The sequence below is a fragment of the Brevibacillus fortis genome (assembly GCF_003013395.1).
GTDB lineage: Bacteria > Bacillota > Bacilli > Brevibacillales > Brevibacillaceae > Brevibacillus > Brevibacillus fortis.
The window spans coordinates 227,058-284,728 of sequence record NZ_PXZM01000029.1 but is presented as its reverse complement, the minus strand read 5'-3'; the positions used below and the strand labels follow the sequence as shown (position 1 = coordinate 284,728).

Below are 57,671 nucleotides of genomic sequence, written 5' to 3'. Positions count from 1 at the left end.
AACGTACTCGCCATTGCGGGGGCAGCGAAAGGGGATGTCGTCCTCATCGTGATGGGCCTTTTGATCAGCGTGCCTCTCATGATTTTTGGTAGCCAGCTCATTCTAAGAGCAATGGAGCGCTTTGAATGGCTTGTTTATGTTGGTTCAGGTGTCCTGGCTGTGACAGCGGCGAATATGATTCTGATGGAAGATGCGATGCATGCGTGGATCGCAGGCAGGGTGTGGCTCGAATTGGCGATCAAAATTGGGGTAGTCGCTCTCGTGTTAGTTGCGGGATATTTGCAACGTACGAAAACAACTCGTACCCACGCATGAAAAAACTGAGATGAATAAGGTATCTCAGCTTGGTCTCGCTTATAAGGTTTTGACGATCGTCACGCTCATCCATTCTTTATCGTAGAGATCGATTTCATATGTGGTGGCTACCTCAGATCCATCTTCATTGGTAAGAATACGGATCGTGGGCCGATTCACTGCCAATGGATTCACTTTGGAAACGACCCCGGTATGCCCTGTACTCAACAATACAGTTGAAGCGATGGGATAAATGGCGACGTGCTGCAGGAATAGCTTGAGCAGGTCGAGGTCGAAATAGGTGTTTCCCGTAGCGAACAAGTACTCGGTAGCATCACTCGGCGAGTAGCTTTTCCGAAATGGACGCGGGGAAACTAAGGCATCGTAAACATCAGCGATTGCGACGATGCGTGCATACTCGTGAATGTTTTTCTCACAGAGTTGACGGGGATATCCTGTTCCGTTGTATCTCTCGTGGTGCTGCAGCGCACAGTGTGCAGAAACGACCGAGATATTATGTTGATTCCGCAAAATATTGAAGCCCTCTTCGGTATGGTATTGGACACGTTGTCGTTCTTCTGGGCTTAACTCGGTACGCATGGTCCAGAGCTCCTTAGGAACCTGCGTCATGCCGATGTCGAACAAAAGCGCACCAATGCCCAACTCCATCATCTGCTGCTGGTTGTAGCCTTTGGCCATCCCTACCACACCAGACAGAACGGCGACATTGACAGCGTGGTGAAAAAGGTAACCATCCAACACGTGAAGACTGGACAGGTTGACCAAGATGTCTTTTCGACTACTCAAATCTTGAAAGATTTCACGAAAAACCTTCTGAAAACTGCTCCCGAAATCAGGAACGGACGTACGGCGTTTGATCTGCGGCTGATCCATGAGGGTGGTCATCGTTTTGTATACGGCATCCACGGCTTCTTTACGCGTCTCATCGCGGATTACATCTTCCGGCATGATATCTTCTGTGTGCTTGTCTTGAATGTAAAGGGTATCAATTCCCAATTGAACAAGCCGTTCGATGTAACGGGGGGTTAGTTGTACCCCGATCCCCAACAGAACGTTTCCGTTTTCCTGAAACACGCTCTTGGCGATGACATCGCCCGGCTTTACCGAAGTAATATGCAATTTTCTCACAACGAAAGCCCCAGTCCTTTTTTTGATGGAATGTAAATAGTCCTGATTTTCAGTCAGTTCATATAGTACCATTTTATCACAGTAGAACATGGGGAGACTACCGCTGTTGAAGTACTTCTCTTAATTGTCATTTTTTTCCGTATCAGTTTGCATTTATTGCTCGGCTGCCCGATCTGAACGTGTAAACCAGCGGAAAGGGTTGAGTGACCAGCGGGGCTCGTAGCGGGCATAGCGTTCCTTGCGACGAGTCAAGCGCTGCTGCATAAGATCCAGTTCAAAAGTAACACGGCGCATTTCCAGGCGAAGGGACTCTTGCATCTCTTCAATATCCGCAATCTTTTGCAGAATGGTCGATTGCATATGGTTCATAGAGGAGAGCTGTGTTAGCTCCTGCTGAAATTGGACGAGTGTCTCGTGGACCGTCAATTCCACTTCTCGCATGCCCGTTCCCAGCTTGTTTGTGGCGCTGATCGTAACTGCGGTTTCTTCCGCTCCTGTGAGTTCTTCTTCCATGAGCATTTCCTCGGACAGGCGTCCTTCTTCTATCAGTTGGCGCTGAATATCTTTTAACGAGCTGTTGCCGCTGTCTTTTCTTTCCTTCACTTCCTTGAGCAGTTCAAAGCCTGCTTCGCTGATCAAATAGTGACCCTGCGGATTTTTCAGACGTTCCTGTGCAGGTACGAACAAGTCCAGCCAGTTACGCAGTGTACGAACATGCACATCAAGGCGATCAGCTACCTCTTTTGAAGCCATCCAAACTTGTACATCCATCCAGAATCACTCCTTTTTTTCCTCTCGGTATTCCCGGTGGACTCATTATAGCACCAAAAATTTCCGGGTAAGAGAGAATCGACAAAGGTTCTAAAAACTAGTGATCTTTCGTCCGATTCGGACAGATCGTCGTATTTTGTCAAATATGGTTGTCTGCTCATAATGACCGGGACAGGCGCGTACATATGGAAGGAGTAACCATGTTTTTGCTCGTTGGGTGAGGAGAGGACCGGATGATGCAATCTGTTTTCTGGATTGTCCTTTTGACTGCTGCCTTGGCGAGCAGTATCGGGGGACTGCTGTTATGTCTGCGTGCCTGGTCATCAGAGGCATTGTTTGCGATGATCAGTGCAGGGGCTGGGCTGCTGCTGGCGATTACGCTGCTAGATTTGATGCCACATGTCTTTTCTGACCAGAGCTTGTGGTTGATGCCATTTGTGCTCGTTGGCTTTGTGACGCTTTTTGCTCTGGAATTAATCAGCAAGTCTAGCGGAGAGTTTGGCTCCACGGGAATCATTGGGGTCATGACGGGTTTTTTATTGCATGCATTTGTCGAAGGGGTTTCATTGGTCGCTAGCCTGAGGATGGATTCAGAAGTAGGGGTATCGGTCCTGGTGGCTATGCTGCTACACAAAATTCCGGATGGTGTGACCATTGCCTCTCTGCTGCTCGCAGCAACCAATTCAAGAAAGAAAGCATTTTGGGGGGCGACATCGCTTGGAATCGCGACGATTGCAGGAGCCTTCAGCTTTGGTTTTGCCGAGCAAATGTTTCCAGCGAATTGGTCTGGCATTATGTTGGCCATGACGACAGGTATTTTTCTGTATGTATCCGCCAGTCATCTCGTTCCTTATATCGGACAAACCAAAAAGGCACAGTACGGGGTTTATTTTGTGGGGGCTATGGCCGTGTATCTTATTTTGTCTGCGTATTTGCACGCGAACCACTTGCATGCATAAAATGTCCCATTCCTACCCAGTCTAGACTGGAGGAAGGGAGTGTGGACTGACAGTATGAACAATCAAGAGCAAATGCAAAAGGACGATCTCTTGCAGTCACTGACTGAATTCCCGGTCATGGGGACATCGTTGAATCCATTGCAGGAATCGTGGGCTTCCTCTGAAGTTTTATCTGCGCTGACCGATCAGGCCGGAAGTACTGATTAAATGTTTTTACCAGCCCCTCTCGTTTATCCCTCGTATCCATGGACAAGATCGGTTATAATGCAGGGGAATAAGTTGGGAAAGGGGCAGATACATAATGAATACATTGTTGCAAGGAAAGAACATCGTCATCATGGGCGTAGCAAACCACCGCAGCATTGCCTGGGGAATTGCACAATCCTTACATAATGCTGGAGCGAATCTGATTTTTACGTACCAAGGGGAGCGTCTGCGTGAAAACGTGGCGGCACTCACGGAAAAATTGGGAGTAGAGTCGCTGTTGGTGAATTGCGATGTTACGAAGGATGAGGATGTAGAAGCGGCTTTTGCTGTGATCAAAGAAAAAGTGGGCGTTATTCACGGACTGGCGCATTGCATCGCGTTTGCGAAAACCGAAGAGCTCGAAGGCGAGTATGTCAACACATCCCGCGAAGGATACGCGTTGGCACAAGACATTAGCGCATTCTCCCTGGTTGCAGTTGCTCGTGCTGCTCGTCCGTTGATGACTGAGGGCGGAAGCATCGTAACCTTGACGTACCTTGGCGGTGAGCGCGTCATTCAAAACTACAACGTAATGGGTGTAGCCAAAGCTGCGCTTGATGCATCTGTTCGTTACTTGGCAAACGACTTGGGCAAAGAGAACATTCGTATCAATGCGATCTCCGCTGGTCCAATTCGTACGCTTGCTGCAAAAGGAATCCGCAATTTCAACACCGTGCTGAAGGAAATTGAGGAAAAAGCGCCATTGCGCCGCACGATTGACCAATCAGAAGTAGGCGACACTGCGCTCTTCTTGTTCAGCAATCTCTCCCGAGGAATCACGGGTGAAATTCTGCACGTCGATGCTGGCTACAGCATTATTGGCGGCTAACCAGCAGCAAATTTATCGAAAAAGAATAACAGGCCCCGGTTTCTCGCATACTATACCCAAAATGCGTGAAAGGGGGCCTGTTTTTTATGTTTCCATTGATTACGAACATGGAAGAATTCTTGATTTATATGGGCGGTGGTTTTCAGTACTTACCTGCCCATCTCGGCAATGAAGCGGGAGGTGCGGGTCTTTCGTCCGAATCGCTCCCGGGGGATACCGATACACAAGCTGCGACGGGCCCGGGTAATCGCGACGTATAAGAGTCGGCGTTCTTCTTCAAGCGCACCAGAGCCGCCTTTTCGCAGCTCATCCAATGTGTACTCATGAGGAAGGGCACCTTCTACCAGATCGGGCAAGAAGACGTGGTCGTATTCGAGACCTTTTGCCCGATGGATGCTTAAAACATGAACAGCTTCGTCCGGGAGTGGTCGCATCGTGCGCCACTCTTTTTCTTGTCGTGCCATTTGATCGATATAAGCCAAAAAATCGCTGATCGACGCATGGCGCTTGGAAGCTGCCAGTATTTGCTGCAGCTCATCGCTCCAACGTTCCCGGCCATCTTCCCGGTCTTTCGCGCGTTTTTTTAGATAGTCGCGCAGTTTGCCATCCTCATAGATGAGCTCCAGTGCCTGGGCAGGTGGAACATCCTTGCACGCGGTGAGAATCTCGTTAATTTGCTGCATGTGCTTGCGCTGATACGGTTTGATCTGTGTCAGATGCGGAAGAACGTGCAGAATCGGCTTGTCCTCGATGATAGCTTGGCTGCGCAAGGCATTCCACATTTCAGCTGAGATGTAGAGGGTAGACAATATTTCTTTAAGCGCGTCTGTGTCATCCGGGTTTAGCGCGAGCCGCAAATAATTTAGCGTCCAGCGAACTGTCTGGCGTTGGTAAAAGGAATCCTCCTCTTGGGTGTAATGAAAAGGAATCCCTGCTTCGCTCAGGCGCTCCAAAATGGGGCGCGCAGATTCATTGGTGCGGTACAAGATCGCGCATTCACCCAAAATGGCCCCTTGCTCGCGACGGTGGATAATTTCATCGACGATCCGAGAAGCTTGTTCTTCTTCGTCTTCCGGCTCGAATAAATACGTGTCGCCTTCCTCGCGATGAAAAGACTGACATTCCTTTGCCCAACGCTCCCGGTTGTGACCGATCAGCGAATAGCCAAGACTGACAATCGAGGAATGGGAACGGTAGTTGACCTCGAGTGTAAATGTCGACGCTTGCGGAAAGTCTTTGGTGAAGCCCAAGATGTACTGCGGATTACTGCCACGAAAGCCGTAAATGGACTGATCGTCATCCCCGATGACACACAAATTGTTTTGGGGAGCGGCTAGCAGCTTGACCGTCTCATACTGAATGCGATTGATATCCTGAAACTCATCGACCATGACATAGGTGATGCGGTCCTGATAGCGGCGCAGAAGCCCTGGATCATCGCGCAGCATTTCGTAGCAGCCAATGAGCATGTCGTCAAAGTCAAACCAATGATGCTTTTTCTTCGTGGCCTCATACAGCGGATAAAGCTGAATCGCCCGTTTTTCTGCATCGTTACTTGCTTCCCGATACGCGACCTCCTGGGGGAGGATGTATTCGTTTTTCCAACGGCTGACGATGCCGAGTGCTTCCGTGATCTCTGTTTCCTTTAACGCGGCAAGGTCGTCATGACCAAGCAGTGCGCCAGTCTCGCGCATCAAGCGCCATTTTTGCCAATCCTTTTTCAAGAGGCGCTGCTGATCCCAGCGATCTGACTGGTGATGCAAGAGCATTCGGTAAAAGATGCTATGGAACGTGCCAGCAATCAGTTCACGTGCTTGTCCAGCAGGTAGCTGCCGGGCAATGCGCTGGCGGATTTCATCGGCGGCTTTGGTCGTAAAGGTCACGACCATGATTTGATTCGGCTTTACGCCCAACTCACAGATCAAGTGAGTCGTGCGTGCAGTCATGACGCGCGTTTTGCCACTTCCGGCTCCGGCGAGGATGAGAAAAGGCCCCTCGGTAGCGTGCACCGCTTGTTGTTGTCCTGGGTGTAGCGGTTGATCACGCATTTGCTCAGCCATATGAGAGATGGTCTTCTTCGGCATCAAGCGTTTGCGGAAAACCGGTGGCTTCGGAGCTGGCGGGGGAGGCGTTGTGCTTGAGCCAATCGTTCTTTTTTTCGGAAGGCGAAAGGAGCCGATGGCCGTTGTATTTTCTTCGTCTAGGGATGCCTCGCTGTGCTCTTTGGTTGAGAAAGCGAGTGGTTCTTGCGTGTTATCCTCGCTGTGATCCTTTTCGACCGTAGTAGCCAAGACAGCCTGAAAGGCAGTTGCAGCCATTTCATCTATTGCTTGTAACGAATCGAGTGGAGCAGGACCATTTTCCGTCAGAAGCGGGCATTCTGCTCCTTCAGGATGGAAGAAGTGCGGCTCAAAGCTGATGCCAGCATGAAGACGAAGTGCTGATGCACAGACTGGACAGCGTACCTTGTCCTGTCGGGCAGCCATGCGCCAAAACGGTATGCGGTTATAGTTCTCTGGTAGCAACAGGATGGGTTTGTTGTCTAGTAAAGCATAGTTCATCATGACACCTCGGAAATAAGAAGTGCCCCCTGTCGGCAGGGGACACTTGCCATTATGGTTGTTGGTTTCGATTAGGAGCGCAGCGACACGATGTCCTCAGACAGAGCGGACGAATCTTCCGCGCCCAGATACGTGATGCTCACCCGTGTTATGCGATGGTTTTCCAGTTCACTGATCGCAAAAAGATAGCCTTGGAACGTGACGGTTTTGTCCTTCGCGACCTCTTCATTTAACTGGCTGTAGACCCATCCGGCAATGGTGTCGACTTCGTCGGAAACGACTTCAATCGATATGTAATCATTCAGTTCTGTCAAGAGAGTTTTGCCGGAAACCGAGAGCGTATTGCTGGAGCTTTCTTCAATTTCAGGGCGCTCATTTTCATCGAACTCATCCTGAATATCACCGACGATTTCCTCCAAAATGTCCTCCATCGTTAACAACCCTGCTGTACCTCCGTATTCGTCAATCACGATGGCGAGCTGGGAACGGCGTTTTTGCATTAAGCGCAGGACGTCGCTAATTTCCATTGACTCCGGCACCGTCAATAAAGGGCGGAGAAAATCATGTAATTCTGCTTTTCCTGTCGTCAACGCAGAGAGGTAAAAATCTGAGGTGTGCACAAAGCCAATCAGCCTGTCCTTATCCTCGTGGGCGACGGGAAAGCGTGAATGGCGAGACTCTCTCATGATCTCTAGGTTTTCGTCAAACGTGTTGTCATCGTACAGGCAAATCATATCAATCCGTGGGATCATGATTTCCCGGGCAAGACGTTCGGAGAACACGAAGACATTGTCGACGAGAGCCATCTCGGTCTGGTCAATGTGACCAACTTTATGACTCTGGTTCATAAGAAGGCGGATTTCTTCTTCCGTATGAGCCGATTCGTTTTCGGTGGCAGGCTCAATTCCAAGGCGTCTGATCAGTAAATTGGCCGCTCCGTTTAAAAACCAGATGAGCGGATAGCTCAGTTTGTAAAAAAACATGAGCGGTGCGGCAGTCCATAGGGAAGTGGCCTCCGCTTTTTGGATCGCCAAAGACTTGGGCGCAAGCTCTCCGAAAACGATATGTAAAAATGTAATGATAGCAAAGGCGATCGCAAGAGAAATTGGACCGACCAAATAAGACGGGAAATGAAATAATGCCATGACGGGCGCGACGTAATGGGCGACGGCAGGTTCACCGACCCAGCCTAACCCCAGCGAAGCCAGTGTAATTCCGAGCTGGCAGGCAGACAGATAGGCGTCGAGCTCTCGTGTGACTTTTTGCGCGTAGCGGGCACTTTTGTTATTGCCTTCACTGACGAGCTGAGTCAGACGAGTTTGGCGAACTTTTACCAAGGAGAATTCTGCTGCGACGAAGAAGCCGTTCAGAAGAACCAAAAATACCACGAGCAGCAGATTCAGCGTAATCTCCCCTATCGGACTCTCCAAGCACACCTCCGCCTCCCGCAGTGCGAAAGGAGGAGAATTCACCTCCGATACGATAATGGTATTTAACATGTACGACCAAAAACGGATAAATATTCGATCTAAAGCCTGTAGTTGATACACCCTTTATGAGCCATGCTACAGGTTTTCTTGTTAGTTGTAAGTATACCAATAGGTCAACCGAACAGTCAAAACGTTCCGATATGAATGAGCGCATTCTGAGGCAATGCTTGGACATACCTGCTTCGATCCGATCATAAACATAAACGAGCATGGTCCAAGGAGGGGAGCGACGTGTACTGGCTGCAAAAAAGTGTAGCGATTTTTACAGGAAGCGTGCTTCTAGGCGTAGGAGTCAATCTGTTTTTGGTTCCGCACCGCCTGATGGACGGGGGCATGATCGGGATCGGTTTGTTGGCGACGTATTACATGCAGATGCCGCCGGGTCTCGTGATGATTTTGGTCAGTCTCCCTGTGTATGCCATCGTCTTTTTTTATGATCGCAGATTGTTTTTTCACAGCTTTCACGGCATGCTGATTTCTGCTTTCTTTATCGACATTCTCTCGGATATACGTGGTTGGAATATGTGGTCAACATCCATCTCCGCAGTTACTGGCGGCGTGTTAATCGGAATGGGTATCGGCGTGATGCTTGCCTACGAGACGAATACGGGCGGGACAGACCTGCTCGCGCAATTTCTTGCCAGACGATACAAGCTGCGGGTTGCTTTGCTGATTTTTCTAATCGATGGGCTGATCGTCCTATGCTCGATTCAGACGATTGGGAAGGAAAGAATGATTTTCTCCATGCTGACAATCGTCGCAGTTGCAGCGACTACGCATATGTTCAGTGGACTCGGACGACCTTTGCCACCGTATACGATCATTGGCCCGCTTATTTCGCGCTGGGACGGGGAAGGGGAAGACGATATTTTGGAGAAAATAAATAGGAAAAGATGAAATGAGGGGCTTCTTTGTCTGGACAAGCATTTCAAATGATAACGGAGCGTGTCGGCTATTTTCCCGGTCATGTTAACATAGGCCTCGTCATTGGTGAGCGTGGGGCGATCCTGATAGATTCTGGTCTGGATACCCAAAACGCCAAAAAAATCAAAAAAGGACTGGACGCTATCGCCCAGCCCTTGTGTGCAATCATTCAAACACACTCTCATGCCGACCATTTCGGTGGCAACGCCTACTTGCTCGGATGCTGGCCCGAAGCAAAGGTCTATGCGCCACCGCTGGAAGAGGCGATCATTCGGAACCCCATACTTGAACCCATTTACTTGAACATGGGTGCAGCACCGCTTGAGGATCTCAAAAACAAGTTTTTGCTGGCGCAGCCTTCTCGGGTGGACCACCTCCTTCCACTGGATGAAAGGATCGAAATTGCTGGCGTACCTTTCTTTATCCTTTCTCTGCCGGGGCATAGCTGGCAACAGGTCGGTGTTGTTTGTGACGAGATTTGCTTTGCTGCCGACAGTTATTTAGGCGAAGAGGTTTTGGAAAAGCACAAGCTGCCGTTTCTTGTGGATGCCTATGAGACTCTACTCAGCCTCCATAAACTGCTTGCTACCAGATACAGGGGATACTTACCTGGGCACGGAGCATATACCACCACCTCTCAAGATGCCGTGAACAAAAATATTGCTTGGCATGAGCGGATTTTCTCGGTGATCGAAGCCATTTTAGTAGAGGAGAGAACACCAGAAGAGGCATTCACTCTCCTGTGTGAGCGTTTACACATTTCCATAGAGAATGCTTCGAGCTACGTCCTGTTTCGAACAGCCTTTATGGGGTACATGGTCGGGCTTCAGAAAACAAAGAGGGTGGCTTACCGGTTTGAACATAATCGGTGGTTGTGGAAAATCGTTCAGGATGGAGCGGAGGGAGCAGAAAGGTAATCGGCGATTTCTGCTAGCTTATGCTCTGCAGCCTCGCGGACGGCCTTGGGAATGAAAAAAATTTCTTCGGATGAGGTGTTCATATAGAACTTTGCTTCCAAATACGGATGACCCAGTTTGACATTCAGTTCCCCTTTTCCGGTTGTCGTGCTGGTGTAGTTCGTAGGGATGCGCAAAAAATACGCGCTGCTGCTGGCGGAATCGTACATGACGACATCGTATGTAGGCATACTGTCCCCGCCTGATCGATGAAAGCCTTGTTGCCGAAGCATTTTGTCAACATAGGAGAGGGGCTGAACAACACCGGTAAGGGTCTTGTTTTTTAACCGCATGGACATCCTCCTCGGTTTAACCATTGAGAAATCAAGCTTAGTCTCATACTATGTACGGCAATACCATTTCAGACTTGTAGAAAAAGAAAAGAAGGAGTGGAAGAGGATGCAACTTATGGCAGATTTGCATACACATACAAAAGCGTCAGACGGCACCTGCGAGCCAGCAGAAAACGTACGTTTGGCCAAGGAGGCCGGACTTGCTGCACTGGCGATCACGGATCACGACACGGTAGCAGGGATTCCAGAAGCAATCGAGGCTGCTCGCGCACTCGGTGTGGAAATCATTCCGGGAGTCGAAGTGAGCTCTGTAGGGAAGGGGCAGGACATTCACGTTCTCGGCTATTTTGTCCCATATGATAACCCAGCTTTTGAAGAGCGTCTATTCCGTTTGCGAGAGACAAGACATGAGCGTAACCAACTGCTGATAGCACGGTTGCAGGAGCTCGGTATCGACATTTCATTGGAAAAGGTATACCGCCGCAAGCAGGGCATGGATAAAAACATCGGGCGACCGCATATTGCTGAAGAACTGATGGAGCTGGGCGTCGTGTCTACGATTGCGGAGGCCTTCGATAAGTACTTGGGCAAAGGGGGAGCGGCTTATGTCAATCCTCCACGTATTACCCCGCAGGAAGCAATCACGTTGATCAAAGAGGCTGGCGGAGTGGCGGTGCTCGCTCATCCGGGGCTGTATGACGATGATGAGCTTGTGCAGGAGTTGATCGTATTCGGATTGGACGGGATAGAAGTCAATCACCCGGACAACGATGAGGTACAAAAAATGCGTTACAGCAAGTGGGCAGGACAATACGGACTTGTTGAAACAGGCGGTTCTGATTTTCATGGCTGGCGTGGAGAGGAGCCGTTTCATGCGATGCTTGGCTCTCATACGGCAGCGATGGATGCTGTTGAACAGCTACGTGCGATTGCGGCAAAGCGGAAGGCGTAATTCATTTATACGGAAAGTAAGCGACCCTCTTCTCTTTTACGGGAAGAGGGTTTTTGTGAACTTAAAACAATGCCAGTAGAAATGATATCCCTAACCACAAGCATAGAGGGCTAAACAATACCGTATCTTGACGGGCAAACTTCGTATTTTTCACTTTTTTAAAAAAGCCAATGTAGTTGAAGTCTCCCACTGCTCGCAGGATAAACACAGCTGCACAGAGCATGCATCCCCATCGAATCAAAGAAGGGGCTATTATGGGCGAGAGATAACCGCTCTGGGCGAGCAAAATGTAAAAGGCACAAAATAGCAAGCAGGCAACGGCGATCGTACCGCCTCTCCGAGGTGAAAATGTCCGACGTGAATGATCGGCTGTTGTGGGAATGACGGAATCCGTGCCCCATTTTCCTCCGAGTGCCCAATAAACATGCAGCAAGGATACGATGGCTAAGAAGACAGCAGATGAGATGGAGAAAACATGCGTCATGGGAAAACCTCCTACTGATTCGTAAGGATATTTGCAGAAGATACGCATCCGTATGTTTTGGGTGAAAAAATTCCTGCGCAGGTAGTCTGTCAGGCAGGAGAGGTATCAACTCCAAGTCATAAAATGATGCAAGGGCGCGGACATGTCAAAAGGCGCTTCTAGCTCTCTTCGCACGAGCCAACCAATATAGAGGAGGTACGCAAACTGTGCGCGTGCCTTTGCATCAGCGGGACCCAATCCTTTTTTCTCATACAAAGAGGCGACGAAGCCGATTCTGCGTTTCTCGATTTCCACAAGACGTTTGGAAAGGGCAGGATGCTGTTTCGCCCAGTTGTATATTGCAGCTTCGATTTTTCGCTCACTGCTAAAAACGCTCGACAGCAGTTGTTCCAACGACATGTTGTCCGAGTGTGGCGCCCGAATGATCCGCTCCGTCGCATGCTCCTCCCAATAATCGATCATGGCGTCCAGTAGCGCTTGACGATCTTGAAAGTGATGATAAAAGCTTCCTTTGCTGATCTTCAGTTTTCTGGCGAGAGGTTCCACACGAACAGCGTCAATGCCTGCTTCAGCCAACATATCGAGCCCTGCCCGAATCCAATCTTCACGTACGTATTGCATGGTTCACCTCAAAAGATACGGCATCGTATGTTTCTGCTTTCATGTTATTCCACCGGGTGATGATGTGTCAAGAAGCACTCCTTGTTCATGTCTGCTGTGATCTGGTACGGCAAACATAACGGCGACGGAGTTCCTCCCATACACAAGCTGGTGATTTGAGTGTTTGTTGAAATGAAAAACACCCTCGCTTCGCATGATGATCATAGCGAAAACGAGGGTGTTTTTCCGCTGAGGGAATAGGGCTACACGCAGCTTTTTTTATTCGCGAATGGATTTAACCATCGCAATATGCTCGATACCCGCATCGTCAAATAAGTCGCCAAATGCTTGATAACCGAGCTTTTCATAAAATTGTTGGGCCTGCGTCTGGGCGCTCAGCTTCAGGCTGTCATACCCGTGTTGTTTGGCCAGCTCTTCCATCGCGAGCATGATTTGGCGGCCCAGTCCGGTACCGCGTTCTGTTTTGGCAACCGCTACCCGTTCAATTTTTCCTACCCCAGGTGCGTAGGTACGGAGACGGCTTGCCCCCACTGGATTTCCTTCGCGGTAGACTACAAAATGAATCGTCCCGCTATCCAATGTATCATGCTCATCTATTTCCAGGTCTTCTGGCACTTCCTGTTCCTCGATGAATACGACTCGGCGTACGGACAGGGCATCCGCCAACTCTTGTTCAGTGGTGACTTTTTGGATCTGGTAGGTTTGCAGGTTCATCGGAATTCGTCCTTTGTTAGAAAATATCCCTCCCTACGACAGATACGCAGGGAGGGTTGGTGATTGAGGGGGGGTGTTTATTTTTTGAGAAGGAAGGTCTGGTAAACGCTCCAGATGCCATCCTCGAGTTGATAAACCAAGTGGAAGCGATCAATCTCGCTGTTCAAATCGATTTTTGCCATGCTCAGTTGGCCGGTTACATCCCGCAGCTCATCGTCGGACAGGTCGCGCCCGATGGTCAGATGCGGTACGTATGCATAGGTTTCTTTTTCATTCACACACTGATTGGCAATCTTTTGATGCAGCTCGTTAAATGGTTCTTTGTTTTGCACAGCCAAATAGATCACGTTGGTGGTAGGGTGGAAAGTAGATACCCGATGGAACTGAGCCGAAAAGCTGTCGGTAGAGGAGGCAACCTGCTCCAGATGGCCCACCAGTTCAGGCAACTTGGCTTCGTCCAGCTCAAAGGCTTCCTTCAAACGGATATACGGAGGAACCAAAGCATAGCCCGGGTCATAACGTTTCCGGTAAGAGTTGGCTACTTCTTGCACCTTGCTAGATGGGAATATTACGATACTGTACATCATCAGAACCACTCCTCCTTACTATCTATCATGCTCTACAAGATCTTATTTTAACAGAAAATTCTTCATTTGTGTAATGTTAAGCGTGGGTCCGTATATTCCTTGTGCCAAAGGAAAGACTGTGTAGTGCAAGGAGGTGCCGCACTGTATGTATACGGCAATGATGATCACATTCATTTTTCTCGTTCTGCTTCTACTGTCTGTGCTGACCTTCACCATTTTGACCGCGATACGAAAAGGAGAATTCGAAGAGGCACTCGTATCGACTATCAAGGATGAAGGTCCACAAGAAGAACAGCCACGGTAAGTTTACCCGTAAAGCGTCTTAAGCATACGCGGTAGATTACGCTGCCAGTGGCCCCACGTATGGTCACCCTCAAACGTTTCATAAACGAGGGTGGCTTTTTTCGTGCTTAAAATCTCGCGCAATTCCTCATTGGCCGCAAGAAGATTCAGTGTACCGCGGCCCGTACTTACGGCCGTCTCCTCCGTCCCGATTTCCAAATAGAAGGTTTGCGGTACGGAAAAGTCAGCGTCAGCTACCAGACGATTTAACTTGGCGTCCATGGCAATAGACTGGCAGGCAACTTGTCCAAACGTATGCGGATAGTTAAGAGAAGTGAACAGAGAGACAACCCCGCCCAATGATTCGCCAAGAAGTGTTCGTGCGTTTCCCAAAGGATGTGTGGAGTAATGCGTATCGACATAGCTCACGACTTCATCGGCGAGGAAGCGACGGTAGGCCATATGCTCCTTGCCATCCGGATGATAACGATCGTTCCGTTTGCTTTTCTCGACAGGGAGAAAGACAGCGATGATATCAGGCAATTCTTTGTCACCATTCAATTGATCCAGCAAAGAAGCCAGTCTGCCCATTGCCAAGTAATCTTCTCCATCCTGTACGTAGAGGACTGGATACGAGTAGAGTGGCGAGTAACGTAGGGGTGTGTAGACAATCAGCTTTTCCGGCGTCCCCAAATACCGGCTTTCCAGGATTATTTCCTCAAGGGCCACTGCGTTGTCCTCCTTATTGGGATATTCCTTTCATTATTATACAGGAGCGAGCGGGCATGCCCAACAGTTTGGGTGCAGCTTCAGTCAGGCTGTGGGCGAAAGATTGTCGCAATTTGGTCAGCGTGTGATACTATGGTAGGAAACGACTTCACTCGATTTGTGGAAGGGGTTGTCTCTTATATGAAGAAGCAAGTACACAGCATCGAAGTCAGAAACGCTGCTCTCGCACGTTTGGCAGAACGCGGAGTGACGTTGGATGATATCGCAGAGATCGTGTATCTCATGCAATCGCCTTACCATCCAGATCTCACGATGGCGCAGTGCATCGAGAGCGTGAAAGCGGTCTTGGAAAAAAGGGAAATGCAGCACGCCATCCTGGTTGGCGTTGAGTTGGATACGTTAGCAGAGAAAGGCCTCTTGTCTGAGCCGCTCCAATCCATCATCGCATCAGATGAAGGACTGTTTGGATGCGACGAAACACTGGCGCTAGGTTCCGTATTTGGATATGGAAGTATCGCGGTGACCACCTTTGGACATTTGGATAAGCACAAGGTCGGGGTGATTAAAAGGCTGGATACAAAGTCGGGAGAGGGTCGTGTGCATACATTCTTGGACGACCTCGTGGCGAGTGTGGCAGCCAATGCGTCTAGCCGGATGGCACATCGGATGAGAGATGAGCAGGAGGCGGAGTTGGCACGAAGTGAGGCGTTGAAGCAACAGGAAGCAGAGCTGCGTGTCGAGGAGAAAGGGAAAGGGACAGAGCAGGCGGGGTAGGTTAGGTTTGGGATGAGGAAATTTGTTTCGATCGTTACCTAATTATCTTGTTTGCTTTATCCTCTATAGGGTCGTCTTAAACAGCAGGAGCCAATTCTTCACCGATGTAGTTCATATGCTTGATGTAGTCATGGATGATGTGATGCGATCATGCCAGCATGTATGCTATCCCCAAGATTTTGTAGGGGAATGTGGGCAGCAGCGGTGGGGAATGGCTTTTTTGTTGAGGGTTTGGTAGCGACACGTAGCTGAAATGAGATGGTCTAGACTTTTTACAAGGTAAAAACAAGCCTGATTTCACTGGGTTTCTTAGTGTTCTTTTGGTAGGAGTGAAAATTTTTACAAGAAATTATTCATTTGCTCTTGAAATCCATTTTACGATGCTGTATAGTAATAAATGTGATCGACGTCCGATACGATTCGGGCCCTTAGCTCAGTTGGTCAGAGCGGTCGGCTCATAACCGATTGGTCGTAGGTTCGAGTCCTACAGGGCCCACCATTTAAACGATCACACACATATCCCATGATCCGGTAGCTCAGTTGGGAGAGCACCATCTTGACAGGGTGGGGGTCGCTGGTTCGAACCCAGTCCGGATCACCATATATAAGACGTTCAAAACCCTTGCTACGCAAGGGTTTTTTTGTTTTTCTAATCTTTTGATTCTAATAATAAAGGGAGTGAAAACACCTCGTGGTCACAGCGTAGTTACAAGGGTTTCACCCCGCTTTTATTTTTCCAAAGGTTTTTGCTGTTTCTTTTTCTGCTTCGAGCATTTCTTGGATCGTTTCAGCAAACAAATCCTTCAAAGCCGACTGTACGTCGTCCACAGACTTCATATTCTTCTCTTTGATCCACTGTTTGATCTGCTCTTTTGACATCATAAAAAATCTCCCAACCTTTCTAAGACTAATTGTAGTTTAGAGGTTGAGAGTTTACACAGAATATTTTACAGACTCTTTGGATTTATTCCAATACCCATCCACTGCTATTGCTACAGTCCTGAAATATTGATCTCTTAAATAGGATTCCTGCTCCTCTTTATCATGGGATAAAAACCATTCTTGCTGCATATCCTCATCTCTAAAAACATATGGTCGCCAAAATGCCAGCCCCAATTCATGAAAGGTATAACTATATCCTAACTCCCAATCATTTCTATCATATGGAGAAATTTTATCAATTCGTTCAACTAAATCCTCTGCTTTTGTCTCAAACACATTAATATCCATAAGCAAACAGGTTATATCATGATCACCCTTAAAAGAAGACAGTTCTATGAATATAACTCTATCTTCCGAATCGTACTCTACCTTGAAATCTCCAACGGACTGCACCGCCGTTGAATCTTTCCTTGGATTGAAGAGTCTCAAACCATTTGCTTCGGCGTACTTTCTTACTTCCTCTCTAGTCATTCCTAACGTTATCTGCCCAATTCCTTTTCGTGGCTCAACTATGATCGTTTCCATGAGCATCCTCCCTTTTTATTTCTTAATATAGCATTAAATATTGATTGCAATGTTAAATGGTTAGTACAAAGTGGGGTTTGTAATTTCTAAATTGCCACTTCATTAGTTCAATAACAACTTGTAAATTAACAGGTACTAGCAATTAATATAATACTTTTTTAGCTCTTTTATTGGCATCTCTTTCAATCATTAATGTTAAGAAATATCGGGGTATGAAGATTACCCAGAAAGAAATGTCAAAGATGCTGCTGAAACTTAATGAAGTTGGCTTTAATGAACGTGAGCTGGAAATTCTTGAGGAGTGCAATGCAAAGTCAGACAGAGAGCACTTTGGGTCGTAAAACAAAAATAAAAAGTGCTACATGAACAAGCTCTCACTATAGGAGTTTACTTAAGACCCAATACAAATGGGTCTCGTTTTATTTTCGCTCTAGATTATTGATAAGCTCAACTACAGTCCAAATCAATTGTGTCTAAAATGTGAAAACATCATAAGTGCAGGAACAAAGCTAAGAAATAATTTAGAGATTTATCAGATATGGTAAGTTATTGTAAGAAAAAGGAAATTCCAAATATTGTAATTAAACAAGCAAGGTCGAGCATCTTTTACTCAGTCATTTCAGTTCCATACTGGAAAGGGGGAAAGAAGTGCGCGAATCGTAATGGGAGAATAAGAAAAACCAATATAGTACTAGGAGTGAATTAAATGTTTAGCAGCAAACATATCAAAGGCATTGTAGCCAGTGTATTAGGAGTATCCTTAGCAATCAGTGGTAGCTCTGTTTTAGCAGGAAGCAAAGATAATAGCAGCGCAGATAAAGTATTAAAAGTTGATGTGGGGAGTGGCAGCGGAGAAATTGCTTATTCTTCTGATGAGGAATTGGAAGATATAGAACTGAGAGGCCCCAAAAGTTTTGCGGTTTCTGGCAGTGGGGAATTTTTCATTTTGGATACGATTGGGCACCAGATTGAAGTTTACGACCAAAGTGGGAATAGTGAGCGAACCATTGACTTACCAGAAGATAAAGAGTTTTTTGATGTTGAAATCGATGAAGACAATAATATCTACGTACTGAGTGACTTGGGGCATGTTCTTCAATTCAAAAACGGCAAGCTGGAGAATGAAATCCAAGTACCTGTAAATCAAAAAAGATTTGAAATTAGTGGTCTGTTTTTTAATAGGGACAACGAGATTGGTGTTCGCTTGCTCGATGATACAGAACTCAGTCTTAACAAGGGGAAAAGAGCTCTAAAAGAAGAGCCTACTTTTGAAGTGAAAAGTATTGATGATAACACTGTTGAATTGGTTACCTCAGACCAAAAAGTTGAAGTTTCATATGATCATGTTCCTGTTGAAACAGCCCTTCTAAAAAGCACAGAAGAAGGGGAGCAGCTAATTGTTGAAAAGGAAGCGGTAATTGGTGAAGGCTTATATGTTGAAACAAGGGTAGGACGCTATCAAGATGGTGAGCAAATTGGAACTGCTCTTGCAATTCCCACAAAAGATACTTACTTTACTTCGATTCCGTTTAAGTTCTTATATGTAAAAAAAGAGGGAAAAGCATATCTAATGATCACAAAGAAAAATTCCGTAGAGATTTATGAACTCCCCTTTACTGAAGAAAAAAAGACTAACATTGACAAGCAACTACTTAAAAAAATCCAACCTGAAGATAAGCATAATGTAGCATTCTTTGACGAAGAAAAGGTTGAGATTAGAAGTTCTAAAGCAAAAGCTCAAGTAAATGATTGGTATACAGCGCTACAACGAGCAGAAGAAATGACATATATATCATGGGATTACAATCCTAAGAAGATGAAAACTTCATCAACTAAAAACACGACACCACCTGATCATCTAGCAAAAGTTACGAAGACGGTTGAAGAACAGGGTATTCCATATAACTGGGGAGGATATGATGGTGTAGATACTTCCAACTCTTCAGGGGATAATTTCAAGGATAGCATATCCAATGGGGATACGGCTGGAAACGTAAATACAAACTTAGACTACCGTTCGTCTGGTACAGCAGGAATTGATTGTAGTGGTTTTATATCATCTGCATATGAATTAGGTGACAAATATGGAACCTCTAATTTGACAAAGAAATTCAAAAAGACTAGTTGGTATGACTTCCAAGCTGGTGACATCGGACTTAGAAAAGGACACGTTTGGATGTTGGAATCAGTAAAAAAGGGAACAGATAATCCTAAAGGATTTTATACCTATGAAGCAACAACTGATGGAACCGGAGACAAAGCAAAGTCGTACTACAGAAGTTGGGATGATGCTCAAAGTTATACACCTCACACTATAAAAGAGTAAGGGAAAATATACATTTATGCTAAGATATTCATATTATTGGGTATCTTAGCTTTTTATTCTAACGAAAGGGGCTGCATATTTTGTATAGGAATCTAACTAAAGGTATATGGATTTTGCTTTCTTGTATTCTGACCACTCTATTAGCTGGATGTCTTCAAACGGGTGAAAAGGTGAAAGAGAACCATCAAGATCCAGATATAGTTTTGAATCAATATTTTGATGCTTTGAGTAAACAGGACTATGACACAATGGTAAAATTGTACGGTGGTGATTATGAGTCCCTGATTGGAAACAATCCATCAGTAGCCAAAGATGATTATAAAAAGCTGCTGGAAAATTACTGTACAATCAATGGGGGGAACATAGTAAAAATTGATACAATAATTGAAAAAACTAAGATTAGTGATGAAGAATATGTCTATGTTCTTTCTTTTAAATATTTGGATGACACATCATTTGAGAACGGAAAACAAATTGAATACACCGTGAAAAAAATAGATGACTATTTTAAGGTAATGGGCTTGCCACCTTATATCCCATAAGGGTGAATTAGGAATTGAAACTCTATGAAAGCAACGTCCTTTAGGGTGCTTACAAGGTGAGAAAATAGAGTTTGAATGAAAGTGACATTTAATTGAGTCTTACAAACTTCAAATGGTAAAATACAGGAAAATGCACTTATATCAGGAGTGGCCTATGAAACATGCTCTGAATGTAACAGGTTTATTGGTCACTTCTTTGGATGTGGTCGGATGTTCTGAGCAGCAACAGGCAAGTAGACAAGAAGTTGATCAGTACAGAAGTGTTTGCTTATGCCAAGAGTGTTGATGTAAATGACTCTAGAGAGCTGACTAAACATATTGATGTTGTGGTACATATGCATGAAGAACTGACTGCTGGGCTTGCTACACAGCATGTATTAACACAAACTTACGACTTTCTTCAACAAGAAGACATTAAGGGAGCTAAAACCGTTACAATAAGTGTAAAGCAAGGGGATAATCGTGTTTCCCAGTTTACAGTTGATGTAACCAAGTTTAAAGCAGGTGAGCATTTGATTAAATCTATTCTAGACGCTTCAACAATTGATAAGATGAGTGATGAAGTAAAGGAACATGGTAAGGTTTTGGAGTTATGGTGATTGATCCATTTATATAATATACGCATTTAATTAGAAGACTTTGCTAGTTAAGCGAAGTCTTTTTTGCTTGCATCTTTCTTTGACTGGAGTTCTGAACGGATCAAGAAAGAGAGTCTAGTGAATGTGACCTAGGAGGACTCGAAAATGTATGAAGAGTTAGATGAATATTTATCAGGGGAATTTACAACAGATTATTGGTACGATGAAGGATTCTCCATTGCTAGAGAGATGCTAGAGGAGTTTAATAATAACGATTGGGAAAAATTATTGAATGCTATTCTTTTAAAATCTACAGAGTGGCAAGTCAGATACGCTTACTGTGTTGACAATGATATTAATGATGATGCCGTAGTGAAAAGTTTGCTTTTACTCTCTACTGTAGATGATGAGGAATTATTTACAACGTGTGTTGATTCATTAAGAGTGATTCTTAATTCAACTAATATTGGATTAGTGTCAAATGATGAGGCAATCATGCAAAGAATCAAAGAAATTCTTCCAAAGTGTGGCATGGCTACACGAAAAATATTTGAGGATTTTATTAAGAAGTTTTCAAAATAACACGTTCAAACTATATGAGTCTGTCAAAAAATTTGTGTAACCTTGTAAAACCGAATCCAGCAACTAGTTATTATCAGGGCTTGACTTGGAGCGACGGCTGTTCAAAAAAGCCCCATCCAGAGCAGAATGAACCCCTTTACCTTACAAGCAATAATATAACCTTTATTCTGCCAGAAGTAGCTTTAGAATGTCTGAAAAAGTATACCTAACGATGCACTAGAAGGGTTGACATATCTGACGTATTTGACGGTTTTTGCAAACAAATCAAAAATCGCTCTATACTAAGTGTACGCACGATGAATAAGCCACTCGGGAAAACAACCGGGTGGCTTTTGCTATGGGGTGCGATATGCCAATAAAACCGAAAAGACCATGCAATCAAGCAGGCTGTACCGAGCTTACGACTGACAGGTATTGTGAATCGCACCAGTATATACAGCAGCAGAACAGGAATAGGTAACACAGAAATTACGATAAGCACCGACGCGATAAGCAAGCCAGCTACTATCACAGCAGAGCATGGGAAGCAGTAAGGAACGAAGCTTTACAGCGTGACTATGGTTTATGTCAAGACTGTATGCAGGAGCAGCGTATCACACAGGCTGATGTGGTTGACCATATCAAGCCGATCGGCAGCTATTGGGATTTACGTCTACGTTTGGAGAATCTGCGGTCACTGTGCCATTCACACCACACCAAGAAGACAGCAGAGGACAGGAGAAGGTACGGGGGGAGGTCAAAAATTTGTAGGCGTCTTTTTATAGACCGCCTCGCCCCCTCGCACGAATTTTTTCGTTTTTTGAGATTTTTTCTGAAAAAAGGTGAGCCCTCGTGGCAGGAAGACATGCAAAACCGGTTGCTCTGCATCTGGCAGAGGGCAACCCGAATCGATTGACCAAAGAGCAAATCCAGCAGCGAAAGGATGCAGAAGTCAAGTTAGGAGCCCAAGACCTAAAGAAATTGAAAAAGCCAAGCTTCGTCAGCAAAGACAAGATCGCAAATCGCTTGTGGAATGAGCTGGTGAAGGAGTACACGGGGGCGGCTGATCAAGGAGTCGAACTACTGACCAGTTCAGACGTTGGAACGCTTGCCTTGTACTGTAAGATGTTCAGTGAGTATGAGCGTCTGCTTGTGCAGTATCAGCGAATCGAGAACATTGATGAACACATCCTTGATGAGTACATTGGCCGTGCCGAAGCGGTAGACGAGGTGAATTACAAAGCCCTCCGTTACCTAGCCCAGCTGGCAAGTATTGAAGGCATACTCAAAATCGAAACAGCAATTAACAAGAAGATGGATATGCTGCTAAAAATACAAGATCGGCTGTTCCTAAATCCATTGGCCAAAGTTAAGAACGTCCCGAAGCCGAAACAGAAAGAGAAAAAATCAGCAATGGCACAATTCTTAAATAGGCGTGGTAGCCATGGCTCATGATGAACAACGAGTGCTAGAACCAATCGAGTTTATGGGGATGCTTAACGGTGCTGATGATTTTTATGGGCAACATCTTATTTTACTAGATCTTGCTATGGGATGTTTACGGCACCGTCAACGAGAGTGCCTACCGTCAGTATCGATACGCCTATCCGGAAATGCCAAAGAAAAACGGCAAAACGACAATGATTGTGATTCAGCCCGAGCGGATTATGCTATTACAGTAACGTGGTGGAAGCAAGTAAAAGGCAACCTGGGAACTACATGTAGGATGTGGGGAGTTGTGAAGTGGATCGATCAAAACGGCACCCAGTCCGGATCACCATAAAACAAACGTTAAAACCCTTGAGGAATCAAGGGTTTTTCTTATGTCCTCGTCCATCCACCCTGACAACATAATCCCTCTACGTTGCTGATTGACAACCTTTATTCAACTAAAGTTGTTTGAACGTTTCTGTTTCATCATTTTCTCGAAGTTGTCTTCTTGTGAATTACTTGCCTAAACACAAAATGCTCAAAATGATAAATTGGCAAAAATGAAAACTCCTCCGAACTTGGAGGAGCCTGCAACTAACTATATTGGCGCTACTTGAAACATTCCTGTAAAACATGGTACTGCTTAAAAACCTCAAGTATTTGAACTTTTTGAGAAGAGCATTTATCAAAATGTGTAGGCAGAAAACGAGGAAAGGTAAAATTAATACCCGATCATTGGATCGGGCAAAGGAAAATGTCTCGACAAGAAAGACAACACAAATAATAGTGATGTAAATGTATTCCTGGAACTTCTTAAACACGGATACACCTCCAGAAATAGTATTTACCAAATCATAGCATGTTGATGGGCTAGTTATCCAGTTGGAGGTTCGCTGTATTTTACACAATAGTTATTGAATTAAATGAATCAGTTGGCTCCAAATGTTGGGATCCATTTCCATTAATTCGCCGATCTTCTTTATTGCTTCGAATACATCTCTTTGGATAATAATTCTCTCTTCAATAATAGTTGAACAAAGATGTTCCAAGGCAACGCCCCATTCATTGTGATCCAATAGCTCGAAAATGATGTCCATATCCTTTTTTGGCATTCCACTAGTTTCTTTTACAATCCGAATTATATTTTGACTTTGATTGGGATACATCATTTTCACCACCTTACTGTGATTATAGCAGGAATAGGGAACAGCTTAACACAACGGTAATTAAGAAAAGTAATTTTTCAAGGTAATCGAGTAGATAAGCACTCCAAAGATCAAGGCAACAATTCCTTGAATTCGGTTCCGATGTTTTAAATGGAAAAAACCTATAGATAAAAATGAGAACAATAGCCCGAGAATTGACCATAAAATTTTGTTTTCATTGCGTAGTTTTGCTTCTCTAAACAACCAGATGCTCATCAAGATACTGATAATCGGTAGAAACATATAGTATACCCCTTAGATTTCAAAATGTTTTACAAAATTATACAACATGGGATTATCCAAGGGAATATGAACAATTTATCACAACACACGATTTGTTAATTGGGAGGGAGAGCGTTTGATCAGGGATTACTCGATTGTTGGAGCTGATGGAATTTTGGACGGGTTGTTTCAAACAAATAGTGTCACGGAGTACCTAGCAGCTACATTGCAGCTAAAGCTGAACGGTTATAAAGGGACCGTACAAGAAGTGACGGCAGAAGAATACACTCAGTTGCTGGATTCAACAAAAGCCAATTTTCATTAAACACAACAATCGATTTGTAAAGGAGGAAGGCGGGACGATGAGGGAAGTAAAGGATTATGAGTCGGATTGGGAAGAGTTTTGGAAGGAGATCTGCATTAACCCAGATGGCTCCATTAACCTCGATCAGATCAAGAGAGAGTTGTCGGATTACCGAATGGTGATGAAAACAGCATCTGAAGTGTATTGCCACATCACGGGGAATGCGATTAGCAAGGTTAATACACGAGTGAGTGCGATCATAAGTGAAGCCGATGCTCATTACGAAAGCATCCATGAAAAAGCGTTTTTAGAGAATCATGTCAGTTTGTACCGACTTAGCGAGGAAATGTTTGGTTTTGAAATATCGGAGCGTTCACATGATTTAATCGCAGAAACTATCCCTTACACACTGATTCACGAAGGCGTTCCTCTTAAAAAGATCGTACAGATCGCCAAAGACTTCTATGACGCTCACGAGTGGGCGCAAGATGACATTCCTCAATGCTTCACTACTGGTCTTCATAACGAAGGATTGATTTAACTTAATATTACGTTTGTACCTAAAACGTAAGTTTGCTTCAAGATGTATCTCCATATTTCAAATAGAACCTGACCGATGAGCAGAGCGGTAAGAAACTCTTGGAATATGAGGAAACACCGCGCGCTGTCAGCTACTTTTCATTTCTACATTCAACACATTAAACGGTTTCCGACTAATTGGGAAATTGAATACGGATTTGAAACGAACACGAGAGATGAAGCACAGCAAATATCTCCTATGGAATATGAAGGCGAAGTCATCGGAAATATTCATGAGAACCCAGAGTTTTTGGAAGCTAGTTAACTTTGATAAAGAAAAAAGACCATGGAAATACCATGATCTTCAATCAAATCATTTTCTTAACGGCTCTCGTGCTTTTAATTAAGGAGTTAAAGTGACTGTTTCAGGCCCATTATCACCAATCCACTTATCATTGTAGAATTTCCAAGTTGAAGTGTCTTTTTGTATTACAAAGGAGTATGGTAACCATCCTGGCTTATTACCTTTGCCATCAGATTTAATCTCAATTTTTTGAATGCTCCCAAGAGCGGCGGATGCGGTTACGTAATATACACCTGTAGCACCTTGCTCAAAATCATCACCAGCACTGTCTAAGGTTGTCAATGGGGAATCCTTCTTGGAGCCATGTAATTTAATTTGAATTTTCGAATTTGTTCCTGCGTCATCTGCACTGTTTGTTTTGATAGTAACTTTATAGGTGTACGATGCAAGGGGTTCAATTTGATTTGAATTTTGGAGGCTCTCAGTAGCATAAGCGCTTGTCCCACTTAACATTAATGCAAAAGCTAGCACAGTAGAGATCCCTAAACGTTTCATTTAAACACTCCTTTAAATCGGTATTTTGGAAACAATATAAGTATACAAAAAAAACTTACTTTAATGTGAATATATGGATATTTAGATCGGGTGTGTAATTGATAAAAATAGATATGAAAGGTGCCAGCAAGTTAAGGGAGATAAAAAGGAGGTTCAATCCATATTTCGTATAGAAATGCAGGAAGGCGTTGTTAGCTGGAGCATGTATGAGATAGAGACTGAATTAGTATTCCGTGCAGTAGAAACGAAAGGAGTAGGCGATGTAAGCAGAGCGTGAGTTGGATGCCAAAGTAGCGGAGGCGTTGGGTACAAGGTGCTGCGGGATAAAAAACCGTGGATGATTAAGTCAAATCCAATGCCAAAAAACATACTACCGTCTTATTCCACCACGTGGGAAGGTATGGACGCGCTGGTGGAGGAGGCGCGGAAGCCTCAACATGGCATTTGGATCGATATTGAAACAACGGATGAGCATTATAGCGCGACGCTAATTTCTTCATTTCAGAATCTCTCCCTAGCCATTGATTTGGATAACAGAAACCGTTATCTAACAATAATTACAAAAAATCCGATAAAATAGTTATTGTATTTTTGAAAGTTTCATTTTTTAACATAATATTTCAGGAGTGAAGTAGATGGACCAAATAATTTTTTGCCCGAAGTGCAGTATGAGCTATCAACCAAACAATTTATTTTTCTGCTATCACAAACATTCAATAAAAAATAGGGTATGTGCTTTCATTGCTGCCGCTGGCATCTAGGGCATGCGGGGTACGGAGGGTAAAAAGGAGGAGAACATTGAAGGTTGCCGGCATTTTAGACGACGGACAACACAAAGTATTTGATACTGGGGCGAAACGGATCGAGCCACAGGAAAAGGGGATGCCAATCAGTGAATTTATGGACAGCGCTCTACGGCGCATTTTTCAATACATGGCTGGCGATAAGCAAGAGGATCATTCGGCTGCAGCAGCTTGGAACTTGAATTGCGCCATACCCCAGTCACGAAATTTCACTCAGACCACTTCCGATTGTAAAAAATAGTAAACAAAAACAGGATTATGGCATTTTCAGTAGAATAGAACAATCAATCAGTAATTGGGGTGATAAAGTCAAATGCTGTTGGTTCTATTTTCGACATTAGAATACCTCGCAATATTTGCGCTTATGTTTACGATATTTAGGTTTGAGTTTTGGAGGCATATCAACCGTATTCTCTTTGTGAGTCTGCTATTAATGCTTACCTCGTTTGGGCTACGACAATTTACTCCATATGGAGACTATGCAACCATCGCCCAAGCATTCATAATCTGTTGGGCATTAATCACAGTATGGGGCGTTAATTGGGGACATGCAGCCTTAATGACCATTTTAACCGCGGGAATATACTTGGGCATTCAGATGGTGGAAGTGTTTATCCTGACAGCCACAGGAACCTTAGAGTCAATGGAATCGTTACAGGATCGAAGTATCAGGATGGGGTACATATTCCAGACAAGCACGGCATTACTTACCTTTGCATTATGTTATGGACTTAGAAAAGGTAATCTTCATTTTTCATTTGTCAGAGATGGAGCGCATTTCTCTTTATACCATAGAATCAACATGGTTATTTTGTCGCTAATCATTGTAACAGGCGTATTGATAACGGTCTTGTTTAATTTAGCGAAAACACATGGAATTGCTTCTTTAGTGTGGATTTTCCTTGGGATGGCTCTTGCAATTACTATACTAGCGTGGCTGGCTATAAAAAGGGATGGGGAATATGATTGAAACGCTTGCTGAAAGAATAGCCATTCAACTAAAGCAGATCAATCCACATGAAACGAAGTCAGTCCCTACAATGAAATTTGGGTTAATCCTTATCATTAACATGCTTCTCATCATTACTACTAGCCTTACCATTTCACTAATGATAGGAACCTTTTATGAAACATTGATCACCTTAGCTGGTTTTTTAGTGCTACGCCAATTTTCGGGAGGATTTCACTATTCATCGTCTGTCTACTGCACTATGACAAGTATAGGGGGAGCTGTAATAATCCCTCTAGTTAACCTACCTAATGATTTTGTCACCCCAATTATTATCATCACACTCGTCCTAGTTGCACTGTTTGCACCGCAAGGAATGGAAATGCAATCACGGATCTTCAAACAAAAGCACACTTTTTTCCTCAAGATCATTTCAATTATGATCGTTAGTTCTTTATTTCTCATAGACAGCGAGACACTGGTTAAGACCTTCTTTGTGCAATCACTGACACTGATTCCATTGAAAGGAGGTGGAAAATGATGAAAAACAAAACGATGATGTTCGTTGCAAAACATGTTTCTGCAATTGCTTCATTTGTTGCTGTACTGGCGGTATCTACAGCCTCCTTCGGTTTTGTGGGGAAACCTGAAATCCCAGAGGAATTAAAGAAATAAGGAGCAATGTTCTGATTTGGATTCCTTCTATTATCGAACCAGGAAAACAGGTTGCTCCATTGCGCTATTGTAAATGCTAACTTTATAAAATCCGTGTACTTATTGACTGCTTTTTTAGATTATTTGTTTATAACTTTCCCCCCCTTAGTAGACAAGGGGGTTCTTATTTTGTTTCGCCGGGATTATATTTGAATACAACCGGACAGAAATTTACCGAAGGCTGCCTCTTAGTCAGAAAATCGACTTTTGAGACAGCCCCTTATCAATTAATGAAACTTGGAAATAGCGAATTTAGCTGTAAAATTCATTTTTTTCATATAGGAAGAATTCGCACCTGCCTGAAATTGTACAGAAATATTGCCGTCTTTTTGCGCTTTGAAGATGCGTCCGTAAGGTGAGTTAGCTTGGTATGTACCAATTACTTGATTATCCGCATCAAAGACTGTATAAGAAATCGGGAATCCTGAATTGTTTACAAAGATCGTAAGTTCTTCTCCCTTTTTTAGCGGAAAAGATTCTTTTTGAGTCACTTCGTATGAACTAAGAGAATAGTATTTCGTAACCTCTTGAATGTCTAAATCCACAGTTGCTGCGCTAGCTTTTGAGACTTCCAATCCTGGCAAATTTGCACCTGAAAGTAATGCAACTGCAAATGCCCCTGCTAACATGGCTTTTTTCATAACTGTAACTCCTCCTTTTATATCATCCGTGAGCGAAAGTGGAAAAATGGAAAATATATCCACCAAAGTCATTATAGCCTAAATGATAATAGTTATCAATACAAATGGGATTTTTTGTTATATTTTTACTCTTACAGCGGAAAGGTAGCAGAGCTACGTTATACGATTTGGCTAGACATGATAAGCATTTTACTCGATAGACTGAAGACGCCAGGCAATAAAAAAAGAGAGTGATTCAATGGAATCAACACCCTCCAAAAAAAGGCACACACATCTCCGTGTCCGGACAAAAGCCCTCATTCTCTGCACATAACCTCTCAGTAAACTCCGGATTTTCCCGCCCCAGGAACTTAAAATAACAAACAATCTCATGATTTCTTACAGCCAAACTATTCAACTGAAAATCCAACAAATACTTCCGATCCACATGCCGATAGTACAATCCTTTTTTTGTAAACGGAGGCAGATACACTTTGGACGGCAGAGTCGGAATAATATCATGAACATTCACGATCCGAACACTGTTTTTTACGGTCTCATTAAACCGCGAAACAAAGATAGGATCTCCGACACGAGGACTCCCATACGTATACACAAAAGGATGGGGAAACTTCGTATTCACCGCAATATCCAATCCAGCAAGTACAGCCAAACTGCCCCCTAAACTGTGTCCCGCGACAAATAGTTTTTTCGATCTTGATAGCTTGCTCAACTCCCGAATCAATTCATCTCTCGCTGATTGATAAATACAAGTAAACCCGCGATGGGTGTTTCCAGCCTTTTTAACAAAAGGATAGGGGACTTGATACAAATCTTGATCAGACTCATTGTCGTTAAATGTGCGGGTTCCCCGAAACGTGACAACGATACTGTCTTGTGACTCGGCTACAAAACCAAATACCTCCGGCTCCGGTGTTTCAATACCAGCTAATGCTCGAATAGTCGAGCGCTGATGATACCCTTTTGGCAAGACAAGTGAATCTGTTTCAAAGAGCTGATATGCCTGATGGATCATGGCTGCAAGCAATATCGCATCTTCGCTGTTAATCCGATCGATCATTCAGGTGACTTCCTTTCTGAGTTTTAAGGCCGTAAAGGTTTGCATTTGCCTTGAAACGGAATACACGTATCGGTATCGGGACAAAACCCGGGATTTTCCATACAGAGGGATTGGGCATATTGAGGGTTAAGCTGACTAATGTTTTGAAAATAGCAGGCGATGCTATCGTTACGGGGAGTATTATTTAGTTGAAACGAGAGCGGAAACTTGTTTTTTACATGTTGATAATAGATACCCTCCTTGGTAAAAGGAGGCGGATACTTTTGATCAGGAAAGGTAGGAAAAGAGTCGTGGACATTTACAATGCGTAGACTATTGGTAACGACTTGATTGAAGCGTGAGGCGAATGCAGGGTTCCCAATACGCGGACTGCCATAGGTATAAACGATTGGTTGCCTAAGCTTCGTGTTTACCGCAATATCTAAAGCAGACAGTACAGCCAGAGCGCCGCCGTAGTTGTGGCCAGTTATAAACAGCTTTTTAGATGCTGAAAACTGATTTATTTTTCTGATGAACCGATCCCGCGTTGATTGATACAGGCACGTAAATCCACGTGAGGTTTTCCCTGCATCTGCAACAAAAGGATAGGGGACTTGGAGGATGTCATAGGCTGCTAAAAGGTCCGCCGGATATGCCGCGTACCCTCTGAAGGCAATGATGATTTCATCTTTTGAATCTGCCACAAATCCATATATATGTTCGGTTGGATTCTCTACGTCAGCAGAAGTACGAATGGTGTATCGAAGCTGAAAACCTTTAGGTAAGGTAAGCTTCCCTTCAAAATAGAATGGATAAGTCTGATAGCTCATGGCTGCAAGGAAAATGGCCGCTTTACTAGTAAACATGTTGTTTTCGTCCCAGAAAACCATGTATACAAATTCCTTTCCGAACAAGAATAGGTAACGAACGCTTTTAAAAGGTCGTACAGCGAACTCTTGTCTGTCTCTCGCAAATGAAAGCATGGCAATCCTATTCGAATGACACTTACCATGAGCCTATGTTTTTATCAGGGAATGTGTGCTTGTATGAAGAAAATATATGACTGCTTATCGGGCTTGTGCCTTCTAAAATAAAACACACTTTCTTTCAGTACAAAAACGCTGAGAGAAAGTGTGTTTTTATGTTTCGTAAGTTTGCTAGATTGACGCTCCCATTTACGAAGGCTTTGAGAGGATTTCAATTCCTACATCAATTGTTTTCTCTACTCCCATAAAGGTTAGAAAAATTTTTGCCCTGTTTTTGTGCTTATCCACTTTTTTGATAATACCTTCCAGTCCTTTTAGCGGACCAGATTCCACGATAACCGTGGAATTTTCCAGATAAACTTTTGAGTAATCGACAACCTCACCGTTCTTCATCAATTGGAGTATCGGAGTGATTTCTTTTTCGTCAATGCTCGAGTAATACGTGCCTTCATCCTGCGAGTAGTAACTACCGCTATTTACTAAACGCAAACTTCTAGGAATTTTTTTGATTTTATGGAACATATCGTTGTTCATTTCAGTCTTAATAAGTACATATCCTGGAAATATATTCTTGATGACATTATACACGATGCCTGACTTCTTCTCAGGAACCAATCTCTTCGGTACAACGGACAATAATGACTGCTCATTAAAATAGAGTCTGAGGTACTTTTGAACAACTTCTTCTTTTCCAGATTCTACAAAAATAGCATACCATTTCAAGGTGGTTGATCCTTTCATTATGAAGTAGATTCGTAGGTAGCTTGAGCGTTTTATGCTTCTACGATTTTTGTAGTTGTTCCCAAAAAATAGGAATGATTTCGTATATATCTTTTCGGAAATTGTGGTAGTATACTAAATGTATCCATTTATTACAGAAATTTCAAGAGGTACTAGGTTAAGAGTATGCTTGTATAAATCGAAAGTAAAATCTCTGTGGTAATTTAAACGATGTTTCGGCACGTTAAAGGAACGTAGGGAGGTCATACGAAGAACCGGTAGTGTGTATATTTTATTGCACACGAACTGGGGAAGCTCTGCCCTTTGGCATAGTAGTAGAACGAGAGAAGGCGGAGATTCGATGCCCAAGGAGTGAATGATGATTTTACGAGGAGAACGAAAAAGTGATAACAAGCTGTTTCCACAAGTTTCTACGAAAGAATTAGTGATAAAAGGAACGGATAGAGAGTTTCGTGCCAGCTTGTGCATTGGCTACTTTTCTATTCCCGCAGATTTTTTAAAAGCGGTAAAATTTCTGCACGCGAAAGAATTCGAGTACTATTTTACCTTGGAGTTTGAGCGGAGAGTAAAAAGCTACCTGACAGGGAGATATGTCGCCAAAGAAGCCGTTTCGTTTTTGTCAGGAGAAAAAAGTTTAGAACGAATATGTATTGAACAGGGCATTCTTCATCATCCTGTCGTGACCCTTCCGAATACACCCAATATCCAAGTGAGCATTACCCACTGTGATGATCTTGCAGCGGCCATTGCTTTTTCGGAAGAACTTCCGATGGGGATTGATATTGAGAGAATAAGCGTTGATCAAAATAAAGTTCTGGAGACGCAAATGACTGCGAAAGAGAGCAGCTTGTTTTCTTGCCTGCCTTATTCCTATGAAACGACGCTCACTCTTTGCTGGACAGTCAAGGAAGCGTTATCCAAAATTTTGAAAACAGGCTTGACCACTTCATTTCACATCTATGAAATAAGCCAAATGGAGATAAGGGATGGGGTTGTTTATAGTCTCTTTGAAAACTTTCCTCAATACCGTACAGCCTCCTCTATCCTTGGTAGTTATGTGTGTTCAATCACCTACCCGAAAAAGACAGAGTTGAGTGTAGCTGTAGTGAAGGATGTACTCCAGGAAATAGAACAATCCATGACAAATCGCTTATAAATTCCCCACTAGCTGTCAATTGACCAGGCTGTGGGGAGTTTTGTTTATAAAAACCTTTCATAAAAGCAAGGGGTGCATCATACATGGAAAAGCCTGTTGTGTTTATGTTTTCTGGACAGGGGTCTCAGTACTATCAGATGGGGAGAGATCTTTTTGAGCAGAATCCGGTATTCCGCAAATGGTTGCTCAGATTAGATGAAAAGGTACATTCCCTGATCGGGGAGTCTGTTCTTGCTCAGTTATATGATGACACGAAGCGTCGGGACGACATATTTGATCGCACCCTTTATACGCATCCCGCCATTTTTATGGTGGAATATGCTCTGGCCCAGGTTCTCATGGAAAGCGGAATAAAGCCCGACTATTGTCTAGGGAGTAGTTTGGGGGAATTTGCGGCAGCGGCTGTGTCTGGGACCATGCCTGTGGAAGAATTGCTGCAACTCGTGGTTGAACAAGCCACCCTGTACGAAACGTATTGTCAGAAAGGGAGTATGCTTGCGATTCTCCACAATCCCGATTTGTATCATCAAGACCCGTTATTGCATCAAAATAGTGAGTTGGTAGCGGTGAATTTTGATTCGCATTTTGTCATTGCCGGGAGCAGTCATCAGCTACAACGCATGGAGGATTATGTAAAAGGCAAGGGGATAATTTGTCAACGATTACCCGTATCGTATGCCTTTCACTCCGCTTTCATCGATCCGGCTGAACCACATTATCGGGATGTATTGAAACACAAATCGTTTGGAATTCCCCAGATTCCCTTTGTATCGTGTGTAAATGGTGAAATCATGAAGGAACTGCCAGCAGACTACTTTTGGCAAGTAGTAAGAAAACCGATGCAGCTTCCAAAAGCTGTCCAAGAGCTGGAGAAACACCAGAGCTACATCTATTTGGATTTGGGACCGGCAGGAAATTTGAGTAATTTTACAAAGCGAAATCTGCGGCGTGATTCACAGTCAGAATGCTACTCGATCATCACTCCTTTTAAAAAGGACGGAGAAAATATCGAGCGCATTAAGCAGCTATTCTCAAATAAACGATTGAATACGAATAGAGAGGAAGGCAGAAAAATGACCACATACGTTTTCCCAGGGCAGGGCTCCCAAATAAAAGGAATGGGGGGCTCTCTTTTTGATGAGTTTCCAGAAATAACGGCCAAAGCTGATCGGATATTAGGTTATTCCATCAAAGAATTATGCCTGAATGATCCGGACAAGCAGTTAAGTAAAACCCAGTTTACCCAGCCTGCCTTGTATGTGGTAAATGCGCTTAGCTATCTTAAAAAAGTAAAGGAAACCGGGAAAAAACCTGACTATGTGGCGGGGCACAGCTTAGGTGAGTACAACGCACTTTTTGCATCAGGGGCGTTTGATTTTGAGACAGGGCTACATTTGGTGAAAAAAAGAGGCGAGTTGATGAGTCAGGCCGTCGGCGGGGGGATGGCGGCAGTGATCGGGTTTACTTTGGAGCAAGTGGAACGTGTATTACATGAAAACGATTTGACCAGCATCGATATTGCCAATCACAATTCTCCCTCCCAATTTGTGATTGCAGGTCGGAAAGAAGATATTGAGCGTGCCAACCCCATTTTTCAGGAAGCGGGCGTAAAAGTATACATACCATTAAAGGTGAGCGGAGCATTCCATTCCCGTTACATGAGTGATGCGAAGCAACGTTTTGAAGACTATTTGGATCAGTTTGCGTTTTCCAGTATGACCATCCCTGTGATTTCAAATGTTCACGCAAGACTTTATAAACAGAGCGATGTGAAACGGAATTTGATTGAACAAATTACACACCCAGTGAAATGGAATGACAGCATTCGATATCTCATGGGCTTGGGGGAAAACGAGATAGAAGAAGTCGGCCCTGGTACTGTGCTGACAAAGTTAGTGACGACGATCCGAAATGAAGCAGAGCCGCTGATTGTAGAAGAGAAAGAAGAGAAAGAAGAGAAAGAAACCATTGTACAAGAGGCGAAGCCGGGCTTTATTGCCGTACAGGCGGAAGAGAAATCGAATAGCATGGAGCAGCCAAAAGATATTACTGCTTTTTCGTTGGGAAATCAGCAATTTAAACAGGACTACAAACTGAAATATCCCTACGTGGCCGGAGCCATGTACAAGGGAATCTCATCGGAAAAGCTGGTCATTAAAATGGGGAAAGCCGGGATGATGGGCTTTTTCGGAAGCGGTGGCTTACAGCTGGATAGAATCGAGCGTGCCATCCAACAGATTCAACGTGAACTACAGCATGGCGAGCCGTATGGGATGAATTTGTTGCATCATCCAAGCGACCCGACTATGGAAGAAAAAACCGTCGATCTGTATCTTGCTTATCAAGTGAGGGTGATAGAAGCATCTGCGTTTATGGCAATTACCCCTGCGTTGATCATCTATCGGGCCAAGGGATTAAAACGGGGGATGAACGGGTATGTGGAAGCGGCAAACAAAATTTTTGCTAAGGTATCACAGCCTGAGGTAGCGGAAGCCTTTTTAAGTCCTGCACCTGAGTACTTGATAGAAAAATTGGTGCAAGAACAGAAACTGACGAGGGAAGAAGCAAGCCTGTTACGAGAAGTTCCGATGGCGGATGAGTTAACGGTGGAGGCCGATTCTGGGGGAAATACCGATCATGGCGTGGCTTCTGCTCTGATGCCAGCGATGATCAGGTTACGAGATAACATGATGCAAAAGTATGGCTACCGTAAGCCGATCAGAATCGGGGCTGCGGGCGGAATTGGAACTCCTGAGGCGGCAGCGGTCGCTTTCATGCTCGGGGCGGACTATATTGTCACAGGGTCGATTAACCAGTGCACAGTGGAGGCGGCGACCAGCGAGTCGGTGAAGGATTCGTTGCAGTTGGCCAATGTTCAAGACACAGAGTACGCTCCAGCCGGTGAAATGTTTGAAATGGGAGCCAAAATTCAGGTGTTGAAAAAAGGGTTGTTCTTTCCAGCGAGAGCGAACAAATTGCACGACCTCTACCGTCAATACAACTCTCTAGATGAAATCGATGAGAAAACCAAGAAACAGCTACAGGAAAAGTATTTTAAACGCAGCTTTGAAGAGGTGTATGAACAGATGAAAACCACTTGTCCGCCTCAGGAATTGAAAAGAGCGGAACGTACGCCTAAATATAAAATGGCATTACTTTTCAAATGGTATTTTAACCGCTGCTTTGACTGGGCTTTGGATGGAGCGGAAAGCTATAAAGTGGACTATCAGATTTACTGCGGTCCTGCGTTAGGTTCTTTTAATCAATGGGTGAAGGGAACAGCTGTTGAAAACTGGAGAGACCGTCATGTTGAGCAAATCGGTGAAATGCTGATAAAGGAGACAGCCAACCTTTTGAATCAACGTATTTACGTCTTAACAGGTTCAAGCAAATAAAAAAGGAATGACTCTCAAATAAGAAAGGAACTGCGAAAATGAATTTGGAACTAGTTGAATACCACCCTGAAGGCGTTTCAAGCGAAGCGCCTCTTCTTTTTGTGCATGGAGCATGTCACGGAGCATGGTGTTGGGAGAAAAACTTCCTACCTTATTTTGCGGATCAAGGCTTTTCTTCCTATGCGCTGAGCCTTCGTGGACACGGTGAAAGTGACGGCTATGAGAATCTTCATTCCTACACACTACAGGATTACACGGATGATGTTCTTGAAGTGATAGGTCGTCTAAAAAGCAAGCCAGTGCTGATCGGACACTCCATGGGCGGAGGAATTGTGCAAAAGATCTTGCACCAGTATCCGGATATAATCTCGGGTACTGTTCTCGTTGCCTCGATTCCTCCTCATGGCGGTATGCGTGACTTATTCCGATTAATGTTCAGGAATTTTAAAGAAGCTATGCAACTGTTTACATATAACGACAAAAGAGATGCCTCATTGCTTGCCAATGTCTTTTTTTCCAAGGAGCTGCCGATTGAAAAAAAGGACGAGTGGGTGAAGCTCTTGCAACCTGAATCACTGAAAGCAAGAACCGAGATGAATGGGAAAATTGTTCCTAAAACCATCAGTGCGAAAGCTCCGATGCTGGTTCTTGGCTCCAAACAAGATCGGATGATTTCTGAGAAAACAACGCGCCGTATTGGCAAGGCATACGGAATCGAGCCTGTCCTGTTCCAACATGCCAGTCATGATATGATGCTTGATCCTGAATGGGAAGCGGTTGCTGGTCAGATTTTGGCATTTTTGAACGAATCTTATCTGAATGGCGGAGGTAGGGAATAACATGGAAGGTTCTTATCAAATCGCAAACATTGCAACGAATGTTGAAGTAGAAATAGAACGTTTGAAATCTCAGGTGGAGTTGTTTTGGGATAAAGAGCTTAAGCATTATATCGAGTTTGGTCTGACAGATGGGATGTCGGTCATAGAGCTAGGCTCGGGGCCAGGATTCGTGATGGAAAAGGTCATGCAGAAGTTTCCAAATGGCAGAGTGACGGGATTGGAGATTGATCCTCTTCTCGTTGATTATTCAAGAAACTATTTGACACAAAAGCAATCGGATCGATTTGAGATTGTCGAGGGATCGATCATGGAAACTGGCTTACCTAGTGATTCCTACGATTTTGCGATAACGCGACTCGTATTGGAACATTTACCTGACCCAGTCGGTGCGGTTCGCGAAGTGGCGAGGGTGTTAAAACCAGGTGGCAGGGCGGTATTTATCGACAACGATTTCGAGATGCACATCATGACCACACCACATGTACCAGAATTGAGAGAGCTGTATGATGCCTACTGCGCGGCACGCTATGCGGAAGGTGGCAACCCGAAAATTGGTCGTGAATTGCCAACGGTCCTCAAGCAAGGCGGACTTGGAAAAATAGATTTCGAAGTCATCTGCGCCCACAGTGAGCTTCTCGGGTATGAAATGTTTCTAAAGTCGGAGGGAGTAGGCATACCTGTGCAGTTGGTGCGTGACGGTTATTTATCCAGCAAGGCGTTGGGTAAGCTATCTGTTGCATGGCGAAACATGCTTCATAGTGAAGGGCATTCTATCCTCAGACAGCTATACATGGCTGTTGGTGAGAAATCAGTGTAGGAGAAAGGGGGGAGTCGAGTATGAAGGTGCTTTTTCATTCATTTCATGATATTGAAACCATAGTGAAAGAAGTAATGACCGACTTATTAAAAGATACGACGAATCCCTTGGATTTCGATAAAAACTTTGTAGAATTAGGTATCAGCTCGGTATTGTCTGTAGAAATGGTAGAGCTGATCAATGGGAAGCTAGGCATTGACTTGGGGATTGAGGTCGTTTTTGATCATGAGAATACCCAGCAACTAGCCACACACATTATAGAAAAGTATCAGGGAATCGCTCCAACAACAGATCATACCCAGGCCGATAACGGTTCATCGACGATTGCGAGCAAGATCGGTAAAATCATCGCTCAGCTATTGGATACACCAGTAGAAACCTTGAATTTCGATAAAAGTTTCATAGAAATGGGCATTCATTCTGTGCTGGCGGTCGAATTAGTAGAAGCAATTAATACTGACTTGGGGATTAATCTAGGCGTAGAAGTTATTTTTGATTATACAGAGGTGGGTGAGCTGGCTGAATATATCTCTCTGCAATTTGCGGCAGAGATAGTAGCGGATGACAGCCGAATCATTCAGACTGTTTCAGCAAACGAAGGGAATCTATCGGATGATACAGTCAAAGAAATTCGCCACTCCGATATCGCGATCATCGGAATATCTGGCAGGTTTGCTGGCTCGGATTCAGTGGAAGAGTTTTGGGAGCATCTTGCATCTGGCAACAGTTGTATCGAGGAAATAACGCGCAGTGGTTGGGAAGAAGATCAATATTACGGCGGCCTTCTCAAGGACATTGATCAATTTGATGCATCCTTTTTCAATATTTCGCCTGATGAAGCAAAAAGTATGGACCCTCAACAACGGTTGTTCCTGCAAGAATCCTATAAAGCTTTTGAAGATAGCGGATACGCTGTTGAACAGTTATCTGGGAGAAAAGTAGGTGTGTTTGTGGGGGGACGCAATTCAGACTACAAAGAGAAATCTTTGTTGGCCGAAGGTGTCTCTTCACATACGATGCTAGGCAATGAAATGTCGATGCTAGGGGCGAGACTCTCCTACTTTTTCAATCTCAAGGGACCAAGTCTTGCTGTAGATACAGCATGTTCCTCTGCTTTGGTAGCCATTCATTTAGCCTGCGACAGTCTTCGTAGGGGAGAAACCGAAATGGCTCTTGCAGGCGGAGTGGCGATTCACAGCTCCCCTGATTTTTTTGTGATGTCCTCGAAAATGGGCGTGGTGTCACCTGATGGGACATGCAACACCTTTGACAATCATGCAAATGGCATGGTGTTTGGAGAAGGCGTTGGAGCGGTCGTACTGAAGCCAGTTGCCCAAGCAATGGAGGATGGCGACCATATTTATGCTGTCATCAAGGGCTCGACCGTGAATCAGACAGGAAAATCAAATGGTATTACAGCACCTAGCATGCTTGCCCAAAAAGAATTGATTGTGGATGCCTATGAAAATGCAGGGGTTGATCCTGAGACGATCAGTTATATCGAAACGCATGGGACAGGAACGCAATTGGGTGACCCTATTGAAGTGAAGGCATTGATTGAAGCATTTCGTTCGTTTACGGATAAAACGGAATTTTGCGCGATTGGATCGCATAAGCCCAACATCGGTCATACCACGATGGCATCGGGACTGGCGAGTCTGTTTAAAGTTGTCATGGCGATGAAATATAAGAAGATTGCTCCTACGATCAGCGTCAAGGAAGTCAATAAGCATATCAAATTGAACGAAAGTCCCTTTTTCATCAACACCGAGCTAAGAGAATGGAATACCAGTGATGCAACTCCGCGAAGAGCAGGTGTGAGCGCTTTAGGATCGAACGGAACCAATAGTCATCTGGTACTGGAAGAGGCGCCAAAGGTACAACCGATATCAAGCACTCAGCAAGCAGGAGCTTATTACTTGTTCCCTTTCTCAGCCAAGAGCGAGTCAGCTCTCAAGCGAAAAGTGAACGAAATGTCCCATTGGTTAGCAAAAGAAGCGGGACGTTTTCACGAACAAGATATTTCCTATACCTTGTTCACAGGGAGAAGTCATTTTTCGCACCGTTGCATGTTTATTGCCAAGGACGTAGATGAATTGCGGCAAAAAATCGCGGAAGTAAAAGAAACAGGAACAACTGCTGATTATTTTGTCTATTATGAAACGGATTCTGTGAAGCTAGAAAAGAGCTTAAAAGAGTTCGGGGAAAAGTTAATTGCAGAAGTAGCAGAGAACAGTTCGCTAACCACCAACGTAAGTAAAGAAAAGCTGTCCACGCTTGCCGATCTATTTGTAAAAGGATACAAGCTGGATTGGAGCTCCTTATATCAAAACGGCAGATACACCCGAGTGCCTTTGCCAGCCTATCCATTTAGAGGGGAACGCTATTGGCTGCCCCAAACAAAGAGACAGGATCGCTTGCACAATACCCACCCCGAGTTGTGGAAGGAGATGGACGAGCTTCTCTGCAAACTGTTATGGGGGCAAATGCAGTCCATCGGTTGGTTTACTGACAAAAATGTGAATGTCGCTGACCTCAAGGCAAAAACAGGCTTACTTCACCGTTATGAAAAATGGATGGAAGAAAGTATTGCGATGTTCACTCGTCATGGCTATCTCGATGGTTATGATGGAGAGCAATGCTTGGTGGTTGATCCGACCTTTATTGAGGTAGAACCTGTATGGGAGGAATGGAATCGGCGTAAGGTGGCATGGCGAGAAGATGCCAATCTGGAAGCTCGGATAAGATTGCTGGAAGCCACGATGAAATCCCTGCCGCATATTGTAACAGGCAAGCGACTTGCTACGGATGTCATGTTTCCAGGCTCTTCTATGGAACTGGTACAAAATATTTATAAAAACAACCCAGTTGCAGATCACTACAATGAAGTGCTCGCGCAAACAGTCGCAACCTACGTGGAAGAACGGGTGAAAAAAGATCCTTCTGCAAGAATTCGCATCATAGAGATTGGTGCGGGGACAGGAGGAACAAGCACTTTTGTTTTTGAAAAGCTGAAGCCTTATCAGAAGTGTATCGAAGAATATTGCTATACCGACATTTCCAAAGCATTTTTGATGTATGCACAAAAGGAATATGGACCGCACGTTCCGTATCTGACCTATCAGATTTTTAATGTGGAAGCGCCTTTTGCTGAGCAAAGAGTTCGAGAGGGGTATTACGATCTGGTGATTGCGGCTAATGTGTTGCATGCCACCAAAGATATTCGTAAAACCTTGCGCCATACCAAAGCTGTTTTGCGAGAAAACGGTTTGGTGCTTTTAAATGAGATTAGCAGTAATTCCTTGTTCCTTCATCTGACCTTTGGTCTCTTGGAGGGCTGGTGGCTGTCTGAAGATACGGATGTACGTATTCCAGGTTCTCCTGCCTTAACTCCGGCATTGTGGCAAACAGTGCTGGAAAAAGAAGGATTTCACACGATCTCTTTTCCAGCTCGTGAAGCTCATGATCTGGGACAACAGATTGTCATTGGAAAAAGCGATGGCGTCCTTCACCCTGCAAAACCCAAATACATTCCAAGCCAGTCTGTTGTGACCGAGCAGACGGTGACGGATTATGTGAAGGATACGATTATTGAAAAGCTGGTCACCGCATTGGAAGTAGATGTCGATTCGATCGATGTGGATGACGCGTTCAGAGATTATGGATTGGATTCCATTCTTGGCGTTAGATTGGTTCAAGAGATCAATCAAGCATTGATGATTGAAATTGAGACGACGATTCTTTTTGATTACAGCTCGGTAAATCAACTTGCAAGCTATATTTTGTCTGAGTACAAAGAGGTCATTGCTCAAGCGTTAGGGCAGAAGAGCAGTCTATCCGAGCAGAGTGAAGATTCCGTCTCTGCTATTCAGACTGAGCCATTCATTCAAGAAGCTCCTATGCTTTCAGAGGAAAAAGTGAGCGTGTCAGAAAAAGCTTCGTTCTCCACTGAACCCATTGCGATTATTGGAATGAGCGGTACCTTTTCCTCATCGAACAACGCTGATGACTTATGGGATCACTTAGTGAACGGCTCGGATTTACTTAAGAAAGTGACACGTTGGGATTTATCAGAGTACGGTCTGGACGAGGCAGATGGTTATCAATATGGCGGGCTTGTAGAGAATATTGACTTGTTTGATCCGCTTTTTTTCAACATCTCCGGTCTGGAAGCTGACTATATGGATCCGCAGCAACGATTCTTTTTAGAGGAATCCTGGAAGGCGTTGGAGGATGCTGGCTATGCGGGTCTAGGCGTGCAAGGAATCCAATGTGGTGTTTACGCAGGATGTGCCAAAGGAGATTACGATCGTCTCGTGGGAGAGAATCCTCCTGCCCAAGCATTCTGGGGAAATATGGAGTCCATTGTGCCTGCTCGGGTTGCTTATCATCTGGACTTGCAAGGACCTGCCGTCACGATTGATACGGCTTGCTCCAGTTCCTTGGTAGCGATTCATATGGCGTGCCAAGCCTTGCGGACAGGTGAGGTCGACATGGCATTGGCAGGTGGTGTCTTCATTCAATCTACGCCGGGCTTCTATTTGTCTGCCAAGCGAGCGGGGATGCTGTCACCGACAGGACGTTGCCATACGTTTGATGAACGGGCCGATGGCTTTGCTACGGGGGAAGGCGCTGGTGTCGTTGTACTGAAACGACTCTCGGAAGCTATCGCGTGCGGTGACCATATTTATGGTGTCATTCGAGGCTCGGGAATCAATCAGGATGGTACGACGAATGGGATTACTGCGCCGAGTGCGAAATCTCAGGAACGCTTGGAACGCAATGTCTACGATATATATGACATCAATCCTGCCCAAATTACGATGGTCGAGGCTCATGGAACAGGGACCAAACTAGGGGATCCGATTGAGTATCAAGCGCTGACTCGCGCTTTTCGAGCCTATACGGATAAAAAAGAATTTTGTGCGATTGGATCGATCAAGACGAATATTGGTCATACGCAGATCGCAGCAGGCGTTGCAGGGGTCATCAAAATCCTTTTGTCATTAAAACACAAACAAATAGCGCCATCCCTACATTTTGAGGAAGGGAACGCCAACATTAAGTTTGCAGACAGCCCGTTTTATGTGAATACAAGCATGAAGGAATGGTCAGTGGAGCCGCAAGCCAAACGTTGTGCGGCGATCAGTTCCTTTGGAGCTAGCGGTACAAATGCGCATATGGTCATCGAAGAGGCACCACAGGTAGAGCGGAGTCATGCGAAAAAGCCGGGCTATTTGCTTGTGCTGTCGGCTCGCACTTTTGAACAGTTACGTCAGCAGGTTGCCCAATTGCTTTCGTTTTGTGAAAAAGCACCGGAGACGGATTGTGGAAATATCAGCTATACGCTGTTAGTAGGCAGAAAGCATTTCCATCACCGCTTCTCTTGCATTGTTCAGAATAAAGCCGAGCTCGTTCAGCTTTTGAAAAAGTGGCTGGAAACAGGAAAAGCATCGCAGGCTTTTGTTTCCGAGTTAAATGAAAAGGACCATCGTGAGCAAACCGCACTGAAACGTTACGGAAATCAAAGCATCGAGAATCTGCATGTGACGAGTCAGGCGAGTGAATATTTGGAACAGTTGTCTGTGATCGCGGAATTGTTTGTGCAGGGATATGGATTAGATTATGACAAGCTGTTTGCGAACGATCAGTATTCTCGTATTTCACTTCCCACGTATCCTTTTGCCAAGGAACGCCATTGGGTACTTGAGAGTGAAACAAATGCAAGGGTAATGGCAAATGCCACCACAGCGTCCGTGATCCATCCCATGCTGCATCAAAACACTTCTACTTTTTCCGAGCAACGGTTTAGCTCCACTTTCACGGGAAAAGAGTTTTTCTTGGCAGATCACGTAGTCAAAGGGCAGCGGGTGTTGCCGGGAGTTGCCTATCTTGAGATGGCAAGAACCGCGATGGAGCACGCTGTAGGAGAGAACGTCCACGGGGATACGGCGATAAAATTACAGAATGTCGTATGGGCTCGTCCGATTGTTGTAGGCGATCAGCCTGTTCAGGTACATACGGGTCTCGTACTCGAAGAAGATGGTGAGGTATCTTACCAAATCTATAGCGAGACAGAGAGCAGTGATGCCGAGATCGTGGTACACAGTCAAGGAAATGCTGTGCTTTCTCCACTTTCGGAGTTGCAAATGCTTGATTTGCCCGTTTTACAGGAGCAGTGCAGCGAGCAGGTGATTTCATCCGAGGAATTTTATGAGTTCTTCAAAGCGATCCAGATTGATTATGGATTCGGACATAAAGGAATAGATAAAGTATATGTCGGGTCTGGACAAGTCTTGGCAAAGCTTGTTCTACCGTTATCGGTCAAAGGCTCAGAGGATCAGTATGTCTTGCATCCAAGTCTGATGGATTCAGCTTTGCAGGCATCTGTGGAGTTGACGCTCTCTTCCCGCGACGTGATGTCGTCGGATAGTATAGCAAAACGCAAGCCAGTGATGCCTTTTGCCCTGGAGGAGATGGAAATCATCAGTCCGTGTACCTCTGAGATGTGGGCATACGTTCGTTACAGCGAGGGCAGCCAGGCAGGGGATAAGGTAGAAAAATACGATATGGATCTATGCGACGACACAGGAACGATTTGTGTACGGATGAAGGGATTCACATCTCGTGTACTGGAAAGAGAGATTCAAACAGATCGTACCGCAACGAATGCGCCAGTCGAGACCTCCAGCGAATCGCTGATTGGAACCATGCTGCTCAGCCCTGTATGGGAAGAGGTTGTGATGGACCGTGGTTTGGCAACTCCACTTGCAAACGATCATATTTTGCTTGTTTGTGCAGATGACGAGAACCGAAGCCTTGTTCAACAACGCTATCCTGGGGCATCTGTTATGGAGATTACGCCGGCAGAAAGTATTGATGATATAGCAAGTAAGCTGGAGCTGTTTGGTTCGATCGATCATATCATCTGGATTGCGCCATGGATTGATTTGGAATACCTTGCAGAAGAGGCACTCATCATCGAGCAGGAGCGCGGTGTATTTCATGTGTTTCGCTTGCTAAAAGCCCTGCTCAAGCTGGGCTACGATACCAAGGAAGTAGGATGGAGTCTCGTAACCTTCCAGACCCAGCCGATTCATCAAAACGATGCGGTCAACCCTATTCATGCCAGTCTTTACGGATTAGTCGGTTCGATGGCAAAAGAATACGCAAACTGGCGTATCCGACTTGTTGATCTGGAAGCTGGTCGTGCTTGGCCAATGGAGGAGGTTTTCACACTTCCGGCAGATGTCGAGGGGAATGCATCGGTTTATCGCGGAGGGAAATGGTATCGTCAGGAATTAATTCCATTGCGTCATCCGCAATGGGAGCAGGCTTCCTATAGACAGGGTGGAGTCTATGTTGTGATTGGTGGCGCTGGCGGTATTGGCGAAGTCTGGAGCGAATACATGATCAGCACGTATCAAGCGCAAATCATTTGGATAGGTCGCAGAGAAAAGGATACAGCGATTCAAGCCAAAGTGGATCGACTTTCTAAGCTCGGACCTGCTCCTGTCTATATTGCGGCAGATGCGACGAATCGCAAGTCCTTGTATTTTGCCTATGAAGAGATCAAAAAGCGGTATAAACAAGTGAACGGAGTCATTCATTCCGCGATTGTCCTGCTAGATAAAAGTCTCGCGAATATGGATGAAGAGCGCTTCCGTGCCGGGCTTTCGGCAAAGGTAGATGTCAGCGTGCGGATTGCGCAAGTATTTGATCGGGAGCCGTTGGATTTTGTCATGTTCTTCTCATCGATCAACTCATTTACCAAGTCGCCGGGACAGAGCAATTATGCATCAGGTTGTACGTTTAAAGATATATTCGCGCATCAACTTTCGTTACATAGCCTCAGTGCTGTGAAGGTTATGAATTGGGGATACTGGGCGAACGTAGGAATTGTTGCTTCCAAGGATTATCAGGAGAGGATGGCACAGGCAGGATTAGGTTCCATTGAACCTCGCGAAGCGATGGTGGCTTTGGAAAACCTGCTTGCTGGACCGATGAATCAAGTCGCGTTGGTGAAAACAACGAAATCACAGGCCATGCTCAAGGTAAATCCGGATAAATCGATTCACATCTATCCAGAAAAACTGGTATCACAAATCGAAAGTGTAAAGAATGATATGCCCAAACTAGAGTTTTCGTCACAACGCAGACAATCTGAAATGGAGGCTTATAAATGAATACGATGGATAAGCTTCTCAGTGAACTACTCTATGGTCAATTACAGTCTATCGGGCTGTTTACGGTAAAAAGACAGACGATAGCAGAGTTAAAAGGCAAACTGCATGACAGGTATGGCAAATGGCTGGAAGAAAGTATAGCCGTTCTCGTACAAAACCATTACCTTGCATGCGATGGAGATTTCCTCATCGCAAACGATACCACCCCTATCGATCTCGATACAGCATGGAAAAAATGGGAGGAAGAAAAACGAGTATGGCTCAGTGACCCTAACAGAAAAGCTCAGGTGATTCTAGTAGAGGCAACCATGCGTGTACTGCCCGATATTCTAATGGGAAAGATTCCAGCTACTGAGATCATGTTCCCGAATTCCTCGATGGAATTGGTAGAAGGGATTTATAAACACAACGAGGTTGCGGATTACTTTAACGAAGTGCTCGCCAATACCATTGTTACCTATGTGAAGCAGCGTACGAAGCAAGATGCTTCTGCACGGATTCGAATTTTGGAAATCGGGGCAGGTACAGGTGGAACCAGTGCGATCGTACTGCCAAGGCTACAATCTTTTCAGAAGCATATCGAGGAATATTGTTATACGGATATCTCGCAAGCCTTTTTACTCCACGCCGAAAAAGAATATGGAGCCGAAAATCCATATCTCACGTATCGGATTTTTAACGTGGAAAAGCCTGTTGAGAATCAGGGGATCGCTGCGGGCGCCTATGATTTGGTGATTGCAACAAATGTACTGCATGCTACTAAAAATATTAGCCAAACCTTGCTCCACGCCAAAACAGCTTTACAGAAAAATGGCTTGCTTCTTCTGAATGAGTTGACCAGCAATACCTTGTTTGCTCACTTGACATTTGGCTTGCTGGATGGCTGGTGGCGCTATGATGATCCAGAATGGCGTATTCCCGGCTGCCCTTTGTTAACGGTTGAAACATGGCAAAAGGTGTTGAAAAAGGCGGGATACCAATCTGTTTTCTTACCAGCAGAAGAGCACTTGGATTTATGCCAACAGATTATTGTTGCAGAGAGCGATGGGGTTATTCGTCGCAGCAGCCAACAGAAGCAGTCGGCGGTTACCGTTGCCTATTCGCCTGTAAAAAAGCAAGCCTCAAAGTTGAAGGCGATGCCACTCAAAAAACGCACAACACCAGCGAAAAAGACAGGCAAAGTTATTGAGGCATTGCTTCGGGAAAAAAGTACGGCTTATATAAAAAGGCTAATTGGCGAAACGCTTAGAATACCGACCCATCAAATTAAATCATCTGCCTCATTAGAGCAATATGGGATTGATTCTATTCTGGTTGTGCAATTGACCAATTCGCTTCGCAAAGATTTTGCAAATATGAGCAGTACAATATTTTTCGAATATCAAACAATTGATGCTTTGGTAGAGTATCTCATAGAGACGCAAAAGGAAGCATTGATCAAGGTAATAGGATTAGAAGTACAGGAAGCAGTTGACGAAGCATACCAGAATGAGATAGAGAATGAAGAAATGACCGTCTCTACTTCATCGGAGTACACCGATCTTCCTGTGAGAAAAGCGCGACGCTTTTTATCCGTTCGCGAACAAGAAAGCAAGGAATCCATTTCGGCTTCATCTGTGGTTCGGGATGTGGCGATCATCGGTCTTTCCGGGCGTTATCCCCAAGCGAAAAATGTGGATGAATTCTGGAATCGTTTAAAAGAGGGGAAAAATTGCATTTCTGAAATCCCTCCGGATCGCTGGGATTGGAAGAACTATTTTGACGAGGAAAAAGGCAAACAGGATTCTATTTATACAAAATGGGGCGGATTTATCGATGATATTGATAAATTCGATCCCTTATTTTTTCAAATCTCTCCAAAAGAAGCCGAGGAGATGGACCCGCAAGAACGGTTATTTTTACAAGAAGCATATGCAAGTATCGAGGACGCTGGATATACGCCTACAACTCTGTGTGAAAGCAGAAAAGTAGGCGTTTTTGTCGGTGTGATGAATGGCCATTATTCGACGGGAGCCACTTATTGGTCGATCGCGAATCGACTCTCTTATCTATTAAACTTTCAAGGTCCAAGCGTGGCGGTGGATACCGCTTGCTCCGCTTCTTTAACAGCGATTCATTTAGCCTTGGAAAGCTTGTACAGCGGTACAAGCGAGTGTGCAATCGCAGGGGGAGTCAATCTCATTGTCGATCCCATCCACTATATGAAATTGTCAGCCTTGACGATGCTCTCTCCTACGAATCAATGCAAGTCTTTCGGCGATCAAGCGGACGGCTTTGTGGATGGAGAGGGAGTAGGCGCTATCGTCTTGAAGCCTTTGGATAAGGCGATAGCCGATGGTGACCATATTTACGGAGTCATCAAAGGAAGTATGATGAATACCGGTGGGAAAACGAATGGCTATACCGTCCCTAATCCGCAGGCGCAGGCGCAGTTAGTGGCGGATGCCTTACAACGTGCCAAGGTACATGCAAGAACGGTTAGTTATCTGGAAGCACACGGAACAGGGACGGAGCTTGGAGACCCGATCGAGGTGGCTGGACTTACTCGCGCCTTTGAAAAAGACACACAGGACAAACAGTTTTGCGCATTGGGATCGGCCAAGTCCAATATCGGACATTGTGAGAGTGCGGCAGGAATTGCTGGCGTAACGAAAATATTATTGCAGCTGAAGCACTCGCAATTAGTACCTTCCTTACATTCGCGCACACTAAATCCCAATATTGATTTCAGCAAGACTCCGTTTGTGGTTCAGCAAGAGTTGGCGGAATGGAAACGGCCGATCGTTGAGATCAATGGCACACCAAATGAATATCCACGAATTGCAGGGATTTCCTCGTTTGGTGCAGGTGGAAGCAATGCCCATGTGATTATTGAAGAATATATTCCTGAAGTCAAACAGCAATCTAGTTTGAAGATCACACCTCAGAACCCAGCTATTATTGTTTTGTCAGCAAAGAATGCGGAGAGGTTATATGAGAAAGCACAGCAGTTGTTAGCTTTTATCCAGGAACACTCCTTATCTGATGCGAGCTTAGCCGATGTAGCGTACACGCTACAGGTAGGACGTGTAGCCATGGAAGAGCGTCTGGCTGTCCTGGCAGGCTCTGTGAAGGAGCTGGAACAAAAGTTAACAGCCTATGTAGAAGGGCAAGAGCATATTGCTGATTTGTACCTTGGTCAGGTAAACCGAAATCAGGAAATGCTGGATATTTTGACGTCCGATGATGAATTAGAAGAAACGATAGCGAGATGGATGGAACGCGGTAAATACAGCAAGCTTCTCGACCTGTGGGTGAAGGGCTTACATATCGATTGGAACAAGCTTTATCAAGAAGCGCAACCTAGCCGTATCAGTTTGCCGACGTATCCATTTGCCAAGGAATCTTATTGGATCGAAGCCAAGTCTGCTAGCATCAGCGTAGGGGTGGGGTCGATTCATCCTTTCTTGCACCAAAATACATCCGATTTCATGGAGCAGCGGTTTAGCTCCACCTTTACGGGACAGGAGTTTTTCCTGCGTGACCATGTCATCAAGGGACAACGAGTCTTGCCAAGTGCGGCTTATGTGGAGATGGCACGGGCAGCGATAAAGCTGGCGACGGGAGTCATGGATTCTGGGCAAGAATTCGAAGGGCTTCGTTTCAAAAATGTGGTCTGGACTCAACCTTTGGTTGTTGGGTCAGAGCCTGTTCAGACACATATTGAGCTCTATCCTGAGGCTAATGGTGAGATTGTTTACGAAATTTACAGCGATAGCATGCAAGACCAGAATCAAGCGACGGAAATTGTACACAGCCAGGGAAGTGCCGTGTTGTGTTCCATTCAAGATATTCCAGCTTTTGATCTCACCTCCGTGCAGGAACAGTGCAACGTAAGCACACTCAGCGCTGAACAATGCTACGATGTTTTCAAAAAGATGGGTGTCGACTATGGGCTTGCACATCGTGGGATTGAGCAAATTTTGATCGGTCAAGGTCAGGTGTTGGCGAAGCTGTCTCTGCCTTCTTCCGTGGTGAAGACCCAAGAACAGTTTGAACTGCATCCGAGCTTGCTCGACGCAGCTTTACAATCCTCAATAGGCTTGATGATGGAAACTGGAGATTTTGGGCTGATCCTTCCCTTTGCACTTGAGGAATTGGAGATCGTAGGCGCATGCTCCGCTTCCATGTGGGCACTCATTCGTTACAGTGAGGGCAGTAAAGCTGGAGAGAAAGTGGAGAAATTTGATATCGACTTGTGCGACGAGAACGGGAATGTCCGTGTGCGGATGAAGGGCTTTTCTACGCGCAAGATCGCAGGCGAATCTGTTGGATTAGGAGTTGGAGCGTCAAAGGTCGCCGATACTTTTATCCAGCCATCCGCTGATAAGGCGGCAGTCGGGGAACAACGATTCGATACGGAAAATGCAACCTATTACTTTAAAAAGCTGCTTTCCTCCGTCATCAAATTGCCAGCAAATAGAATGGAAGCAGACGCCTCGTTGGAAAAATACGGTGTTGATTCCATTGTGGCTATGCAGATGACCAAGGAGCTGGAAAAGGTATTTGGATCGTTACCAAAGACGCTATTTTTTGAATACCAAACGATAAAAGAACTGACTGGATATTTCCTTGAAAACTATCGTGAAAAGCTGATGAGCATCCTGGGGATGGGGGAAAATGCGGAAGCCCCCCTCACGCAAGAGCCAGAAGCAACGATTGTGGACGAGAGGACAGCCCAGACAGAGCGTAGGAACAAAAAACGCAAGTCTCAACGTTTCGCGTCACTGCGCATGGAGACCCAACGAGAAAAAGGCGCGTTGGACATTGCTATTATTGGTGTTTCTGGACGCTATCCGCAAGCGCGGAATATACATGACTTTTGGAAAAATTTGCGCGACGGCAAGGATTGTATTACCGAAATTCCAAAAGACCGTTGGGACCACAGTCAGTACTTTGATGAAGCGAAGGATAAGGTCGGTAAATCGTATTCCAAATGGGGCGGGTTCATAGAAGGTGTCGATCAATTTGATCCGCTGTTCTTCCATATTTCCCCACGGGAAGCAGAGCTGATGGACCCACAGGAGCGGTTATTTTTACAGTGTGTCTATGAAACGATAGAGGATGCAGGGTATACGCGCGATTCTCTTGGCAGGCACGAAGGCTTGGGAGGCAATGTAGGTGTTTATGTAGGTGTCATGTACGAGGAATACCAGCTCTATGCGTCCGCTGAACAGGCTTTGGGCAGAGAGCTTACGATTGCAGGAAGTCCGGCTTCCATTGCTAACCGCGTCTCCTATTTTTGCAATTTCCACGGTCCGAGCATGGCGGTCGATACCATGTGTTCTTCTTCGTTGACGGGGATTCATTTAGCGTGTCACAGCTTGCAGCGCGGTGAATGTGAGGTTGCAATCGCAGGTGGGGTGAATGTTTCTATTCATCCAAACAAATATCTGTATTTGTCGCAGGGCAAGTTCGCCTCCAGTAAAGGAAGATGCGAAAGCTTTGGGGAAGGCGGCGACGGATATGTACCTGGCGAAGGAGTCGGAGCGGTATTGCTCAAACCTTTGGCAAGAGCAATCGCTGATGGAGACCACATCTATGGTGTGATCAAAGGAAGCGCCATTAATCATGGTGGAAAAACGAACGGTTATACGGTTCCGAATCCTCAAGCGCAATCAAGAGTGATTCGCAGGGCTTTTGAAGAGGCAGGAGTTCACCCGAGAACGGTCAGCTATATAGAGGCGCACGGTACAGGGACTTCCTTGGGAGACCCTATTGAAATTGCTGGATTGACGAAGACTTTTCAGGAATACACGAAGGAGAATCAGTTCTGCGCGATTGGTTCGGCCAAGTCAAATATCGGGCATGGTGAGAGTGCGGCAGGGATTGCAGGGTTGACCAAAATTTTGCTGCAAATGAAATATAAGCGGTTAGTTCCGTCCCTTCATTCTCACACACTTAATCCGAACGTTGATTTCAGCAAGACTCCATTTGTGGTGCAGCAAGAGCTGGCGGAATGGAAGCGACCCGTGATTGAAATCAACGGAGTATCGAGAGAACATGCAAGGATTGCGGGGTTATCCTCCTTTGGTGCGGGAGGGGCAAATGCTCATCTCGTGATTGAAGAATACATCGAAGAGGGACACCGCCAACAAATCAGCATCTCAGAAAAAAATCCAGCTGTCATCGTATTGTCAGCGAAGAATAAAGACCGTCTTCGGGAGCAGGTGCAGCGGTTGTCGTCTGCTATTAGGGAGCAAATGCTTTCGGATAACGATCTAACAGAGATTGCCTACACGCTCCAAGTAGGACGTGAAGCGATGGAAGAGCGGTTCGCTGTGATCGTTAAGTCGATCTCTGAGCTTGAAGCGAAGTTAACGAATTATTTGGAAGATGAGGATGATATCCAAGACCTGTTCACGGGTCAGGTAAAGCGGAATAAAGAAACGATGGATGTTTTCGCCGCAGATGAGGATTTGCAGCAGGCAATCGATACATGGATCACCAAAGGGAAATACGCAAAGATCTTGCAGATGTGGGTACAGGGACTGATTTTTAACTGGAACAAACTCTACGGAGATACGAAGCCTCGTCGAATCAGTTTACCTGCATATCCTTTTACAAGAGAACGCTATTGGCTGCCAAAGATGGAGTCTCAAGCAATTGGTCTTATCGCAGCAGGAGCGCTGGCTACCGTTCATCCCTTGCTTCATCAAAATACGTCTACACTTTCGGAACAACGGCATAGCTCGACGTTTACAGGGCAGGAGTTTTTCCTTAGAGATCATGTCGTGAAGGGGCAAAAGGTCTTGCCAGGGGTAGCTTATCTGGAGATGGCACGAGTGGCTGTGGATTTGGCAGCAGGTGTCCTGCCTGATAACCAGACGGCGATTCAGCTTAAAAATATCGTGTGGGCGAAACCGGTTATCGTGGAAGAGGCACCGATCCAAGTACACACGGGACTATACCCGGAAGAGAATGGTGAAATCGCTTTTGAAATTTACAGCCAGTCAAGAGAAGCTCAGGAAAGTCTGGTAGTACATAGCCAGGGAAGAGCAGTACTACTATCCGCTATGGAAGCGCCAATGCTTGACCTTTCTGCTATTCAAGCACAGTGCACAGCGAGTAGTTATAGCGCTAGCCAATGCTACGAAACGTTTCATGCGATTGGACTGGAATACGGTCCTTCACACCAAGGGATTGAGAAGTTGTTTGTCGGGTCAGACCAAGTGCTGGCGAAGCTCTCCTTGCCTTCGTCTGTTACGGATACAGCAGGAAAATTTGTACTCCATCCGAGTATCATGGACGCTGCCTTACAGGCATCACTTGGTTTCATAATGGGTGCTTCCGACCTTCAGCCTTCTCTGCCTTTTACTTTAGAACAATTGAACATATACAGTGATTCTACAACGGCTGTATGGGCGTTGGTTCGATACAGTACCGACAATGCAGCTACGCAAAAAGTGCAGAAGCTCGACATTGATTTATGTGATGAGCAGGGTGAAATTTGCGTAAGCATGAAGGGATTCACAACAAGGGTGCTCGAAGGTGAAAAATCTGCCGGAGTTGTACAAGGCAGCAAAGGTACAGGGGAATCAGGCAAAATCACGAGTACGCTGATGCTTCAGCCTGTTTGGATAGAACAAGCCACTCCTAGGGAAACCAAAGCTCCTGAATATGAGCAACATGTGGTGATGCTCTGCGAACCAGGGAAGATTTCCTTGGAAAGCAGTCAATCTGAGATAAACGGTGTGAGATTCCTTGTGTTGTACTCCGATCAGCAAGGGATAGCGGAACGATTCCAAGCGTATGCTGCTCAGGTGTTTGAAGAAATAAAAGTCCTTCTTCAAGCAAAACCAAAGGGGAAGGTGCTGATTCAAATCGTTGCACCTCTCCGAGCGGAACAACGGCTGTTCGCTGGAATAGCTGGTCTCTTGAAAACGGCACAGATCGAAAACCCGAAAGTAATCGGACAGCTGATCGAAATCGATTCCATAGAAGACTCAGAGGGATTGGTAGAGAAGCTGAAAGCAAACAGCCTTTGCCCAACAGACAGGCAGATTCGCTATCAGTCAGGGAAGAGATATATTGCTGGATGGAGTGAGGTTGCAGCTCCACAGCATGAAGCAAGCATGCCGTGGAAAGACAATGGGATTTATTTGATCACGGGTGGAGCAGGTGGCTTGGGACTTATTTTTGCCGAAGACATGGCTGAGAAAGCCCATGGCATCACCTTAATTCTGACGGGACGCTCTGCGCTTAGTGAAGCGAAGCAAGCAAAGCTTCGTAAGCTTACAGACAACGGGGCAAGAATCGAATATCGCCAAGTGGATGTAACGCAGAAACAGGCTGTGGAGGATTTGATCCATAGTATTCAAACAGAGTTTGGCGATCTTCACGGCATCATTCACAGCGCGGGCGTGACTCGCGACAACTTTATTCTGAGGAAAACCCAAGAAGAGGTACAAGCAGTGCTCGCGCCAAAGGTTGCGGGACTCGTTCATTTAGACGAAGCGACGAAGGGACTTAATCTGGATTTCTTTGTGCTCTTTTCTTCGGCGGCAGGAAGCTTGGGGAATATGGGCCAAGCAGATTATGCGACTGCCAATGCCTTTATGGATAACTACTCGGCTTACCGCAACGAACAGATCGCGCTAGGCGAACGGCAGGGGCAGACCCTCTCCATCAATTGGCCTTTGTGGAAAGAGGGCGGAATGCAGGTAGACGAAGAGACAGAAAAGAGATTGTGGGACGATCTTGGCATGGTTGCCATGCAGACGCCTTCGGGTATCAACTGCTTGTATCGGGGGTTAGCTTCTGGACTAGATCACTTGATGGTAATGGAAGGCGATCTTGTACGGATGAAGCAACAGCTGATGGGTGCCTCTGTGCCCTCCTTGACACCACCAGCTCATTCGAACAGCTTGCAAAGCGAGGTTCAAGCGTCTTTGCTGAAAATGTTCGCTGATTTACTCAAGGTTGATAGAGAGGATATTGATATCCGCGCCGAGCTCCATGAGTACGGCTTTGACCAGATTAAGCTGACCGAATTTACAAACAAGCTGAATCAAGCCTATGAGCTGGAACTTACTCCGACTGAACTGGTAGAGTACCCGACGCTTTTTGCTGTCTCGCAATACTTGATAGATGCCTACCAGGATAGATTGAAACAACAGTTCCAACCAGCAGAGAGCGCAAGTACCTCTGCAAAAACAGAGAAAGCACAGCCCGTTTCCGTTGCGCAACAAGATGGGCTTCGGGCAAAAGTAAGGGAGTTTCTGAAAAAGGAAATTTCTGGTGTCATCAAGCTGCCAGCTTATAAAATCGATGAGGATGCTCCGCTTGAGAAATACGGGATCGACTCGGTCATGGCGATGCAATTGACCAATCAATTGGAGAAAGCATTCGGTTCGCTGTCGAAAACGTTATTCTACGAATACCAAAACATAGAGGAGTTGACAGGCTATCTTTTGGCGCATCATCGAGACAAAATCATCGGAATCATGGGAGCTGGGAAAACGGCAGAGACAAGTGCAGTGGAGAATGTTGCTAACGAACCCGCTACTGCTGACTCCATAACAGAGCATCGCCGTCGTTTCTCACGGTTTGTTACGCGTGAGCAGGCAAATAAACAAACAGCAGCTGACCGAGACATTGCCATTATTGGTATTTCTGGTCGCTATCCGCATGCTTCCAATGTACAAGAGTTCTGGAACAATTTGCGGGATGGCAAGGATTGCATTACAGAAATTCCGCAAGAGCGCTGGGATCACAGCTTGTATTTTGACGAGGCTCGGAACAGTCAAGGAAAAGCATACAGCAAATGGGGAGGCTTCATAGACGGTGTCGATCAATTTGATCCGCTGTTCTTCCAGATTTCTCCGCGGGAAGCGGAAATGATGGACCCTCAAGAGCGTCTTTTCCTGGAAACGGTGTGGAATCTACTTGAGGAAGCAGGATACACACGAGAAGTATTACAACGTCAATATGATAATAGGGTCGGTGTCTATGTAGGGGCAATGTATCAGCCGTATCACGCATTTGATACAGATATGGAAAAGGGTTCTATCATTTCCCTCTCTTCCTACCATTCGATTGCCAACCGAGTCTCTTACTTCTTTAATCTGCAAGGTCCTAGCATGGCGATTGATACAGCGTGCTCTTCATCTGCCATTGCCATTTATCATGCCTGCGAAAGCTTGATTAAGGGAGAAAGCTCGCTTGCTATCGCTGGTGGTGTGAATGTTTCCATCCATCCTAAGAAATACCTAGGCTTAAGTCAGGCCCAAATGATTGGAAGCCACGCGGACAGCAGAAGCTTTGGAGATGGAGACGGATATTTACCAGCAGAAGGTGTAGGCGCTGTATTATTAAAGCCTTTAGCCAAAGCGATTGAAGATGGAGATTCCATCTTAGCCGTCATCAAATCAGCCGCGACCAATCATGGCGGACGTACCAATGGATTTTCCGTGCCGAATCCGAATGCACAAGCGCAATTGATGGACGAAAATTTTGCTAGAGCGGGTATTGATCCTCGGACGGTCAGTTATGTGGAAGCCGCCGCAAATGGTTCGCTGTTGGGAGATCCGATTGAGTTGAAGGCGTTAACGAATGCTTTTTCGAAGCAGACGGATGATGTTCAGTTTTGTGCGATTGGGTCGGTGAAATCGAATATCGGTCACGCCGAGGCAGCTTCTGGTATTTCTCAGCTGACAAAGGTGATCTTGCAGCTACAGCATCAGGAATTGGTTCCATCGATAAAAGCGGAGCCATTGAACCCGCATCTAGATTTTGTAGAAACGCCTTTTTATCTGCAAAAAGATCGACAAAAGTGGAGTCGACCAGTGGTGAGAATCAATGGAGAAGAACGAGAGGTTCCACGCCGTGCTGCGATTAGCTCGTTTGGAGCAGGCGGGTCTAATGCTCATTTGATTCTGGAAGAATATATGCCGGCGCAGACTGAGATGAAATCCATTTCTTCTGCCACTTCACCCCAGATCGTGGTTTTCTCGGCCAAAAATGCTGAGCGATTGCGTGCCGTTGCCGAGCAGATGCTTGCATTTGCCAAGCAGCAAGCGTTTGCCTTAGCGGATTTTGCCTATACGCTTCAAGTGAAACGAGAAGCCATGGAATGCAGGTTGGCTATGGTAGTTCGTGATCGAGAAGAACTGATTCATGGATTACAGGCGTATTTGGAAGCGCTCGAACAAGGCAGCGAACCAAATACATGGATGCCTATTTATACAGGAGACCTCGAAGAAGACCAGGCAGGAGTGAGAAATCTTCTTGCAGGTAAGGTAGGAGATACCGTGTTGCAGGTTCTTTTAGCAGAAAACAATCTGGAAAAGCTTGCCCTTCATTGGACGCAAGGAGGTAAAATTCCTTGGGAATCCTTGCATGCACAAGAGCGTCGCATGATATCTCTGCCTACCTATCCTTTTGCCAGAGACCGCTATTGGCTCTCCAGCTCCGAGGGTCAGGAGGAGCAGCTTGGAACTGAATCGATCCGTCAACCTATGGAAAAAGAGACGTTAGCGATTGATATTAACCCTGACAGCCCAACAGAGGAAAATATTCAGCGGGATATGGCGCAATTTCTCTCACGGGAATTACACCTTTCTGAAGGGCAAATCAAGATTAACAAATATTTCTTGGACTATGGCATGGATTCGATCATGGTTACCAAGCTGATTCGTCATTTAGAGCAGCGCTGGAACATCAAAATCAGAGGGCGGGAAGTGCTGGAGAACCCGACGATGAAGTCCTTGGCTCATCTGCTTGCCTTAAAAATAAA

44 protein-coding genes, 2 tRNA genes and 1 pseudogene (2 of these 47 cut by a window edge) are annotated in these 57,671 nt (G+C 45.2%); 29 read left to right on the top strand and 18 right to left on the bottom strand.

Going from position 1 to position 57,671, the window contains the following annotated elements; all coding sequences use genetic code 11:
• Positions 1-315: the end of a TerC family protein gene (locus C7R93_RS18595; RefSeq protein ID WP_106840210.1), read on the top strand. It extends 366 nt beyond the left edge of the window; only the last 315 of its 681 coding nucleotides appear in the window; its start codon lies beyond the left edge, outside the window; it ends in the stop codon at positions 313-315.
• 39 nt (positions 316-354) lie between these two features.
• Here the strand turns inward: C7R93_RS18595 and C7R93_RS18590 are convergent, their stop codons facing one another.
• Positions 355-1,443 (bottom strand): HD-GYP domain-containing protein, encoded by a 1,089-nt coding sequence (locus tag C7R93_RS18590; protein WP_106840219.1) that lies wholly within the window; start codon positions 1,441-1,443, stop codon positions 355-357.
• Between the two features lie 153 nt (positions 1,444-1,596).
• Positions 1,597-2,214: a MerR family transcriptional regulator gene (locus tag C7R93_RS18585; protein WP_106840209.1), complete on the bottom strand. Its 618-nt coding sequence runs from the start codon at positions 2,212-2,214 to the stop codon at positions 1,597-1,599.
• 233 nt (positions 2,215-2,447) lie between these two features.
• On the opposite strand from C7R93_RS18585, the gene C7R93_RS18580 reads away from it, so the two are divergent.
• From C7R93_RS18580 to fabI, 3 genes are all read left to right on the top strand, one after another.
• Positions 2,448-3,173, top strand: a complete 726-nt coding sequence (locus tag C7R93_RS18580) for a ZIP family metal transporter (protein WP_106840208.1) — start codon at positions 2,448-2,450, stop codon at positions 3,171-3,173.
• 39 nt (positions 3,174-3,212) lie between these two features.
• A complete protein-coding gene (locus C7R93_RS30065) occupies positions 3,213-3,380 on the top strand; it encodes a hypothetical protein (RefSeq protein ID WP_158264035.1) in 168 nt (55 codons plus the stop codon).
• 94 nt (positions 3,381-3,474) lie between these two features.
• Positions 3,475-4,248, top strand: a complete 774-nt coding sequence (gene fabI, locus C7R93_RS18575; RefSeq protein WP_106840207.1) for an enoyl-ACP reductase FabI — start codon at positions 3,475-3,477, stop codon at positions 4,246-4,248.
• A 149-nt stretch (positions 4,249-4,397) separates the two neighbouring features.
• Here fabI and C7R93_RS18570 read toward each other — a convergent pair whose 3' ends face one another.
• Together C7R93_RS18570 and C7R93_RS18565 are read right to left on the bottom strand one after the other, a co-directional pair.
• Positions 4,398-6,809 (bottom strand): UvrD-helicase domain-containing protein, encoded by a 2,412-nt coding sequence (locus tag C7R93_RS18570; protein WP_106840218.1) that lies wholly within the window; start codon positions 6,807-6,809, stop codon positions 4,398-4,400.
• Between the two features lie 71 nt (positions 6,810-6,880).
• Positions 6,881-8,245: a hemolysin family protein gene (locus tag C7R93_RS18565; RefSeq protein ID WP_106840206.1), complete on the bottom strand. Its 1,365-nt coding sequence runs from the start codon at positions 8,243-8,245 to the stop codon at positions 6,881-6,883.
• Between the two features lie 285 nt (positions 8,246-8,530).
• On the opposite strand from C7R93_RS18565, the gene C7R93_RS18560 reads away from it, so the two are divergent.
• On the top strand, positions 8,531-9,196 hold the full coding sequence (locus C7R93_RS18560) for a YitT family protein (protein ID WP_106840205.1): 666 nt from the start codon (positions 8,531-8,533) through the stop codon (positions 9,194-9,196).
• Between the two features lie 14 nt (positions 9,197-9,210).
• Positions 9,211-10,140, top strand: a complete 930-nt coding sequence (locus C7R93_RS18555; RefSeq protein ID WP_106840204.1) for an MBL fold metallo-hydrolase — start codon at positions 9,211-9,213, stop codon at positions 10,138-10,140.
• Here C7R93_RS18555 and C7R93_RS18550 read toward each other — a convergent pair.
• Entirely contained in the window at positions 10,110-10,472 is a 363-nt protein-coding gene (locus C7R93_RS18550) for a hypothetical protein (protein ID WP_106840203.1), read from the bottom strand. The two genes, C7R93_RS18555 and C7R93_RS18550, sit on opposite strands and share 31 nt — an antisense overlap.
• A gap of 106 nt (positions 10,473-10,578) precedes the next feature.
• Here C7R93_RS18550 and C7R93_RS18545 point away from each other — a divergent pair, with 106 nt between their 5' ends.
• Positions 10,579-11,424 carry a PHP domain-containing protein gene (locus tag C7R93_RS18545; protein ID WP_106840202.1) on the top strand — a complete coding sequence of 282 codons (846 nt, stop codon included), beginning with the start codon at positions 10,579-10,581 and terminating at the stop codon, positions 11,422-11,424.
• Positions 11,425-11,485: 61 nt separating this feature from the next.
• On the opposite strand, the gene C7R93_RS18540 is transcribed toward C7R93_RS18545, so the two are convergent.
• From C7R93_RS18540 to C7R93_RS18525, 4 genes are all read right to left on the bottom strand, one after another.
• Complete coding sequence (locus C7R93_RS18540; RefSeq protein WP_106840201.1) at positions 11,486-11,908, bottom strand: DUF3995 domain-containing protein; 423 nt, start codon at positions 11,906-11,908, stop codon at positions 11,486-11,488.
• A gap of 105 nt (positions 11,909-12,013) precedes the next feature.
• Positions 12,014-12,529, bottom strand: coding sequence for a TetR/AcrR family transcriptional regulator (locus C7R93_RS18535; protein WP_106840200.1), 516 nt, complete (start codon positions 12,527-12,529; stop codon positions 12,014-12,016).
• Between the two features lie 258 nt (positions 12,530-12,787).
• Positions 12,788-13,243, bottom strand: coding sequence for a GNAT family N-acetyltransferase (locus C7R93_RS18530; RefSeq protein WP_106840199.1), 456 nt, complete (start codon positions 13,241-13,243; stop codon positions 12,788-12,790).
• Between the two features lie 77 nt (positions 13,244-13,320).
• On the bottom strand, positions 13,321-13,830 hold the full coding sequence (locus C7R93_RS18525; RefSeq protein WP_106840198.1) for a YjcG family protein: 510 nt from the start codon (positions 13,828-13,830) through the stop codon (positions 13,321-13,323).
• A gap of 145 nt (positions 13,831-13,975) precedes the next feature.
• Here C7R93_RS18525 and C7R93_RS30355 point away from each other — a divergent pair, with 145 nt between their 5' ends.
• Entirely contained in the window at positions 13,976-14,134 is a 159-nt protein-coding gene (locus tag C7R93_RS30355; RefSeq protein ID WP_017250308.1) for a hypothetical protein, read from the top strand.
• A gap of 2 nt (positions 14,135-14,136) precedes the next feature.
• Here the strand turns inward: C7R93_RS30355 and C7R93_RS18520 are convergent, their stop codons facing one another.
• Positions 14,137-14,841, bottom strand: a complete 705-nt coding sequence (locus tag C7R93_RS18520; protein ID WP_106840197.1) for an alpha/beta hydrolase — start codon at positions 14,839-14,841, stop codon at positions 14,137-14,139.
• A 180-nt stretch (positions 14,842-15,021) separates the two neighbouring features.
• Between C7R93_RS18520 and C7R93_RS18515 the strand changes: the two genes are divergently transcribed.
• From C7R93_RS18515 to C7R93_RS18505, 3 genes are all read left to right on the top strand, one after another.
• Complete coding sequence (locus C7R93_RS18515; RefSeq protein WP_106840196.1) at positions 15,022-15,615, top strand: phosphatidylglycerophosphatase A family protein; 594 nt, start codon at positions 15,022-15,024, stop codon at positions 15,613-15,615.
• Positions 15,616-16,037: 422 nt separating this feature from the next.
• Positions 16,038-16,114 (top strand) — tRNA-Ile (locus C7R93_RS18510).
• A gap of 26 nt (positions 16,115-16,140) precedes the next feature.
• Positions 16,141-16,216 (top strand) — tRNA-Val (locus C7R93_RS18505).
• 131 nt (positions 16,217-16,347) lie between these two features.
• On the opposite strand, the pseudogene C7R93_RS18500 reads toward C7R93_RS18505, so the two are convergent.
• Positions 16,348-16,497, bottom strand: a pseudogene (locus tag C7R93_RS18500) (IS256 family transposase); the annotation flags it as partial.
• Between the two features lie 51 nt (positions 16,498-16,548).
• The gene (locus tag C7R93_RS18495) at positions 16,549-17,082 is read right to left on the bottom strand and encodes a hypothetical protein (RefSeq protein ID WP_106840195.1); all 534 of its coding nucleotides are present in this window, start codon (positions 17,080-17,082) and stop codon (positions 16,549-16,551) included.
• A gap of 706 nt (positions 17,083-17,788) precedes the next feature.
• On the opposite strand from C7R93_RS18495, the gene C7R93_RS18490 reads away from it, so the two are divergent.
• The 6 genes from C7R93_RS18490 (at position 17,789) to C7R93_RS18465 (ending at position 22,544) form a co-directional block, all read left to right on the top strand.
• Entirely contained in the window at positions 17,789-19,408 is a 1,620-nt protein-coding gene (locus C7R93_RS18490; RefSeq protein ID WP_106840194.1) for an NHL repeat-containing protein, read from the top strand.
• 80 nt (positions 19,409-19,488) lie between these two features.
• On the top strand, positions 19,489-19,950 hold the full coding sequence (locus tag C7R93_RS18485) for a hypothetical protein (RefSeq protein ID WP_106840193.1): 462 nt from the start codon (positions 19,489-19,491) through the stop codon (positions 19,948-19,950).
• Between the two features lie 245 nt (positions 19,951-20,195).
• Positions 20,196-20,549: a hypothetical protein gene (locus tag C7R93_RS18480; protein ID WP_146142434.1), complete on the top strand. Its 354-nt coding sequence runs from the start codon at positions 20,196-20,198 to the stop codon at positions 20,547-20,549.
• 144 nt (positions 20,550-20,693) lie between these two features.
• The gene (locus C7R93_RS18475; protein ID WP_106840191.1) at positions 20,694-21,110 is read left to right on the top strand and encodes a hypothetical protein; all 417 of its coding nucleotides are present in this window, start codon (positions 20,694-20,696) and stop codon (positions 21,108-21,110) included.
• 577 nt (positions 21,111-21,687) lie between these two features.
• The gene (locus tag C7R93_RS31050) at positions 21,688-22,005 is read left to right on the top strand and encodes an HNH endonuclease (RefSeq protein WP_327949689.1); all 318 of its coding nucleotides are present in this window, start codon (positions 21,688-21,690) and stop codon (positions 22,003-22,005) included.
• Positions 21,942-22,544, top strand: coding sequence for a terminase (locus C7R93_RS18465; protein ID WP_106840190.1), 603 nt, complete (start codon positions 21,942-21,944; stop codon positions 22,542-22,544). The genes C7R93_RS31050 and C7R93_RS18465 overlap by 64 nt, the downstream gene beginning before the upstream one ends.
• An 887-nt stretch (positions 22,545-23,431) precedes the next feature.
• On the opposite strand, the gene C7R93_RS18450 is transcribed toward C7R93_RS18465, so the two are convergent.
• Entirely contained in the window at positions 23,432-23,689 is a 258-nt protein-coding gene (locus C7R93_RS18450) for a MafI family immunity protein (protein ID WP_146142433.1), read from the bottom strand.
• A 394-nt stretch (positions 23,690-24,083) separates the two neighbouring features.
• Here C7R93_RS18450 and C7R93_RS18440 point away from each other — a divergent pair, with 394 nt between their 5' ends.
• Together C7R93_RS18440 and C7R93_RS18435 are read left to right on the top strand one after the other, a co-directional pair.
• On the top strand, positions 24,084-24,272 hold the full coding sequence (locus tag C7R93_RS18440; RefSeq protein WP_106840185.1) for a hypothetical protein: 189 nt from the start codon (positions 24,084-24,086) through the stop codon (positions 24,270-24,272).
• A 37-nt stretch (positions 24,273-24,309) separates the two neighbouring features.
• The gene (locus C7R93_RS18435; protein ID WP_106840184.1) at positions 24,310-24,792 is read left to right on the top strand and encodes a hypothetical protein; all 483 of its coding nucleotides are present in this window, start codon (positions 24,310-24,312) and stop codon (positions 24,790-24,792) included.
• A gap of 381 nt (positions 24,793-25,173) precedes the next feature.
• On the opposite strand, the gene C7R93_RS18425 is transcribed toward C7R93_RS18435, so the two are convergent.
• Positions 25,174-25,629, bottom strand: a complete 456-nt coding sequence (locus tag C7R93_RS18425; RefSeq protein WP_106840182.1) for a PLAT/LH2 domain-containing protein — start codon at positions 25,627-25,629, stop codon at positions 25,174-25,176.
• A 798-nt stretch (positions 25,630-26,427) separates the two neighbouring features.
• Here C7R93_RS18425 and C7R93_RS18415 point away from each other — a divergent pair.
• The 4 genes from C7R93_RS18415 (at position 26,428) to C7R93_RS18400 (ending at position 28,056) form a co-directional block, all read left to right on the top strand.
• On the top strand, positions 26,428-26,673 hold the full coding sequence (locus tag C7R93_RS18415; protein ID WP_106840180.1) for a hypothetical protein: 246 nt from the start codon (positions 26,428-26,430) through the stop codon (positions 26,671-26,673).
• A gap of 72 nt (positions 26,674-26,745) precedes the next feature.
• Positions 26,746-27,402 carry a hypothetical protein gene (locus C7R93_RS18410; protein WP_106840179.1) on the top strand — a complete coding sequence of 219 codons (657 nt, stop codon included), beginning with the start codon at positions 26,746-26,748 and terminating at the stop codon, positions 27,400-27,402.
• Complete coding sequence (locus C7R93_RS18405) at positions 27,395-27,922, top strand: accessory gene regulator ArgB-like protein (RefSeq protein WP_106840178.1); 528 nt, start codon at positions 27,395-27,397, stop codon at positions 27,920-27,922. Before C7R93_RS18410 ends, C7R93_RS18405 begins: the two co-directional genes overlap by 8 nt.
• Positions 27,919-28,056 carry a cyclic lactone autoinducer peptide gene (locus C7R93_RS18400; RefSeq protein WP_244191578.1) on the top strand — a complete coding sequence of 46 codons (138 nt, stop codon included), beginning with the start codon at positions 27,919-27,921 and terminating at the stop codon, positions 28,054-28,056. Before C7R93_RS18405 ends, C7R93_RS18400 begins: the two co-directional genes overlap by 4 nt.
• Before the next feature lie 266 nt (positions 28,057-28,322).
• Here C7R93_RS18400 and C7R93_RS18395 read toward each other — a convergent pair whose 3' ends face one another.
• The 4 genes from C7R93_RS18395 to loaP form a co-directional block, all read right to left on the bottom strand.
• Positions 28,323-28,736: a hypothetical protein gene (locus C7R93_RS18395; RefSeq protein WP_106840177.1), complete on the bottom strand. Its 414-nt coding sequence runs from the start codon at positions 28,734-28,736 to the stop codon at positions 28,323-28,325.
• Positions 28,737-28,980: 244 nt separating this feature from the next.
• Positions 28,981-29,796 carry a lipase family protein gene (locus C7R93_RS18390; protein ID WP_106840176.1) on the bottom strand — a complete coding sequence of 272 codons (816 nt, stop codon included), beginning with the start codon at positions 29,794-29,796 and terminating at the stop codon, positions 28,981-28,983.
• A 23-nt stretch (positions 29,797-29,819) separates the two neighbouring features.
• Positions 29,820-30,665: a lipase family protein gene (locus C7R93_RS18385; RefSeq protein ID WP_106840175.1), complete on the bottom strand. Its 846-nt coding sequence runs from the start codon at positions 30,663-30,665 to the stop codon at positions 29,820-29,822.
• A 285-nt stretch (positions 30,666-30,950) separates the two neighbouring features.
• Positions 30,951-31,484 carry an antiterminator LoaP gene (loaP, locus tag C7R93_RS18380; protein ID WP_106840174.1) on the bottom strand — a complete coding sequence of 178 codons (534 nt, stop codon included), beginning with the start codon at positions 31,482-31,484 and terminating at the stop codon, positions 30,951-30,953.
• A gap of 373 nt (positions 31,485-31,857) precedes the next feature.
• On the opposite strand from loaP, the gene C7R93_RS31045 reads away from it, so the two are divergent.
• The 6 genes from C7R93_RS31045 to C7R93_RS18350 all read left to right on the top strand — a co-directional run.
• Positions 31,858-32,658, top strand: coding sequence for a 4'-phosphopantetheinyl transferase superfamily protein (locus C7R93_RS31045; protein WP_341866939.1), 801 nt, complete (start codon positions 31,858-31,860; stop codon positions 32,656-32,658).
• An 83-nt stretch (positions 32,659-32,741) separates the two neighbouring features.
• Positions 32,742-36,053: an ACP S-malonyltransferase gene (gene fabD / locus C7R93_RS18370; protein ID WP_106840173.1), complete on the top strand. Its 3,312-nt coding sequence runs from the start codon at positions 32,742-32,744 to the stop codon at positions 36,051-36,053.
• Positions 36,054-36,091: 38 nt separating this feature from the next.
• A complete protein-coding gene (locus C7R93_RS18365) occupies positions 36,092-36,892 on the top strand; it encodes an alpha/beta hydrolase (protein ID WP_106840172.1) in 801 nt (266 codons plus the stop codon).
• A gap of 1 nt (position 36,893) precedes the next feature.
• Entirely contained in the window at positions 36,894-37,709 is an 816-nt protein-coding gene (locus C7R93_RS18360; RefSeq protein WP_106840171.1) for a methyltransferase domain-containing protein, read from the top strand.
• A 20-nt stretch (positions 37,710-37,729) separates the two neighbouring features.
• A complete protein-coding gene (locus C7R93_RS18355) occupies positions 37,730-45,895 on the top strand; it encodes an SDR family NAD(P)-dependent oxidoreductase (RefSeq protein WP_106840170.1) in 8,166 nt (2,721 codons plus the stop codon).
• Positions 45,892-57,671, top strand: partial view of an SDR family NAD(P)-dependent oxidoreductase gene (locus tag C7R93_RS18350; RefSeq protein ID WP_106840169.1) — the 5' portion only. Its footprint extends 169 nt past the window's final position; 11,780 of the gene's 11,949 nt are visible here — the first part of the coding sequence; its start codon is at positions 45,892-45,894; the stop codon falls past the right edge of the window. The genes C7R93_RS18355 and C7R93_RS18350 overlap by 4 nt, the downstream gene beginning before the upstream one ends.

Coding starts and splice junctions, on each gene's coding strand:
- C7R93_RS18490 (WP_106840194.1), top strand. CDS start 17,789: ATGTTTAGCAGCAAACATATCAAAGGCATTGTAGCCAGTGTATTAGGA.
- C7R93_RS18410 (WP_106840179.1), top strand. CDS start 26,746: ATGCTGTTGGTTCTATTTTCGACATTAGAATACCTCGCAATATTTGCG.
- C7R93_RS18400 (WP_244191578.1), top strand. CDS start 27,919: ATGATGAAAAACAAAACGATGATGTTCGTTGCAAAACATGTTTCTGCA.
- fabD (WP_106840173.1), top strand. CDS start 32,742: ATGGAAAAGCCTGTTGTGTTTATGTTTTCTGGACAGGGGTCTCAGTAC.
- C7R93_RS18525 (WP_106840198.1), bottom strand. CDS start 13,830: ATGATGTACAGTATCGTAATATTCCCATCTAGCAAGGTGCAAGAAGTA.
- C7R93_RS18390 (WP_106840176.1), bottom strand. CDS start 29,796: ATGATCGATCGGATTAACAGCGAAGATGCGATATTGCTTGCAGCCATG.
- C7R93_RS30355 (WP_017250308.1), top strand. CDS start 13,976: ATGTATACGGCAATGATGATCACATTCATTTTTCTCGTTCTGCTTCTA.
- C7R93_RS18535 (WP_106840200.1), bottom strand. CDS start 12,529: ATGCAATACGTACGTGAAGATTGGATTCGGGCAGGGCTCGATATGTTG.
- C7R93_RS18585 (WP_106840209.1), bottom strand. CDS start 2,214: ATGGATGTACAAGTTTGGATGGCTTCAAAAGAGGTAGCTGATCGCCTT.
- C7R93_RS18495 (WP_106840195.1), bottom strand. CDS start 17,082: ATGGAAACGATCATAGTTGAGCCACGAAAAGGAATTGGGCAGATAACG.
- C7R93_RS18515 (WP_106840196.1), top strand. CDS start 15,022: ATGAAGAAGCAAGTACACAGCATCGAAGTCAGAAACGCTGCTCTCGCA.
- C7R93_RS31050 (WP_327949689.1), top strand. CDS start 21,688: ATGCAGGAGCAGCGTATCACACAGGCTGATGTGGTTGACCATATCAAG.
- C7R93_RS18435 (WP_106840184.1), top strand. CDS start 24,310: ATGAGGGAAGTAAAGGATTATGAGTCGGATTGGGAAGAGTTTTGGAAG.
- C7R93_RS18385 (WP_106840175.1), bottom strand. CDS start 30,665: ATGGTTTTCTGGGACGAAAACAACATGTTTACTAGTAAAGCGGCCATT.
- C7R93_RS18450 (WP_146142433.1), bottom strand. CDS start 23,689: ATGATGTATCCCAATCAAAGTCAAAATATAATTCGGATTGTAAAAGAA.
- C7R93_RS31045 (WP_341866939.1), top strand. CDS start 31,858: ATGATGATTTTACGAGGAGAACGAAAAAGTGATAACAAGCTGTTTCCA.
- C7R93_RS18405 (WP_106840178.1), top strand. CDS start 27,395: ATGATTGAAACGCTTGCTGAAAGAATAGCCATTCAACTAAAGCAGATC.
- C7R93_RS18360 (WP_106840171.1), top strand. CDS start 36,894: ATGGAAGGTTCTTATCAAATCGCAAACATTGCAACGAATGTTGAAGTA.
- C7R93_RS18365 (WP_106840172.1), top strand. CDS start 36,092: ATGAATTTGGAACTAGTTGAATACCACCCTGAAGGCGTTTCAAGCGAA.
- C7R93_RS18425 (WP_106840182.1), bottom strand. CDS start 25,629: ATGAAACGTTTAGGGATCTCTACTGTGCTAGCTTTTGCATTAATGTTA.
- C7R93_RS18395 (WP_106840177.1), bottom strand. CDS start 28,736: ATGAAAAAAGCCATGTTAGCAGGGGCATTTGCAGTTGCATTACTTTCA.
- C7R93_RS18550 (WP_106840203.1), bottom strand. CDS start 10,472: ATGCGGTTAAAAAACAAGACCCTTACCGGTGTTGTTCAGCCCCTCTCC.
- C7R93_RS18475 (WP_106840191.1), top strand. CDS start 20,694: ATGTATGAAGAGTTAGATGAATATTTATCAGGGGAATTTACAACAGAT.
- C7R93_RS18570 (WP_106840218.1), bottom strand. CDS start 6,809: ATGAACTATGCTTTACTAGACAACAAACCCATCCTGTTGCTACCAGAG.
- C7R93_RS18580 (WP_106840208.1), top strand. CDS start 2,448: ATGATGCAATCTGTTTTCTGGATTGTCCTTTTGACTGCTGCCTTGGCG.
- C7R93_RS18540 (WP_106840201.1), bottom strand. CDS start 11,908: ATGACGCATGTTTTCTCCATCTCATCTGCTGTCTTCTTAGCCATCGTA.
- fabI (WP_106840207.1), top strand. CDS start 3,475: ATGAATACATTGTTGCAAGGAAAGAACATCGTCATCATGGGCGTAGCA.
- C7R93_RS18355 (WP_106840170.1), top strand. CDS start 37,730: ATGAAGGTGCTTTTTCATTCATTTCATGATATTGAAACCATAGTGAAA.
- C7R93_RS18545 (WP_106840202.1), top strand. CDS start 10,579: ATGCAACTTATGGCAGATTTGCATACACATACAAAAGCGTCAGACGGC.
- C7R93_RS18530 (WP_106840199.1), bottom strand. CDS start 13,243: ATGAACCTGCAAACCTACCAGATCCAAAAAGTCACCACTGAACAAGAG.